Below are 57,671 nucleotides of genomic sequence, written 5' to 3'. Positions count from 1 at the left end.
TGGTATCGCAGCAACTCGGAGCCGGGATTTTCTTCCAGCATCTCTGTGAGTATGCGCAGGGCGTTGTGGGGGTCGCCGTCGCGGTAGATGTAGGCGAGTCGAAGCCTGGCGCGGCGGCGGATGTCGGTTGGCAGCGGACGGGTGAGGTAGTCCTCCAGGTAGGCGATGCGCTCACTTTTGCGGCGTCCTTGGCGCCACGCTTCGTAGATGCCGGACACCTGACCGATCCAGGTGTCCAGCGCGGGGGGTGGCAGCCGGACAGCAGTCTGGGCGAAGCCGGGGACAGCAGCGAGTGCGTCTGCCAGCCAGGGTGCGGTGAGGGCGTGACGGGCGCACAGATCGGCCGCCAGCTCCAGGACGTCGAGGCGTTGTTGGCTGTTGTGCATAAGGGTGTCGCTTCGATGGCGAAGGGCTGCCAGCAGTTGCCCGGCCATGGCGGCTCGGTCCTGTGGTGCCCAGGCTCCGGGGTTACTGACCGGCTCGTGGGCTATGGCGGAGCGGACCGCGTCGTGGAGCCGGTAGGGAAAGACCGGGTGGTCGTCCTTGGTGACGAGGGTGCGTTGGCACAGCCGTTGAGCGTCACCGACCAGAGCGCCGGCGGCTTGTGAGATGAGACGTTCGTCGAAGCGTGGCACCAGGCTCGCGGCCCGAGCCAGTTCCCGCTCCTGCCTGGGCAGATTGGCGAACACTCGGGTGGCCAGCTCCGGCAGCGGCCCTCCGAAGGTGTGGGCGGCGGGGCCATGCCCGTCTGCGGAACGCGCCATGGAGAGCGACAAGCTGAGGTACAGAGGTAAACCGTGGGCGCCGGCGCTGATGTTGTCGATGACGTCCGGTGCCAGTACCGGATTGCCCCCCGCTCCTGAGGCTGCGCGCAGGTACTGCTTCACGTCGACGTCGGAAAGATTGCCTACAAGATGCTGGCGAGGATCGTCATGAGCCTCCAACCGTAGGCCGGGCCAGATATGCGGGCCCGTCGCGGGCAGTAACTGGTGGAGGTGAGCTGCATCCCAGTCAAGCCGATTGCGTGACGTGACGACCCACAACGTGCCGGGAGTCAGATGCACGATGCGATTGAACAGACGCTCCTGGGAGCGATCGTCGCCCTGTACGTATTCTGCGGCGTCCGCGAACGCCACCGTGACGGGACGCTTGGCTGCCGGCAGATTCTCCAGATCCCAGGACAGGAGACCGGCGAGCGTCGCCGCGACGTAGTCGGACGGATCTTGCTGGGCCTGCGTGATGACATGGAACAGGGGCGCGCACTCACCCAGGGTGCGGCTGCGCAGCCGCCTCTCGCGGATGGCTTCGACAATACGGATCCCGCTGCGCACAGTCAGCGGACCCAGTCCGAAGGCGGCGCCGGCGTCGCTGAGGACGTCGTTCAGGGTGTCGGTGATCTGACCGCGCACGTCGAAGTTGCCGACGGACAGGTCCGGCAGTGGCATTCCCGGACGGGCCAGGGACCACCAGGCAGCCAGGCCAAGGTCGAACGCGGGAAAGCGCCGCCGCCTGTCGGCCACAGCGACGCGTAGTCGCAGCACGATCTCCACGGCGTTGACGACGCGACTTCCGTGGAAGTCGATGCGAACGGTGGGAGGAGGCTCTTCGAGCGGCGGCTGCGGCCAGTCGCCGGGCTCCGCCAACTCTCCAAGGCACCACGACTCCAGCCGTCGGGACAGCTCGGTCTTGCCGATTCCCCCGACGCCATAGAAGGTGATGACATTCCGACGAGTGGTGTGCCCCAGGGCTGCCGAACCATCGCGTACTGCGTTCCCGTGCTGTAGGAGAGCTGCGGTGAACGCTGTGCGCTCGTCGACCCGGTTCGTGAACAGTTCGGTCGCCGTGTATTGGGGATCGAAAATCCGATCGAACTCGCTCATGCACCCTCGCTTGACCAAAGCTCGCCGTATCCGACGAGTCCGTCCGTAGAGAGAAACTATGACGCGTCACCGGAACTCGAGGCAGGGGATAACTCCATTTTCCATGCCAGACGTGCCAGTACTCCGTGGCAAGGGAACACCGCTTCTCGGCGCGATGACGACGGCAGTTTGGGCGCCGCTCTGGCAGGCAGTGCGTTGCCGTCCGTGTGCACGACGGCACGGTCCGGGCTGCCGCTGTATGCGCCCTGGCCGTGGGTGGCCCGTATTGAGCCCTTTTCCGCTGAGGTCCGAACACGTGTCCCGCAAAGCGTCACAGCCGCACCGCCATCGTGGGAGTGTGAGAGCAGCGTGTTTGTGAGGCGTAGGTGGGGGAGTGGGCTGTGGTTGCTGGGAAGGATGAGTTACCCCGGCTGACCGGGGCGCATCGGGTTCTCATCGGCGTGGTGGCCGCGGGGGCTGTGGTGATTGCCGGTATCGGTTTCGTCGGTTCGTACGCGGCCGTCCGGGAGTTGGCACTCCGCAAGGGCTTCGGGGACTTCGCCCATGTTTTCCCGATCGGTATCGACGCCGGAATCTGTGCCCTGCTGGCCTTGGACCTCCTGCTGACCTGGATCCGTATCCCCTTCCCGCTGCTGCGGCAGACGGCCTGGCTCCTGACCGCCGCCACCATCGCGTTCAACGGGGCGACGGCCTGGCCCGACCCGCTGGGCGTCGCCATGCACGCGGTGACCCCCGTGCTGTTCGTCGTGGCCGTCGAGGCCGCCCGCCATGCGATCGGCCGGATCGCCGACATCAGTGCCGACAAGCACATGGAGGGTGTCCGTCTCACCCGCTGGCTCCTCTCGCCGGTCCCCACGTTTTTGCTGTGGCGGCGGATGAAGCTGTGGGAGCTGCGCTCCTACGCGCAGGTCATCAAGGTCGAGCAGGAACGTCTCGTCTACCAGGCCAGCCTGCGCTCGCGCTTCGGCCGGGCCTGGCGTCGCAAGGCGCCGGTGGAGTCGCTGATGCCGCTACGCCTGGCCCGCTACGGCGTCCCTCTGGCCGAGACGGCCCCGGCCGGGCTGGCCGCCGCCGGCATCGACGAGCCGCCGATCCAGTTCACCGTCGAACCGGCCCCGGCCCCGGCCCTGACTCAGCGGCAGCATCCCGAGCTCAAGGACGCCGTCGACCGCGAGAAGGAACTGGCGCCCGGGCCCGGCCCACAGCCCCAGCCGGTCAAGGAGATGCGAACCGCATCCCTGCGGCCGCCGCACACCCAAGCGGATCGAGGGAACGCCCCATCTCTCGCCGACGCTTATCAGGACTGGATCAGTGCCTTCGGTTTCGAGCCCACGAGCGCGCAGTTCGCTGCGTGGCTGCAGGATCAGTACAGCATCGCGACCGCGGCGGGAGCGCCGCTGTCCGACGAGCAGCTTCAACCCCTGCTGCGGCTCCTCAAGCAGTGCCACACGCTTGTAGCTGAGCACGGGACCGAACCCCCGGCTCCGCGCGACGCGGACGACGGGTGGGGTGACTACTTCTACACCGCCTGGCTCGCGTACGCGCAAGACCATGGGGTGTACCCCGATGCTTCCGCCCTCGCCGCGTACGTTCACGGGCGGGATCAGATCACCGGTAGCAGCGGCCGGCCCCTCACGGGAGCAGACCTGGAGTACTTCGTCTCGACCTTCCGGCAGCGCGGGTGCGACGGGATGGAGCCGCCCGCCGGTGGGGAGATCACCGGGGGCGCCACGCGGGAACCCACCGGCGAGCCCTTTGAGAATGAGGAGGGCTCTGCGGAGGCACCGGTCGGCGCGGGCGCGCAGCCCGCCAGGGGCACGCCCATCCCTCGGGTGAGCGCTCCCGTCGACGAGCCGCCGGGTGGACAGGATGCGACGGGGGTGCCGGCCGCGCTCACCATCGTCGACCGCTACTACCTCGCTTGGAGTGAGTATTTGACCGAGCATGGCGAGGAGCCCAAGGCCGAGCAGCTCTCCGCCTACCTCGCCGGCGAGAAGGGCATGACCGGCCGCGGTGGCAGGCCGGTCAGTCCGTCGACTCTGCGCCGCTACCTGCTGCCGTTCCGTGTCTACAGATTCTGGGCGCAGCAGCGGGTGCGCAGCGAAGTCCCGTCGCTCGACGTCATTGCGCAGGAGTGCGCGGTCCGCGGCATCACCGGGCAGCACAACCGGCCCCTTACAGCCGACTACGTCGCGGAGCTGGTTGCCGACTTCGAGCGGCGCTGGCAGGCACTGACCCGCCATGACGTGCAGACAAAGAAGTAGCAAGCTTCGCCCCGCTCGTCACTGCGCACCAGTAATTGATCGTTTCAGAATGAGGTTCGGACTCGTCTCAGGCTCGGAGGTGCATCCGAGCCATCGATCGCGGATCCGGCTGTCGGTTCAATTGGGGGGGAAGGCTGAGCTGCGCGTTCATGGTGTGCTCGCCGTCATTCTTTCTTGTTCCCCGCTGGATGCTGTCCGATCGGGCACGCGGGGGGAGGCGGGCTCTGATGCGCCCCGGGGGCCGCTGGGGCTCGCTTCGGGCGGGCACGCACACCGTGCTGTGAGGCGGCACGACGGGTTCACTCGGAAGCGGAGCGACTCCTCGGACCCATACAGCCACGATATCGGCGGTGATGGGGGGTGGCGCACGGAGGGGTATGGGGGCGCTTTCGTGCATATATCTGCCCCCGTTGCACGCTGGCGCTCGCCCCATGCGGTGAACTGCCCGTTCACCCCCTGGCCGCACCCTCACGCGCCGCGTTTCATTGAGCACTCACTCGCTTTCAACGCACGTCACCAGCGGACAGCAACAGTCATCAAGTGATCACCTGGTGTGCCCAGGACAGGAGTAGGGAATCCGGCCCACTCGGACTGTGCCGCACTCGTCAACGAGTGGCACGAACTGCCGGTTGGTGTTCAGAAGCGGCAGCGCCGCGCGGGACCACCCGAGCACGGCGTCTGCTTCGGTCGGCTCCGCCCAGCTCAGGGCGGTCCTCCTTCTCATGTCGTGCTCGCTCATCGGATGACCAAGGCGATCAGTTGGATCAGCCGTTGACCTGCCGGGCTCCGAAGCCCGACACGATGCAGGAGGTTTTTGATGGCACTGGCGCAGTGGACGAACGCGATGGAGTGGTTGGCTGCCGCCGCGCGGGAGCCCCGGCTATGCAAGGACGACTGGCAGCGCAGCATCAACGGCGTCCACCTCTTGGCCGCTGGACGATTCTGGGACGTTCTGATCGTCCCGGCCTGCCTGGGCCTGCGCACGGCCGACATCATGGCCGGCATGCCTCGTCTCGAACCCGGCCCGGCGCTGCTGGACAGCAGGCGGCAGCATGTCGGCTTCTTCCTGCCGCCCGCTCCCATGACCATCTGGGTCGGGCACGACATCCGCTACCTCACCACGGGCGGGTGGATCGCCACGCCTGCCCCGCACTGCCGCTGGGGCGATCTGCGCTGGATCTGCCCACCCGACGGAAGCGGCGCCCTGAACGCACCCGCAGCTCTGGAATTCGCGCTGTGTGAAGCCATGGTCGAACTGGCCCGGGACCACGGCACCGCACACCACCTCGATGCCCCCCGTCGACACGCGGACAAACCCGCAGCGCCCCCTACGACCCGCGGCTCACAGATCCCGCATACGTGACCGGACAAGAGCACGTGGCCGGCCGAGCCTTCGAACGCTGCTGGCCGGTCCTGCGCCGGCTTGTCGGCGACGTTCAGCCGGCCGCTTCGATGCTCATCGGTGGCCTCGCCGACCCGCGGATGAAGATCGAAATAGAGGTGACTGCGCGGCGGCGCTTCCCGCCTCACGGGGCGCCATGAGCAATCTGTCGGAAGCGCCTGTTGCGCCCGTCGAAGGGTATGAACCCCTGGCTGTCTTCACTACGGTGCGAACCCAGGACCCAAACGGCTACAGCGAGGCCGGCGCCCGCTTAGAAGATCTGGTGAGGGACGTCCCCGGGGACCTGGGGATGGACCACGCGCGGACTCCCCGCGGGCTTGGCGTCACCGTCACCGTGCCCGCAGCCACCCTGTCACTGCCCGTGGAAAGCGTACGCGGGCGGGCTTGGCTCCGCCTCGCATACAGTTGCGGCGTTCCTCATACGGTGAAGGGCCGCTGTCGCAGGAACGGGTCGTTGGCCTTGCCGGTGACGAACAGCCCCGGACTCTGGTTCGGTGGCATTCTGCGGAGGATTTCGCGTTGGAATGACTTGTGTCCGCCGGTGAACTTGCCTTCGGCCCATACTTCGCGGAGCGTGCCGGTGAAGAGCCCGTTTTCCCAGCCGTCAGCGGCCAGTTGGTTGTCCGCGCAGGCGGAGATCAGCAGGACGCTTGCTGGCAGGTCGAGGGTGTCCTTCGGCTGCAGGTTACGCTGGATCGAGTCGTAGAGGGTCCTGTTCCGGTCGTACGTTTCGCGCTGCGTGTCTGGCGGCATGATCCGGGAGGTGACCTCGATCTTGTCCGGGTCGCGCGTCTGGTACTGCTCTTCCAACGCGTCCGAGGTGAGGATATTCCGCACTGCTCTGACGGCTGTTTCGCTGTGGCAGCAGTCGAAGTAGGCAGCGATGCGGACTCCTTCGGCGAACGCTTCAAATTCCTTGTACAGCTCATCGTCGATGAACTCGCGGTCGTAGAGGACGAGGGTCTCGTCGAGGCGGTCGGGCTCGTCCTCAGGCCCGTTCCTGTCGGGCACCTGGCCGCCGTGGCCTGAGTAGGTGAGGAGCAGGATGTCGCCTGGGGTCAGGATCCTGGCCGCCTCGCGGAGCCCGGCGGTCACGCTGTCGACTGTCGCCTCTGCCGTGAGCAGCATCGTGCGATCGTCGAAGCCGGCGTTCCTGGCGATCTCCTCCATGTCGCGGGCGTCGTTTTCGCAGGCGTTGAGTTTGCCGTCCCACCCGCCGTACTTGGTGGGGTCGACCCGGTTGAGTCCGATGTGGAGTGACATGCCGTGGGCCATGAGATGGTCTCCTTCCAAGCGGAGCGGATCCCCGAGCCTCAACTAATCACTCATTACATCCAATAGTATCTAGCACTGCCCCATATGGCGTCTCTTCGTGCTGTCGCGGTGCGTCCGGCTGTATGGCACGGTAGTGAGAGGAGTATGCCTATTCCTCCTGAGGACCCCTCACTCACTGGCGAGACCGTGAGCCGTCAGTCACTGGAGAATCGCAAGGGCTACGACGAGGACTTCCTTGGCTTCAAGGTGCCTCTGCCCCTGCCCGCGCAGAACGGTGTCGAGACGGTCGTCCTGCCCTACACGCACTTCAGCGTCGTTTTCCGTCCTGACCGGCGTCTCGCCGCCGCAACGGCCGTCGTCATCGACGGCGCGCAACTAGTGAAGATCGGCCGCGACGACGACTGGCAGTTCGACCCCCGTCTGCCCGAGAGCCAGCAGGCCGGACATCCGGTCTATGAGAACAATCCCCTGGACAAGGGACACATGGTCCGCCGCCTCGATCCCGTCTGGGGCGACAGGACGCAAGCGGCCACAGCCAACACGGACACCTTTCACTACACCAACGCCGCCCCGCAGATGGACATCGTCAACCAGGGCAAGAAGCTGTGGCTGGGGCTGGAGGACTTCCTCCTCGGCCACGCCAAGCTGTTCGAGCGCAAGCTGTCGGTGTTCACCGGACCGGTACTGGAGGATTCCGACCCCGCCTACCGCGGTATCAAGGTCCCCTTGCGGTTCTGGAAGGTCACCGCCTTCATGCAAAACGGCCACCTGGCCTCCACCGCGTACATCCTGGACCAAACGCCCGACCTGTCCCGTGACGCCGCCGCCCGGGCCTTGGCCGAAGCGGAGCGTGCTGGTGACCCTCCCCCGCTGGGAGCGTTCCGCACCTTCCAGGTGCCGGTCGCAGACGTTGCCGAGATCACACAGCTCAACCTGGGACCACTGCCCGACGCCGACCTGCTGCCCCGAGCAACGCGAGCCGCCCGCCGCTGGACCCAGCTGGAGTCGTATGACGACATCGTCCTGCCGGAGTAAGAACCGAAGGCAGATGCGTCCCCTGGTGCACAGACGGGGAAAGCCCCGCACGCGACTGGATCGCAGTCGCATGCGGGGCTTTCCCCGTCTCGATCCGAATAGCGGCCAAGGAGCCGCTGGAGCCCAGCGCTTCGACTCAGCCGGTCAGCAAGGAGAGGCAGCGGCCTTGGCGCGCGCCGGTACACCGTTCTGGCCTAGCCTGGTGAAAGGGGGTGACTCTCACCGGATGCAAGGCAAGGAGATCCGTGATGGGCAAAGTCGCCGCTGGAACCTTCAACACGTATCGAGCCGTAGCCGACTTCCAACGCGCCAAGGAAATCGCGCCAACAACCCCCTGAGCCGGCTGACCGCAGCGAGCCTCGGCGATCTGGGCTATCAGGTCGACCTCAACGGCGCAGAGCCGTACACGCTCCCGAACCTCCAAATCGCCCGATCCGGTGGACTCCTGCCACACACCGCACCCATCGGCGACGGCATCATCTGCCCGCAGTACCCACCCAGCTGCCTGCCGCAACTTCTAAGGTGCCAACGGTTTCTGGCCAGTAGGGATTGGTGCGAAGACCGCTTGCACTGGGGCTCGGCGCAAGCGAACCTTCGGTCTTCCCTTGAACGGTCTCGGGGGCGGTTCAGTTCCGCTCGCGCGGAGAGCAGGCGGGTGGCCGGCACAGGTTTCACGATCACGTCGCTTTACCTCCGCTTGCGCAGAGAGCAGTTCTCGTCCGAACCCGTCGCCACCGCCAGCTCCGGTTGACCTCCGCTCGAGCGGAGGTCAACCGAAGAAGTTGCTCGCATGGTTCGTCGCCCCGCTGAAGTGCGAGAACGTGCTCTCCGCGTGAGCGGGGGTGAACTGATTCCCTATTCGGTTCGGTGGCACCGGTGTGCGCGGCATCCTCCGTCCATGTGGTGCTGTCGCCTTCGGCGACGCGAAGACGACCGCGCGCTCGGCCGACGCAAGCCCGCGCAGCACGGCGTTGAGGCGCTCGTCCCCGTAGACCCCCGCCCGCAGTGCGCGCGAGCAGGTCAACGTCTGCGGCGACCAGGTCGTAACAGCGACAGTCCGCCAAGGTCGGCGTCCAGGGACAGCACCCGGAGACCTCAGGTTCTCGACGTTCGTTTCTGGTGACAGAAAAGCTCTACTAACGGGCCTTGTTTTCCGCTGTGTTCGGGTGGTTGAGGAGTTGGTTGATGAGTTGGGTGGTTTCTGCTTCGAGTGAGCAGCCGAGGCTTCGGTTGATGTGTTGGATGCGGGTGATGGCGGTGTGGAGTCCGGTGCGGTTGTTGCGTGCGGCTTCGAGGCGCATCCAGTCGCGGTAGAGGAGTTCGGCTGTGGGGTCGGTGTCGAGGCCGGTGGCGACGGCTTGGCGGGCGGCGGTCAGGTCGTGGTGAGGGCCTGGGGGGATGCGGTGGGTGGCCACGGTGTGGGCGACGTCGATGATCCGGGTAGTCATTTCCTGGGCGTGGGGTTCGGCCCAGGGCAGCGGCCGGCCGCCGAACGGCTTGCCGCGGACCAGTGCAAGTGCTTTTTCCAGGTCGGTCAGGCCGGAGGTGCCCTGCTGTAGTGCGGGTTCGGTGAGGTGGAGGAAGCGGGTCCAGTCGCAGCGCACGGTGGGGGTGAGCCGGTAAGGGTCTTCGCGTGCTTTGCGGCGCGGCACGTAGGGGTGGCCGGATGGGTCGCTGCCAAGGCAGCTGCGCAGGCCTTGCATGCGGGCGTTGAGGGTGCTGGTCGACCAAGGGCTGGCGGGGTCCATGTCGACACACAGCGTGTCCGCGCTGCGGCCGGGCCGGAAGTACAGCAGGGCGGCGAGCTGTGCCATTTTGGGGCCATGGCCGGTGCTGTCCACGCCTGTCACCTCGAGTGGCCCCAGCACCCGGATTTCCGGGGCGTGCAGGTCTGGCGCCTCGCCCTCTTCTGGTATCGCGGGCTCCTCGAGGCCCGCCCCTGTGGCGTCAGCCTCGGTCGCCATTGCCGTATTGGTGGGGTCCGCGGCGGCCGGTGACGCCCAGGCCGCAGCCAGCGCTGCTTCGGCGCCCGGTCCGGTTTCGTCGTCGTGCGGGGTCGAGGATGCGGTGGGGGCTGGGAGATGGAGCCGGGAGGGATCGGTGCCAGCGCCCAGCAGGGCTGGGAAGACCTCGCGGTTCACGTCCGTTGCTGCCGCCGGTGACGGGACCGAGGCGGCAGCCCCTGCCGCGGCAGGGGCTGTGGGCGCGGACGGCGGCGGCGACGCGTGCTCGGGCTGGCGCGTGCTGTCGAGCTCGTCCGGGACGTCCTGCCAGGGGCCTTCGGCGGGGTGGGGTGGCTGGGCGGACACCTTCAGCGCGGTGGTGATCTGGAGGTAGGCGGTGTGCTCCAGGCGCTGCACGGTGATGTCGGTGCCGGTGAATTCGAGCATCTGCGGGCCGCTGAGCGAGGCGTTGAGGATCTCCGCCTCGGGGAAGTGGGCAGCTGCTGTCGTCGCGGCGGCGATCAGAGTGACGGGCACCGTCCCGGCTCGAGAGAGCAGGTCGGCGAATTGCCAGGCGGTGTCCTCGTCCAAGGAGGTCGCGCACAGCAGTAGATACGGCTGGTGCCGGGTTTCGGGTATCTGGTGTGCTTCTAACAGGCGTTCGCTCAGGTCGCGCAGCGCGTGCGCGGGCTGGCGCATGTGGGTGATCCGTGCGGTGGGCAGCAGCTGTGGTAGGTCGTGGCCGAACCCTAGGGTGACGACTTCGACGTCGCTCGCCCACGGGCTCATGGCGAGCTCGAGGGCGATCGAGGTGCACACCTCGGTGATATGGACCGGGTTGCCGTCCAGCAGCAGCGCGGGCATCTGGGGGAGGTTGAGCAGCAGCAGGTCGCTCGTCTCGGTCATGCCGATGGTGACTAGTCCCGGGTACGGTGCGGGCACGTCGCGGGCGGCTTCCTCGTCCATGAAGACTGCGTTGGGGGGCAGGAGCCACCAGCCGTCCTTGCCGGGGACGAAGGGTGGCTGCGGCTCTGCGGCGAGGTCCTCGGGTAGCACCTCTATGGCGCGGGCCCCGATGCGGGCGGCCCGCATCGGCGGCAGGAGTCCGGCGTCCCCTTCCTGGAGGGCTACCTGGTGGGCCAGGGTCCGCAGCGCCAGGTCCAGGCGGGCGGCACTGGCGGGCTCGGCGGCTGCCGCCAACTGTGCTTCTGCCGGGGACGTCTCGGCTGCGATGGCGATCTTCTCGCCCGGCTTGCGGCGTCGGCGCTGCAAGGTTCTGCGCAGGGCGAGGGCGCCGGTGATGGCGGCGGCGAGCAGCGCGCCGGCCCCGAGCAGGGTGTGCAGGTTCAGCGGGCTGCCGGCCGGAGCTGTCGCCGGGGGCTCGGACATCGTGGTGGCGGGGGAGGAGGTAGCGGAACCGGAGGGTTCGGCTGGCTCCGACGGTGTGGCGGCAGAGCCCGAGGCGCCAGCGGTGGCCTCGGGTGTCGCGGACGCGGCAGCGGACGGTGAGGACTGGTCCTGCCCAGGCTGCTCGGCCGGGCGACTGGACGGCGCGCCGGGCGCCGACGACTGCGGTGCGGGCGCCTGCGTCTGGCCGGGCGCGGGTGCGGGTGTGGCCCCTGTGCTGCCGCCCGGAGTCCGCGTGTGGTCAGGGTTCTGCGTGGCGGTCTGGCTGGGCGCGGGCGCTGGCACATCGCCGGTGCTGCCGCCCGGGTTTTGCGTGTCGTCAGGGTTCTGGGTGGCCGGGGGAGTGGGGTGCTCGCTGCCGGATTCCTCACCGTGACCCTGGCCTTGCGAAGGCTGATCGGAATGGGTATCGGGCACGGTGACCTGCTGCCCTGGGTGGATGACGTCGGGGTCGGTGATCTCGGGCAGTCCGTGCGGCTGCGGCTTGCCGCGGCTGGCCTCGAACAGCTGCGGCCAGTCGTCGCCGTCGCCGAGCTCCGTCTCTGCGATCTTCGACAGGTAATCGCCGGGGTGGACCGTGACGACGTGCCCGCCCCCGTCGTCAGCCGGCCGGGCGCTGTCCCCGAGCTGAGTACGGGCATCTCCGGCGGCCGTAGCGGTCTCGGGCATCCGAAGCTGCCAGCCGGGCCGTAGGAAGCTGTTCGTCTGGAAGATGGTGCCGTCGGCCATCGTCCGTCCCTCGTTGAGATCGGCGATCTCCCGCCATCGCTCGCCATCCCCCAACTCGTGTTCGGCGATGGCCCACAAGCTTTGCGCCGGCCGCATCTCGCGCACCGTGTACGTACGCGATGCCGGCGTGCTCGCGGGGGGTGCGGGTGTCGCCTGGTCGGCTGGGGCGGTTTCCTGCGAAACCTGGACCGTGTGGCCCGGCACGCGTCCCGCCGTGGGGGCGGGTGCGGCCTGGGCTTCTGAGGCCAACGCCGAGCTCGTGGGCAGGAGCACCAGGATGCTGCCGATCAGCAGGGCCGCGGCGCGTTGTGAGGCGCTCATGCCTCGCGGGGCGTGCCAGGTGCGGCCCCTCAGCTGCGCGACCAGCTCGCGTACCGTGCAGTAGCTGAACTGTGCCCACCCGGTCCAGCCCACCGCGACAAGCACCAGCAGAAAGACGCTTCCGGTGTCCTGCCGGTCCAGCAGGTGGGTGAGGTCGTCATGGGTGGCAGCCCAGATGAGGGGGGTGGCCCAGGCCAGCAGCAGCGGCAGCCCGGCGATCGCGACGGTCAAGGTGATCAGGCTCAGCGTGGCTTTGAGGACACGGCCCAGGGTGTGGCCTGCCGCTGTGGCGGGGGAGCGGGTGGTGGTGTGCATCAGTGTCCTTCGGGAGCGGTGACGCCGTGCAGGAGGGTTGCCGTGCCGCGACCGGTCACGGACAGGGAGCTGATGCCGACCGCCGACAGGAACTTCGTGTCGTAGGAGCCGGTGACAGTGACCTCGAGGGTCTTGCCGTCGCCGGACACGCTGACCGTTCCGGTGGCGCCGGCGGAACTCAGGTAGGCCTGCGCCGCCGCGGCAGCCGCTTGGGGATCGACGGTGATCGCGGTGCCGTTGATGGCTTCGGCGGCCTCGATGGCCTGCCCTCCGGCCCGGGCGGCCTCGCCTGCGATGTAGTCGGCGCGTTCGGTGGCGCGCATCGTGCTGCCGCCGTCCACGGCGACGCCGATGATGCCGAGCAGCGCGACCACGCACACGGCGACGAACACGGTAACGCCGCCCCGGTCGTCACCGCGGGCCTGCCGCATCCGTTGAAGGATCATCAGCCGCCTCGCTGTCTGTACTGGTCCACTACCGAGGTCGCCGTCGAGGTGAGCGTCTTGACCCCGGGGACGCCCGGCAGCAGCAGGTCGGAGAGATTGACCGTGCAGGTCACAGTCGCGGTGATGGTGCCGACCTGCCCGACGGGCACGCTCAGGCCGCCGGTGTCGATGCGTACGGATGTCGACGCGCAGGTGATGCCCTGGTCGTCGAGGGACTGGGCGGCTGCGGCTTGTGCGGCCGTGTGGGCTGCGGCCGCGGTGCGGTGGAGGGATGCTTCCCGGGCCGCGTCCTGGGCTGCCGCGTCGATTTTCGCCCCGGAGGTGACGAGGCGGCCGCCGGCGATGGCCAGGCACAGGAGGATGATCAGCGCGGGGAGGATGATGGCCGCTTCGATCGCGGCACTGCCCTCATCGCTGCGCAACCTGTGGGCCGTGCGGGCCATGTCCGGCATGTGCTTCACCCCCCGGGGACGGTCCAGCGCTCCACCGGGCCGGACGCCGACTGCGTGACCGAAAGGCCCGGCAGACCCGGGATCATCGACAGGGCCGTGCCGGACACCTCAACCCGTACACGCTGCCCGTCGCTGCTGGCGGACACGCTGTAGCCGCTCAGGCTGTCCCCGGCGGTGCGTGCGAGTACCGCCCGCGCCTGGGCCGCACCGTCTGCCGGACTCGACTGGTAGGCACGCGCAGCGGTGGCGCCTTCGCGGGCGGCGGTCACGGCGATCTGCCGCGCGTAGTACCACATGGACGCCTGGATGACGGCGACCGTGGCGAGCAGCACGAACGGGAAGATGATCGCCATCTGGATGCTGCTGTCCCCGCGGTCGTCGGCCCATCTGCGCCCCCGCCACCAGGTGCTCAGCCGCTCGATCACAGCCCGTTGAGCCTGGCGTTGTACTTGGCGATCACGACGGCGATCGTTCCGGCGACCAGCACGGCGCCGGTGACGGCGGCCACCCAGATGATGACGGTCGTGATGGAGACGTCGCCGCGGTCCGGCCGGCGGGCGGCCTCCTGAAGGCCCTTCTGCACGCGCGCGGTCACCCGCAGGACGACCCTGCCGGCGCGCGCCCGGGCACGGCCTGCTCGGCCGCCCCATCCCGGCCCTTGTGACGACACGATGGTTGGGCCGGTGCGCGGGAGTGTGGCTGCCCAGCGTGCAGCGCGGCGGGTGCGGGCTGCGGTGTGCCTCATGTTCCCTACTCCTCTTCAGCGTGAGACGAGACGGTGTGGTCTTTCAGACGGTGAGCATGCGGATCACGGCGGGAAAGGCCATCAGCAGCATCACCAGGACGGCCAGCAGGGCTCCCGGCGCGGTCATCTTTTCGCTGGCCGCGTTCGCCTCGGCGGCCTGATGGGCCAGGAGTTCGGCATTGAGGGCCGCGGTGCGGGCGCGGAGCGCCTTGTAGACGGCGGCGCCGTCCGTGGCTGAGCCGCGCATGATGTCGGCGACGTCGTCCAGGACCGGCAGGTCGTAGGTGTGGGCGAGTTCCGTAAGCGCTTGATAGGGCGGGATCTTCTCCAACCGTGACCGACGCAGCGCGCCCTGCAGATACCGGAACGGCCAGCCCCTGCCGACCTCGGCGGCCTTCTCCAAGGCCTCGGCGGGGCCCGAGTCGGCGGCACGCTTGAGGGCGACCAGGTCGAGGTAGGCGGACAGGGCGTGCGCGAACTCCTCGCGGGCGCGCTTGGCCTGGTCGCGTACGGCGAGATCGGGCGTGATGAACAGCAGCACGGCGGCGACGAGCCCGACGCCGGCGGGCACGTAGAACGGCAGGCCCACCCCGGCGATGATCCACGGGATCGTCGCCATCACCGGGCAGAACAATCCCAGCGCGGCGAGCGCGACCTTCTTCAGCATGAACTGGCCCGGCCCCTGCCCGAGCAGGGCCAGGTTCGTCGCGGGCACCCTCACGCCCCAAAGCCGCTCGAGACGGGCCAGCAACCACCTCCCCCAGATCTCCTCGCGGTCCAGGTCCGGCTCGTCCATCGTCAACGCGGCCGGGGCACTGCGTTTGAGGGCCGGTGCCAAGGCGGGCTGGGGCTGCAGGAGTTCCCGGATCAGCAGGGCGACGCCGGCGCCGAGCGTGCCGCCGGTCACCACGACGGGGATCAGGTTCACGACGCGGTTCCTCCCGGCTCACGGACGGCAACCGTCAGGTCCGGCTCCTGCGCGGGCCCAGGCAGCCGGACGGTGCTCGTCGGGTCGGCGACCAGGAATCGGGGGATGCGGCGGAAGGAGCCCAACTGCCGCATCAGGGCGAGCACGCCGACGAACCCGGCCGTCAGGAAGGCGAGCACGAGCTGCCCCAGGAAGGTGGAGTACGGCTTCGTGTAGCTGGGCACGAAGAACCCGGCCCCCACCACGCCCACCGTGATGATGGTCATCCACCGCACGGTGGTCCGCGGCTTCGCCCGGTCCGCCTCGATGGCACGCTTGCGCGCGACCTCGTCCCGGACCGTGCCCGAAAGATCCTCCAAGGCCTGAGCCAGGCCCGGCCCGCGGTCGTTGACCGACAGGATCAGCGCCGCGGTCACCTTGTCGGCGGTGACGTCGTCGAGTTCCTCAGCGAACGCGCGAAGGGCCCCTTCCGGCCGCCAGCCCAGGCGCAGCCGGTCGGACAGGTTGATGATCTGTGGGGCGAGTTCGCCCGGCGCCCCTTGACGGCCGGTGATCATCGCCTGCTCCAGGCCCATACCCAGCCGCAGCAGTCCGGCCAGCCGCTGCGTCCACTCCGACAGCGCCTCCAGCCGGCCGATGCGGTCCTGCGCCGTCCGCGCCGGGCCGATCAGCCAGGGCACACCGACGACAGCCGCGCCGAGCAGCGCACCGCCGACGAAGTTCCCCGAGACCAGCCACACGGCGACCAACACCACGACGGCCGCGACGGCGAGGGTGCGGCGCCGCAACCGGGCGTCCTCGCTCTGGCTCTTGCCGCCGCGCAGCGACGCCTGCCAGCGCTGGAGCAGCGGAGCCCGGCGCGGTGCCGTGGTGCCCACGGCACCGGCCACGACACCGAGCAGCCCGCCGACCACCGCCATGCCGCACAGCAACCCCCACAGCAGCGTCATCGACTCACCCCCACCTTCAACGGCAGCGGCGCCGGCCAGGCCCCGTAGGACTCCTGCAGCAGCGAGGAATCGAAGCCGACGCGGCGCAGGTCGTCGATACAGCCCGGGTCCATCCGCGGCACCGCCCGCAGCTCCCCCCACTCGCGGCCGGGCGAGAAGACCTCGTTCGTGGCCGGCCGTCCCATCTCGCCGATCCCGGTCAGTTCCAACACGTGGGAGACGTAGCGGTGGCGGCGGCCGCCGATCCGGGTTTCGTCCGCCATGTCGACGTACACGATGAAGTCCAGGCCGTTGGCGGTCTGCCGGTAGGCGAGCTGCTCCGAGAGGTTCTCCTGGGCGAGCGCGTACAGCTCGGCGATCCGGTCGAAGACGATGTCCGGCCGCCGCGCATGGATGGTGCACAGGTTGCCGCCGGAGCCGTTCGTCAGCGCCTGCATCATGGCGACGACTTCGGGCCCGCGGACCTCGCCGACCACGATCCGCTCCAACGACATCCGCAGCGCGGGATGCATCAAATCCAGGAGCGTGACCTCACCGGCGCCGCGCCCGGTGACGTCCTTCTCCCCGTTGGACTCCCGCCCCACCAGAGAGACGACCTGCTTGTGGTAGCCGTTGGCGTGGGCGAACAGCTCGTCCTCGGTCTGGATGGTCGCGAACCGGCACTCGGGGTCGAACTCCTTGAGCATCGCCCGCATGAGCGTGGTCTTCCCGGCCTTCTGCTTCCCCGCGATCATGATGTTCTTCTCCGCGCGCACGGCGGCGCCGAGGAACTCGCGCAGAATCGGGTCGATGGTGCCCAGGCGGACCAGGTCGTCGAGGTTCGCGTGCGAGACCCGGTGTCGGCGGATGACCGCATACGTCATCGGTCCGAGCCCGGTTACGGCCTGCAGGCGGGAGCCGTCCTCGAGGGACAGGGCGAGAGTGGGGCTCGCGGTGGAGATGCTCCGCTCACTGTGCCCGGATCCCCGGGCCAACTCCCGCAGCAGCTCCAGCAGTTCCTCTTCCGACTCGGCGATCGGACCGACCCGGCGGCGCTCACCCTCGCCGTAGTCGAGCCACACCTCGTGCGGGCCCTGGATGATGATGTCCTCGACCCGCTCATCATCCAGATACGGCTGCAGGCGGCCAGCCCGAAAGAGCAGGTCATACACAGCACGCCGCAGCGCCTCGTCCTCCCGCGGCGTCATCGCCTGAGCGTCCGACCACAACGCGACCGCCTCAGCGATCCAATTCAGACAGCGCTGCTCTTCGCTCGCCCGGTCCATATCGGGCTTGGTCTTGAGCAGCTCCTCTCGCTGCCTGGCGACCTGGGAGGCAATGTCCCGGGCCACCCGGTAGTCGACAGCGACGTCAGGAGCCGCCGCGCCGAGCACCTGAGTACTCGAGGCGGCACCGGCCGGTGCCATCGCACCGCCGCTCTCGTCCTCCCTTTGCCGTGGCAGCGGCGCCACCGTGGGATCGGGATGCAGGGGCTTAGCTCGCACGAGTCACCTCCCCGCCCGCCGCGTAAGGTGCGCGTGGATCGAGGCGGGCCCGGCGCATGGCGGCCCGCTGGAGGAGCAGCGTGCTGCCCGCTCGGGCGGCCTTCATCAGCGCAGACCTGGTGAAGTGGCGCGGCTGCTCGATGCCGTCGGACAGCACACGCGCCTCCTTCGGCACATACGGCAGGGTGGCGATCACCGGCACCTGCAACACCCGCTGCACCTCACCCGCGGGGTACGGGCCCTCGTCGATCATCAGCACGCTGACCTCTCCGACGCGCTCTTCCAGTGCGCGCACCCGCCCTTCGGCTGCCTGCAGGCAGCGCAGGGTGTTGCGAACCACCACGAACGTGGCGTCTGCCTGCTCAGCCAAAACCCCGCAGGGCCCGAACGCGCCGCAGCGGCCGAGGTCGATGAGAACGTCATGGCCGCTCTCGGCCTCGATGCCGCGGAACATCTGCGCGAGGATCTTCCACACCTGACCCAGGCTCGCCGACTGCGAGGGGTCGGTGATGCCCGGCAGCAGCAGCCGATCGCGTGGTGACTCCTTCGTACTGTCCTCGCTGCTCAGGTCGATCAGCTGCCGCCAGAAGGCGTCGCTGAACTCGCCCTTGCGGGCGGCGACCGAGAGGTTGCGCAGCCCGTATCGGTCACCGAGCGTGCCCTGCAGCAGCCCGTGCAGGACGGCACCACCATCCGGGTCACACTCAGCCAGGACCATCCGCCGGCCCGCCTCCAGCGGCCACGACAACAACAGCGCGAGCGCGCTCGTCGTCACCCCGGGCGCCCCACTGCAGCCGGCGAGCGCGATCACAGTCATCAGCTGCCGTCCGCGGCCGCGAGGACCAGGTGCAAAGAACCGGCCGCCTCCCACACGGCGGCCGTGGGACCGTCAGCGGCGGACGTCGCGACATCGACGACCACGATTCCCGTACCCGGGGCGGCATCAGACGCCTTCACCACCCGGCCCTCGATGGTCGGCGCAGCAGCCTCGGACGCCTTACCGGTATCCGCCGTTCCCTGCGCCGGGACGTGCACCAACTGAACCCTCTGGCCCGGCACCAGCTCGGTGGCCGGAATCTGCTTGGGCTCCAACCCGATCGGCACCAGCTGCTCACCCGTCTTCACCAGCGAGTCCTTCGTCACCTGCGAGGGGGCGAGCAAGGAACCGGGCTTGAGCTCCACGGCGGCCCGCCTGCCAACCACCGAATTCAGGTCCTTCGAGCGCACCGCCTTGACGGCCGGGTCCAGGGCGATGGATGCCTTGCCCAGGTCGTCCTCGGTGAGGACCTGACCGACCTGGACGTCGCGGACCACGGTCACCACATCGGTGCGGTCGCCAACCTGCAGCAGGAGCACAGCAACTCCGGCGCCCCCGGCGGCGATCAGCGCCAGCGACAGGGCGATGACGCCTGGTCGTCGCCTCCGGGCCGACACACGGGGCGGACGTACGGGCCCACTCACCCTTTCCTTCTGGGGGACGCCATTCGGAGCTGTGTCTAATTGGGTCTTGCTCACCGTTCCGTCCTTCCGGTGGCTCTACCTGACGACTTGGACTTCGCCGACCGCCACCTGCACGTTGGTCTGCCGGACCTCGGTGAGCTGGCCGGCCTGCCCGCCGCCCTGCCAGTCGATCGTCCAAGTCGAGGTCGCGGTCACCGGGAACCTGCCGCCCTGGGCACCGGCCGAGGTCTTGGAGTACACATGTCCGCAGGTCGGCGACGGGGCCATGCCCTCGGTCGATGTGTAGGGGGTACCGGGGCCGTTGCACGTCACGCTGGCGCCATCCCCCATCTGCCACACGATCTTCGACACCTTCGCGGTCGCCGTGACCGTGATTCCGCCCGCCGACGCCGAGGCGGTGTTGGGCCCGTAGGTCGTGGCGCTCTGGTTAACCCACATCCACATCGGAACACCCACGGTGTACTTCCCGGACCTGCGGGGGCTTGCGATGTCCGGGCCAAGCAGCGTCATCGAGTCGACTGCTCGCTGTGCCAGGACAGCCGGGTCGACCGCCTCTTGCTCGGGCGGATCAGCCAGCCACACCAGCCGAACGATGGTGTTCCCGTCGACGTCCCCCCAACCGCATGTCTGCTCGTACACGGCCCCGTCACCGGGCTTGTGGCCGTCCCAGTCCGCGCTGGCGGCTGGTGGCTGCGGGTCTGCGAGTTTGTATGTGCAGACCGCTTTATCGGTGTCGTCATCGTCAGACGAGCCGCTTGCACCTGTCCCGCCCGTACTCTCGCTACTCCCTGCTTGGCCGCCGCCCTGGCCGGGAACGTTGACCTCGACCTCACAGGTATACAGGGTGCAGTTGATACCGCTGTCGCCGTCGGGGCCGTCCTTCGCGTGGCTGGTCACGGGGATGGAGAGCGTGACCAGGACGGTTGCTGCGGTCATGGCGATGCGACGCGTCAGCATGACTTCCCTTGGGGCTCATCGCTGGTGACGCGCCACCCCTCCGGGTACTTCTCGACGATGCTGAGAATCCGATACTTCGTCAGCCGGTTTGCCGGGAGGGACACCGGCTTCTTGGTCTCGGCGTCGACGGTCTGCCACTTGGAAATGTCCAGGCAACTGCTGACGGTCGCGTTGGGAATCTTGCCCGTGACTTTCACTTCGGTGATCATCTGGTCGGTGAGCGCGACGCTGCCGGTGTTGATGTTGCCGCGGTCGTGAGAGCGCTTGGCGTCTGTCTCGGCGTTCGTCAAGGCAGCCGCTGCGGCGAACTGATCAAGGTGCGCGCTCTTTCCGTTCCGGTCCCCGTAGAGCTTCTCCATCTCCCGCCAGTAGGACCGATACGTGGCGATCGCTTCCTTCTTCACCGTGTCCTCCGCGTCAGCGGTGGCAGATGCAGTAGAAGACTGCGTGACACGCGGTGATTCGCTCACCCCCTCATACTTCTTCCCGGCGGATGAGCTGCACGCGGTCAGAGCAAGCGCAGCGCACAGGGCGATGGTGAAGGCGGCGACCTTTCGAAAGTGAACAGAGGAACGAGGTATGTTTACGCGACGTTTCACGATGCCTCCCCGCGGCGCGGTACGACATGACCGCTGCCGGAGCCGCCGACAGGCAGCAGTCCAGTTCCGCGGCCTGGTCCGGCTGCGGTGACGCGTTTGCGTGATCGCAAGGTTACGCATATGTAGTCAACTTCCCAGCTCCATTTCTCAGTTCACTCGCACCGCTTGAGTCGCTTCCGATCACTTCCGGAAGTGGATGTCGATGTGTGGCTCCGTGTCTTCGCTCGCCGCGCCCGCACACCTGCAGGAGGGCTGGGTGCGCCTCATGCCTGCTGCCGGGCACGGGGCCACACCGTGACCGGTCGCCGTAGAGGGTGCGCGCCGATCACGGGTAGTGGCCGCGCGTCACGCCCGGGTGGGTGACGTTGAGGTCGCTGCTCCGCTGGATCACACAGCGCTCCCGAGGTGCGTGATGGCCGCGCCCGGATGGGCCACTCTCACCCGGCATCGGTTCCGCACTGCGAACTTCACCAAGCGTCTGAGGCATGTGACGTCCCCCAACGTCCGCACACGACTGAGGAGCTTTACGGGTGGAGCTCCTGTTGCAGGAAGTAACGTAGATGTTCGCGTGAGCAAATTTCAAGGGGTTTCCGGATGGAGTTGCAAGGCTGCGTCTGTCCGGATCACGTCCGGGGGAGGGGGAGCTGCGGTCGCGTGGCTGGGTGGGGGTCACTCGTACTCCTTGTTCGCCGCAGGTCCGGGGGCGGGGGTGGCGAGGGAGTGCTGGGTGAGGAAGGCGGCGACGCGGCCGATCTGTTCGGCTGCGCGCTGGGTGAGCTGATGAAGGGGAAGTGCTCCGGCGTTCGTGAGGGCGGCCTGTTCCAGGGCGGGAACCTGCCGTGGGCGTGCCTGGGCGGCGAAGATGGCGTCGAGGTGGGGTCCGCGCAGCTGGACGGGCCCTATTCGGCGTCCGTGGACGTTCAGGGACACGTAGTGCTCGAACCGCTGCATGGTGGCTACTCGGTCCGGGCTTGGGTCATCGCCCCACTCGGCGGTGATGGGGGCGATCGCGGATTTGGACCCGGCGGTGGTGGCCAGTGTGGATGCGTTCTGCATCAGGGACAGCCGCACCGGTGACGGCAGGCGTGCCAGCAGTTGGGTCATGCCGTGGACGTGGCACCTGTACTTGCGGAAGTCCTCGAACATGGCGGCGATGGTCTCTGGCGCCGCGCCTGTCAGGGTAATCAGTTCGTCGAAGTAGGGGCGGAACGGCACGCGCCTGCCTTCGGGAATGTCTCGCCGGGAGCGCACGGCCCGTAGCAGGTCTCGGGCGAGTAGGGCGGTCACCAGCCGGTCGGTGGGGCCGTTGCCGCCTGGGCAGACCCAGACGACCATCCGGGAGTCCATCGCGGCGCGGATGTCGTAGACGCCGGTCGACTGGCCGAGGAAGGCGCGTGTGACGGGGTTGGCGGCCAGCCGGGCGATTGGGTTGAGGACCACGGCGAACGCGTCCGCCGGCAAGGTCGGGAAGACCACCTGCCACCAAGAGCGGGTCTCCTCGTTGAGACGGTCGGTGACTGCGGCGAGCGCTGCCGTGCGGAACGCGGGATCCGTCAGCAGTGCCCTGATGTGGAAGATCGTGGCCTGGTCCTCGGGGCGGCTGGCCTGGCAGGCGGCCTCGTTGACGGCGATCAGGACGGCCAGCGCGGCGGTGAGGATGGTGATCGCCCGGGGTGCGGTCGCATCGTCCCAGGCCAGTGCGGTGGTGTAGGCGTCGGTGATGCCCTCGACGACCTCGTGCGCCGCCTGCCCGTGGTGCATGGCGAGCGGATTCCACGAACTCAAGTACGGGTTGGTGCCGAGGGCGTTGAGATCGATGAGCGCGATCCGCGGCATGACGGCCTCGTGCGCGAGGAACGGGGTGGCGCGGGGCCAGGAGTCTCGGTGGGGGTCGACGAACAGCAATCCGCCCCCGGCATGAGCCCAGCCGATCGCCTGCGCCAATGCCCGCTCGGTCTTGCCGCCGCCGGCCTTGCCCACCCCTACCTCGAACAGGGTCTCCTCGGCGTAGGTGGCGACCAGGCGCTCGCGGCCGTCCGGGCCCCGGTAGATCCCCTGCAGCAGCAGCCTCGGATCGCCGAACTGGAACGTCGGTAGGTCCGCGGCGAGCACCGGCAGACGGCAGTGCATGGTGGGTGGCTTGAGCAGGCCCGTCAGCTCTTCCAGGCGCACCCAGTTGGCGCGGGGCGGCTGGCAGTGCCCCAGATCCCACCGGCGTTCGAACCCGCGTCTGGTGGGCCAGTGGTCGGCGCCGATCCGCCAGGGTCCCAGCTGCCATCCACGCATGGCCCACCTCGAGCGGCCACCGAACACGTCGAGGCTGGCTTGGAGTTGGGCGAGCCGGGCTTGGGCGCGGCCCTCGGTGTTCGAGGCGCACATGACCAGCAGCTGCACCCGCACCAGGTGGTCGTCGTCGGCGAGCTTGCCCAGTGCCTCGGCTGGCTCGACCCGGCGGGGTACCGGCGGCATCACCAGCCGCCGTCCGGTGCCCGCGGCGGGCTTGTCGCTGAGCAGCTGCTGCAGCTGCCAGGTCAGGGAGTCCTCGATGCCGCCGGCATCGCGCCGCAGCCAGCGTGCGGCCCGCTGGGCCTCCCGGTGCTCCGCCCGGCGGGCGGCACTCATCAACTGAGTCCGGCGTGCCCGCAGCGCCCATTTGGGGGCGCGATGGATGTCGAGTCTGATCTCGGCGAGGTCGCCGAGTTCTGCGCGTAGGTCGGCGACGGCGTCGACGAGCGGCTGCAGCGGGTCGGGGATGAGGGGGACCTCGCGCAGTGGGGCGGTCGGCTTGCCGCGCAGGACGAACTCCGCGCGGACGGTGTGTGTCCGTGGCTTGTCGGCGATCGGCCGGGCCCGGTTGACCGTGACGTCCGGCCCGAAAGGCGTGATGGACAGCAGTCGCTGGCCGCCGGCCGGGCCCTCGATCCGGTAGCGCAGCGGGCTGGAGCCGTCGGAGCGCAGCCGGATCTGCACGGCCTTGGCCCGGCGGGGTGCCCACCAGGGCATCGCTGTGGAAGCGCGGGCGAGCTGGACGCCGCGGCGGAAGATCTCCTCCAGGCCGGGGTCGAAGTGCCGGCTGGCCACCAGCTCCAGGGCCATCCGTTCAGCCGAGGCGCGCGCCGCCAGCCGGCGCACCACCATCTCGCAGACCCCCCAGGCCACCGCCATGGCCAGGGCCGGCAGGTACCAGTGGTCGTAGAGCCAGGCGGCGGCGTCGGCCAGGCCGGAGACCACGCCGATGACCTGACCTGCGGCCAGGTGATCGGCCGGGTCTGTCAGGTAGGGGGCTGCGCAGTCCACGTCGCTGCTCCTTTCTTGTTCGTGCGGGTGAAGAACCAGTCGGTGATGCGCAGGTCGGTGAAGGTGCCGCCGCGGTCCTGGCCTGCCCACACCAGATGCACCACCGCCTTGTTGCGTCTGCCGTCACGCCGGGCGATCGCGGCCTGGATGCGGAAGCGTGCGGTGGCGAACGCCGGGGCCACCGCGTAGCCGGAGTCGTCGAAGACCGAAGGCCACTTCGCGCGGCCAGTCCCGGTGGCGTCCGCACGCAGCAGCGCCCGACCGGCGGCGAGCAGCTCCCGCTCGTCGTCGGCGGGAAGGTCAGCGGGCCAGGCCGCCTCCAGGTTCTGCTGGACGACCCGGTCGCCCGCCACCCCCTCGCCGTGTGCAGGCACAGCTGATACCACGGACGGCGCCGGCACGGCGTGCGTCGGGGAGGCAGCCGTGCCGGGGTGAGGTCCGTCGGCGGGAGGCGGGGCAACCGCCGACGAGACATCCGTGGGAGCGGGCGCGGAGGAGGCATCCACGCCGCCCTGTGCGGACGACGCCGTCCCCGGAGTCGACGCCTCCCCTCCGGCCGGCACACTCAGCAGAGCCACACCTGCGACGGTGAGCAGGACCGTACTGAATAGCAGCAGGCGCGGCGAGCGCGAGGTGGTGGTCATAGCAGCCGTGCACCTCCCGCATAGCCGGACATCGCGTGGACGGCGTCCAGGCGCACCACGGCGCCTGGACGCGGGGCGTTCACCATCTGCCCGCCGCCCAGGTAGATCCCGACGTGGTAGATCGTTGAATTGCGTCCGGGTGCGGTGGCGTAGAAGACGAGGTCACCGGGCTTGAGGGCGCCGGTGCCGAGGCCGGCGGGGATGCGCCGGCCGGCTCCGGCCTGGGCGGCCGCGGTGCGTGGCAGGTGGATTTCGGCCGTGGCGTACGCGTAGGTGGTCAGCCCCGAGCAGTCGAAGCCCTTGATACGCGCGCCGCTCTTGCCGCTGGGCGAGCAGCAGATCCCGTACGACGCGCCGCTTCTGTCGCCGCCGCCCCACGAGTACGGGACACCCCGCTGGGACAGCGCAGCCTCGATGACGGTGCGGACCTTTCCCGTGACGTCCTTCAGACCCGGGTTCGTAGCGGCCACCGTGTACTGATCGATCCACCCCACAACGTCGGCGACGTACTCGCTGGAGTGGTTGTACTGCCAGATCGCGGCCTTCAGCTGCGACCGCTTCGTCAGATCACGACCGTCTCCGCACAGGTAGATCGCCGCGCCGAGGGCGGCGTCGTCAGCGTTGTGCGGGTCGGCGGTCCTGTCGCCGCCTGCGTCCCTGCCGATCCGCTCCCACGTGGAGGGCAGGAACTGGAAGGGGCCGACGGCGCGCTCCCCGTTCGCGATGCCGTCCCATGTGCCGCCGTCCGTGTCGGGGAAGACAGTGGTGTTGCCGCCCTGGCCGGACCCGTTGAGGAGTACTCCGTAGATCTTCGGGCGGATGTCGCCGCCTGCGGAGATGTTCCGTCCGACGGCGTGGTTGGATTCGGCCTTGGCGATCCCGGCGAGGATCGGCCAGCGCATGCCCTGACACCTTGGCGAGTACTTTCCGACCTGCTGGACCGCGTTCTTGTAGGCGGTCAGCATCCGGGCAGGGATGCCGGCGGCGCTGCCGCCGCCGGCGATTCCGGTGCCGTCCTGTGCACCCGCCTCCAGTGCGACGTACGCGCTGAACGCGTTGCCCACCGGCGCGGCGCAGCACACGGCGGCGAACATCAGCAGCGCCACCATGCATCCCCACCGCCGCACCCGGCGACCCGGCGGCTTCATCCGTCGTCACCGTCCTGGTCGTGCCGCCGCGCCCGCTGTTGACGCAGACGTTCGGCGTCGGGGGCTGTGCGCCGCATCAGCTCCTGCATCCGGGCCCGCGCTTCTTCACGGGTCCGGCCCCGAGCACCTCCGCCCCCGGGGAGAACGGTCCCGCCGGGATCGGGCCGCGGCCGCGGCGCAGCCCCGTCTCGGCGTGGGAGCCCCGAAAGCGAAGGTGCTGCGGAGCCGCCGGTCGGGGGAGCGGGGCGGGCGGGAGCAGAGCTGCCACCTGACGCACGGCGGGAGGGTGGGAGAGGCGCAGGCGTTGCCGGGCGGGGGGAGGGCGCGGGTGTGGCTGTGGTGGGCAGGCGGCGGCCGGCGAAGGGGCCGGGTCCGCCGTTGTCGCTGTTCTCCCGCAGGACACCAGCCATGTGGCGCCCGGTGTCAGTCCAGGCCCTGCCGTCCTCGCGGATGGTGTTGCCCCATACCCGCACTTGCTGGCGGGCGTCCTGGGAGTAGCGCGAGCCCTGTGACCGGGCTCGCCGGACGCCTGCCGGAAGACCGGCCGTCACCCCGTACGCGGCTCTGCCGCTGCGGTTGAGGATGCGGTACCCGCGGAATCGGACGAGCCGGTTGTGGGCCCGGGTCGACAGCAGTGGGCGATCGCTGTTCTGGTCGTGCAGGACCTGTCCGGTGGTGCGGTCGACGACCTGTCCTTGGGTATTGCGGTACCGGTCGGCCGGCCCTGAGGGCCGGTGCGGCCCTGTACCGCGGCCTGAACCACCGTCCCCGCCGCCCGACGGACCACCCCCGCCCCCGTATCCGCCCGCGCCTGTGTCGGGGTCGCTTTCGGGGGTGGGCTTACGCCACTTGGCCAGCTGCTCGTTGTCCGGGCGGCGGCCGATCAGCAGCCAGTGGGCGCCCTTGGCGCCGAGCCGTGCGCCCAGCCCTCCAACGGCCGTGGCCGCGGTGAGCGGGGCCAGGCCGCGCCGGGCTTCGGCGGTGGCATCGGCGAGGACACGGCCGGTGTCCACGGGCATGCCTGCGCCGTCGAAGACCGAGGTGAGTGCCCCCATCAGCCGCTGCCGGGTGCCGAGCATGCCGAATCTGCCGCCGCCCCCGCGGGTGAGGGTGCGCAGCCCTGCGCCGTATCCGCTCATCGTGGCGGGGGAGTTCAGGGCGAGCGCGGCGCCGAGCTCGGAGGTGTCGCCGGGCATGTGGGTGCCGCCGACCTTGGCGTAGCGCATCCGCAGGGCCATCCGCCGGCCGAAGGCGGTGATACCGGTCAGCAGCCGGCGGTGTCCGGCCGCGCCGGCGATGGCGAGGACGTCGATGAGCAGGATCCGCTCCACCATCAACTGCGGGCCGTCGGTGATGGTGGCGTCGACGGCAATCCCGAAGAACGGGATGAACGCACAGACACCGACCACGGCCAGGACGGCGATGCCCCACAGGGACAGCCACTTCCACACGCTCTGGCGCGGGGGACCGGGCAGCATGGCCGCGATGAAGGTGACGCCGCCGACGGCTGCGGCGGCAGCGCAGACGCCCTGGGTTGCGACCAGCACGATCGCGCTGGACAGCAGCATGCCGCAGATGAACAGGGCGGCGATCAGCAGCAGAAAGGCGCCGCCCAGGCGCCACCAGGTGGGCTTTTCGGCGTAGGCGGCGCAGGACTTGCCGACCGGGCCGGCCTTCTTCATGTCGGCGAGGAACGCGGCGAACGCCTGGTCCTCGTCGGTGACGATCGCATGGGAGGCATCCAGGAGCTGCCCTCCGGGTGTGAGGTCCGGCAGATCGGTGCCGCCGATCGGCGTCGGCCCGTCGCCGTCCTGCTCGCAGTACGCCTTGGCGGGTCCCTTGATCCCCTCACAGGAGTCCTTCGTGGCTCCCCGGCTGCCGGAGGCGGGCAGGTACCTGCCGGTGACCCACTTCAGGTGGATGGCGTAGGCCTTGCGGTCGGACGTCTTGGCGGGGTCGAGGATGCGCCCGTACTGCAGGAGCATGTACGGCTTGACGATCACAGCGTTGGTGATCGAGTCCTGGATGGGGCGGGCCACCTCTGTCGAGGAGACGGGTCCTTGCCCTTCACGTTGCAGGCAGATGATCTCGGCGTTGCCGGCCATGTCGGCACAGGGGTCGTGGCTGGCGAGTTTGCCGCCCCAGTCGTGCGAGTTGACGCTGTCTCGGGCGACCCGGGCGGCCACCTGCTGGGCTTGGCCTAAAGGGCCGTCTGTGCCGAGCAGGGTGTCGGGGCGGATGAGGGCCGAGGCGGCGATCGCCCCGATGAGCAGGGTGAGGAAGATTTCGCCCAGACCACGGCCGATCCGCCCGCGTACGATCATGAAAGCGGCGAAGACGAACGCCCACGCCAGCAGCAGCCCCTTCAGCCCCAGGGTGTCGACCACCACGGCGTCGTAGGTATCGGCGGCTGTCTGCGCGGGGCGGGTGAGGATCTTCAGCAGCGGAAACCGGAAGGCCACCTCGATCGCCCACCCGGCCAGCCCCACCAGTAGCCGGATCAGGGTGAACAGACCGCTGAGCGCGAAGGCCAGGGCCTGCCTCTTGAAGGCGACGATGGAGCCGCCGGAGGCGTTGAGTTCGTACCCGTCGATCGGCACTCCCTCGGAGGAGGTGATGTTCAGCGGGGCGAGCAGGTCCGTGGTCTCGCTGCTATTGGCGGCCGCGTACACGACTTGGCTGTTCACCATCAGGAACACACCGGTCAGCAGCACGACGGAACCGGCCGAGCGCAGCCTCGCGGGGTCCGGGCGGAACACGTCAGCGCCGCCTTCGCCCGGCGCCGGACCGCAGCCGCCACACCACTAGGGCGACGGCACCGGCGGCCGGCCCCCACGTTGCACCGGCACCTGTGGTCCGCGGCCTCAATGCTGCGCCGGCACGTGTGCTTCCCTGCCCCCCTGCTGCATGGGCCATGTCCTGGTGCTCAGCGGAGGTGGTGGGGGTGGCGGCGCGCTCGGTGTACTCCCTGGCCTCGCCAATGGTCACGGTGCAGGAGTCCTGGTATGTGGTGCCGTGCGGCTGCCGGAGGCGAAGGCTGGTCCGCTCCCGGGCCATCAGGCGTCCGGCACGCAGGCGTCCGGCGCGCAGGCTCCGACGGCGAGAGGTGAGCGGGCTTGCGGCGACGGCGACGGTGAGGTGGCTTGAGGCGGCGCCGGCGTGCCGGGCGCGGTTGGAGGGCGATGTGGTCATCCGGGGTGCTCCTTGGGGCGGGCCTCCACGGCCTCACCGGCGAGCGGCTCCGGCACGGAGTGCGAATGAGCGCTCGGACGGCGTCCGGGCGTGGTGGTGATGGAGGTGGTGATGCGCGGGATGCGGGGGATGGAGACTTTGACGCGGCCGGTGTTCTGGCGGGGGCAGGTCAGTAGGAACTCGCCTTCTCGGCCCTTCTGGCCCACGGGGGAGAGGCCGGTGGTCACCAGCCGCACCAGGGCGTCGTCGTTCGGATCGAGCTCGACGAACTCAAGTCCGCGTCGGGCGCGTTCGCGGTCGGTGGTGCGGGCGAGCGCCCGGTAGGCCATGAGGCCCCGGTCTGGGCCGAGTTCGGCGGCGTCGTGCGAGCCCGCCAGGAGCCCGGCGCCGTGTTTGCGGCCGTCGTGGAGTAATTCGTGGACCAGGGCGGTGCCCTCGGCGGACGAGGTCAGCCAGTACAACTCGTCCAGGACCACCTGCGTGAACCGTAGAGGGTCCTCGAAGGCTGTCTGCCGGGCGATCGCGGCGATCAGGTAGAGCACCGCGCGGCCGATCAGCGCTTCCAGCGGCTGCTGGTGCAGCACTTCGGGCTTGTCGAACGCCTGCTTGGGAGGCAGTTTCAGCCCGGTCGTGGTGATCACGATCATGTCGGAGGTGCTGGAGGCGTCCAGCCGGACCGGCGGCAGGCTCGGGTCGAAGACCATCCGGGCCAGGGAGTTGGTGGCGACGACGCGGACGAGTCCGGCGAGGGTGGAGGCCGCGTCCTTTCGCGTGCCCACCTCACGCCCGGCCATCTCCTCGAGGACTTCAAGGACGCGGTGCATGGACGGCTGCTGGGCGGCGGCGGCCTGTTCGACGGCGTGGTGGAGGACCTCGCCGGATGTGCTCATCGGGCCGATGCCGAGCTGCAGGGTGAGATAGGACAGGGCGTAGTGCCGTCCTTCGGGCCCGGGGAACAGGCGCAGCGGGTCGATGGAGACCTCGGCCTGGGCGGCGTCGATGATTTGCACGCGGCCCTTGGCCGCGGTGCGGGCGAAGGTGGCCCATTCGCGGAGGGGGGTGCGGTCGATGCAGATGGCGCAGCCGCCGCGTGCCCACACCGCTTCCGCGATCAGCTTCTGCAGCACGCTCTTGCCCGCGCCCAGGTCGCCGACGATGCCCATGGAGGCGGAGGCGTCGACCTTGGGGGCGTCCGCCACGTTGATCATGACGGGGCGGGTGGTGCCGCTGTCCAGGTCGATGCCGAGGAACATCCCGTTGGGGTCGCCGACCTGGGCGGTGGTGAAGGCCCCGGACAGTGCCCAGTCCTCACTGGTCTGGTGCTGGGTGAACTCCCGGACCATCCCGGGCCGTACGGTGCCGGGCAGGCTGAGGGTGAACAGGGCTTCCTGCAGGCCGGCCGGGCGCACCGCGCGGTAGTCGGCGCCGCCGAGCAGCGCGGTGAGCGCGCGGGCCCGGGCGTCGCAGACGGCGGCCGTCGGTCCCCACACGGTCAGCGCGGTGACGGACTGAACCTCGACCTCGACCGAGGTACGCGACAGACGGGCATCCAGCTCACCGAGGTCGCGGGCAGCCTCGGTCAGCGAGGCCGGAATGCCGGTGGGGCGGGCGTCGTACTGGTCGGCCTGGTCGATGAGTTCGTTCTTCTTGCGCCGCACCTGCTCGCGGGCTTTCTCCGCGGGCACGAGGGTGAGGTCGACGGTGTAGTCGACCGGAAAGTCGAGCATCTCCAGCTGGGCGAACAGGTCCGCGGCATCCTGGCTGACCGCGGGCGGACACTCGGCCAGCACCAACTGTGCCTGGTAGCCGACTCCTGCGTCGGTTTCGATCTGCAGCCAGCGCCGCCCCAGCGGCGAGCCGGTGTTCACCCGCCACCAGGCCCTGCGGCCCGATCGCCTGATCCGGCCCCCAGTCCTGAGCTGGTCGACGTCGTCGAGTTCGGGGTCGATGCCTCCTTCCTGCAGTCGGGCCTGGCCAAGGTCGGCGTAGCTCGGGGAGCGCAGCCCGGCGCCCCGGACCTGTCCGCCGTACAACTTGCTGGTCTCGGCTTCGGCGAGCAGGGGTTCGGCGAGGCCGCGGTTCAGGGCGTGCTGGATCATCCACACGATCTCCGCCGGGCGGGCCGGGCGAAAGGCGATGCCGCCGGCGAGCGCGGCCTCCACCCGCAAAGCCTGCTCGCGGTAGCCGGTCACCTCGCGCCGTGCGACCAGTGCCGGGCGCATGCCCAGCGTCGGCGCCATTTCGGCCCACGCCGCTGCGAATGGCGTGAAGATCTGCAGGCCGCCTGTCTCGGTCTGCAACGGAACGGCCAGCCACAGGGTGCGGCGGTGCATCTCCTGGTCGTCCAGCAGCTGAAGGGTGGCCTCGACGTTCTCTACCCACGGGTGCGGCCCCGCCTCGGGTGCCTGCTCGGCCGGCTCGAGGCCCTCGATCATCTTCAGGGCGATCTCGCCGGGGTCGACCTGCGCGCACAGACCGAACAGCCGCGGCGCCCCGGTCAGCGACCGCACCAGGTGCGTGATCTTTGCGAGCTGTTCGTCGCGCACCGCGGCGGCCACGTAGGTGCCCTGGACACTCTCCTCACGGCGGCCCTGCGCGTCCGGACCAGGGTGCAGGCGGTAGATGGCCCACACGCTGCCGTGCGTCGACCACACCAGGTGCCCGGCGATGTGACGGATCGGAACCCTCACGGCGCACCCCCGGGCTGGGCGAGCGCGAGCAGCAGCTGCTGCACCCCGGAGACCGGCCTTGTGGGCACGACAGGAGCAGCCGGCTGAGTGGGGCGGTGCGCCAAGGAGCCAGCGCCGGCCAGCGGCGCATGCGGCGCGCGCGAGGCAGCACTTTCCCCAGTCTCAGAGGATGGGGCGGCCTTCACCCCCGAGCCCGGCGCGGGCGCGCCCTCGATCGTGAAGCCGCCGAGCAGCGGGCGCGCCGGGTCCGGGGAGGGCGCGTTCTCGATGGTGAAGCCGCCGAGCAGCGCTCGGGCGGCACGGTCACGGGCGGCCCGCCCACCGATCCGCCCTCCCGTGGGCTGCCGGCCGAGCAGCACCCAGCCCCACACGGCCTGCAGCGGCGCACGGGCGGCGATCTTCGGCTGGCGAACCGCCCAGATCGCCAGCAGCCACGCGACGATGGGGACCGGCCCCATCCACGACCACCAGCCGATCGTCTTGACCAGGGGGAAGCCACCGCCGACGGCGACCGCGATCTGCGCGGGGGTGTAGGGGCCGAGCGGGATCTTCCAGTCGGCGACCTTGCCCAGCACCCAAGGGTGGCGTCGGGCGGCCGTGTAGAAGCGGCCCACCCGCGCCGCTGCCGCGGTCACAGCCGGCCCCCGCCACCCGGCGGGGGGTCAGCAGGAGAGAGGAGTTCCGACGGGACGGCGCCAGGGACGGCAGGTGCGCCTTTGGCCGGGTTCTTTAGCTCGTCCTCGAACATGTTCGCGAGACTGTCGCGGGAGTTGTACAGCCCAAGCGCGATGATCATCAGCAGCAGGGCGCCGATCCCCGCCTTGAGGCTGAACTTCTGGATCATGATGATGACGACGAGGCAGACGAGACCGGCCTGAAGACCCTTGGTCGCCCACTCCTTGAACATGGTGATCCACGAATCGCCGAGGTCGTTGAGTTGCCCGGCGAGCAGCAGAGTGTGCGTCGTGTTCACCGGGGACTCCCGTCCTGAGCCGCACGGGAGTCGAGGGCGGCGACTTCCCACCGGCCGGAGCGGGCCTTCAGCATGAGCTCGTACGCCAGCGGCCACTGGCCACCTGCGTCCTGGGCTTCCACCCGGACGAGGACCCGCACCGCCGTGCCGTCGGCCGGGACCTGATCGGCGGCCGCGGCTTCCTCGACCGCAGACACCTGCTCGACGGAGACGGCCGTGTACGGGGCGGGGGAGAGCGCTGGGATCTGCACACCGGGCGCGAGGTAGCGGTCGACCTCGCCGGCATCGGTGAGGTAGGCGGCGAAAAACTCCCCGACGCCCGAGGACAGGGCACCCTCGGGGACCCTCACGCCGTACGGCGACTTCGGCACAGCGACCCGGCCCGGGCCGGGCACCACGCCAGGCGCACCGGTCACCGTGAACGCGGCGCCCGAGGCGCCGACGGCCACCGGCACCGTGTAGTGGCGCAACCGTCCGCCTGCGTACTGCACGGCAACCGTCACCGACCACACGCCGTGACCGCGCTGCGCACTGCGCACTGCGGTCACGGATGTAGGCGACGACTGCGCACCCGCTGCCGGGTCGGGCAACTCGACGTCCGGCGCCATCGACTGCGCAAGCCGCGACTGCGCAGTCGTCGCGTCGTCAGCGCTGGCGCGCAGCCACGCGCTGAGAAACAACTGCGCATAGCCGGCCGGGTCGGCGTTGGCCGCTGCGGTGTGCACAGCGGTGGGCCGGGCCGCAGGGGCCGCCTCGACGGTGGTCGGGGTGGAGGCGACGGCGACCGCGAGGGCGGCGGGGCCGGCCGCGATGGCCGTCCAGAGCGCCAGACGCGAAAGGTGGACGCGGCGCCGCATCGCCTCCAGCCGGGCGCCGGCCGCCATCGCAGCAGCGCCCTCGCCCGCTGTGGTCTGCTTGCCAGGGGACATGGTCGAACTCCCAGGTCAGAACGTGATTGCTGACCTTGAGCAAACCCGCCGACCCCGACCCGATCACCGACCACGAGACCCCGACCACGGTCACGATGCAGACACGAAGCCCGTGGCCGGTCCGACCACAGGCCCGACCACGGGCCCGACCACGGGCGGGCCATGGCCCCCACGCGGGACGGGATTTGCTGCGTTCACCGCGTCGTCTGCCGGCACAGCGCCGACGGATGTGCGAAGCACCCGTCGCCTTACCCCGGCCGGTGCCGTCCGCAGGTGTGCACAGGGACTCCACCAGGCCGCGCGGGGGCGGGGTGCGCATCGGCAGGCCCGGCTCTGCGCATGAGGATCTCGGGCTCCACGGTCCGTGATGCGCACCAGCTGCACGCAACCCGACTGAGCACGGCCTCGATCTGTTGCCCAGCCCTAATTGCGCACCGCCCACGAAGGCTGCCCGACTGGGGCTGCGCAACGACTGCGCAACGTGCGGGCAGGGTGTGGTCGGCCCGACCATGGCCCCCGACCACGGCAGCTGGAAGGGCCGGGTTGCCGGATCGTCACCAGTGGTCGGGGCTCATGGCCGTCCGCCTGGTCGGGGTCGGTGGATGAGCTGACGGCATGGAACGCAGGTACGCCTCCGCCCTCACGTCCACCGGCCGCCGGACCGCGGCGGGCACCGTGGGCTGCCGTGGCCGGCACACGCGGCCTGGATCCCGGACGGCGCGGTGAGCGGCTTCGGAGCCGGGGTCCGCCGCGGCGTGATGGCGGCTGATCAGTTCACGCAGATCGCGAACGGATTGTTCCGCGACAGGCGCATCTCCTACCGGGCGAAGGGTCTCTTCGGCTACATCAGCACCCACCGCAACGGCTGGCGGGTGACCGTCACCGCCTTGGTTGCCCTGGGCCCCGACGGGCGAGACGCGGTGCGGTCAGGTCTGAACGAGCTGGAGAAGTTCGGCTACTTGGTCCGCGATCGCGTGCGCCACCCCGACGGCACCCTCGGTGGAAGTGGCTACAGCATCACCGACCGTCCCGCCGCCCGGGACGTCCCCTCGATCGACCCTGCATCCGCAGCACAAGAGCCCGCCGATGGCACTGACCTAGGCGAACCCGACAACGGCTTCGGTGCGGGCATCCACCGCGGAGAGATGGCAGGAGATCAGTTCACGCAGATCGCCAATGCGCTGTTCAGGGACAACCGCCTCTCCTTCAAAGCGAAGGGGCTGTTCGGCTGCATCAGCACCCACCGGGACGGCTGGCAGATCACGGTCGCCAGCCTGGCCGGGCACGGCCGCGAACGCGTCGACGCCGTGACCGGGGGCCTGAAGGAGCTCGAGCAGCACCGGTTCCTGCGGCGTGAACGCGACCGCAACACCGACGGCACGCTCGGGCCGGCCCGATACGTCATCACCGACCTGCCCGCCCTGCAAAACCGCAGCTCACCACCAGAGTCGGGTTATCCAGGATTGGCTGGACCAGTGTTGGCTGATCCCGGCACTAAGAACACCATCGTCAAGAAGACCAACCAGCAGAAGACCAGCCCCCTCCGTCCGTGCGACCGCGACCACGCCGCGCGCACAACCGCGCAGACGGCTCCCTCGCACGCGACACCGTCCCCGAAGCCGCCTCTGGCAGATGGGATGCACGCGGGTATCCGGCTGCTGCTGGAGATCGGGGCGCGCCGTCCCGAACTGCTGCTGACCGGACCGGCACTGACTGATCAAGGCCGTGTGGCGACCCTCATGCTGGAGGCCGGCTGGAGTCCAGAACAGCTGCGCCAGGTCATCACCGGTCGAGCGCTGCCGAGCACGGTGCGCACCTCCGTCGGTGCGGTCATCGCCGGTCGGCTCCGCGCCGCCCAGGCCTATCCGCCGCCGGCCACCGCCATCTGTCCCGGCGCGGCGCCACTAGACGAAGGGTCCGTGGAGGCGATCAGCAAGCGGTTTTCGACTGCGGCTGCCGCCCGCTCGGTGGTCCAGGCCCTCACCTACCGGGCTCTCGTCGAGTGTTCCGGCTGCGGTGTGCCCGCCACCGCCCCGGGCGAAGACTTGTGCCCGACGTGCCTGGGCTGGCCGCGGTGCCGCAGCTGCCCCGGCCCGACGCGCAAGCGGGCCCACCCCGACGGCGACGGCCGCTGCACGACGTGCGCCTCCGCCTGACCTACCCCACCGGAAGGAAACAGAGCCGTGACCGACACCCGCCGCACACCACCGCCATCCGGCCCGGCGCAGCACCTGCACGCTTTCGCGGCAACCCCTGGCCGGTGGGAGACGGAACGCGCACGCGCCCTGCGAACCGGCCACGTCCGCGACCACACCTGCACCGCCGAGTGCGAACCCGTGCTCGTCCACGAGCGCACCCGGTGGGGCTGGCTCGCCTGGACGATCTCAGGCGACGGCTCCCGGCCCGCCCTTCCCCACCAGATCGCAGTCCTCACCCCCTCCGCCACACCCCTACAGCGCCTGGCCCTGCGCTGGCTGACCCGCCGCCCCGCCCGCCGCATCGGTATGGCCCCCGGCATCCCCGCGCTGCGCCTGACAGCCATCGCGACCGCGTTCCTCAGCCTGGTCGGTGGCCTGTCCGCCATGGTCCGTGGCATCGGCGCCGGTGTGGCCCTACCAGCGATGGCACTCGCGCCGCTGCTCGCCGAGCAGCTGCCGACCACGCTGGATGCCCGGGCCCGCGAGCACGTCCGCACGGTCGAAGGCGCCGGCGTCTGCCGCTACCTCCAGCGCCTCGCCGCCCTGCACACCTGTCTGCTTCAGGCCGCCGTCGGCAGCGACCGCTACGAACTGCGCCGGTCGGCCGAGATCGGCCAGCAACTGCTGTGGGACGCCGCCGACCTCCTCCAAGCGCACGAGGCCCGCTCGGTCTCAGGTGAACTGATCGCCCGCGAACGGCTGATGCTCCAGCTAGCCGACCAGGTCGCCCAGGTCCTGGGGCACGCATCCGCCCGGGCCCGGCCGGACAACGGGGAGCAGGCCCGCAAGCCCTCTGGCACCCGGCCGACAACACAGCCGGCATCGCAGCTGAACATTGAAGGGAGCACCCGCCATGCCCGACCCCCACACCGCTGACCGCACCTCAGCTGTCTACCTGCTCTTCGCCCACGAGCCCTACTACCCCGGCCCCGGAACTCGGGAGATCAACACCACCCTCGTGGCCGCCGACACCCTGCTGCACCCGCAGGTACTGCAGCCAGACGGCGCCCGGATCCACGACCTCCTCACGCGACGACGGCAGCCGGGCGAGATCATCCCGCTGGCCACCCTCACCCACGAACTGGACGGCGGCGCCGACTGGCCGACGGTCGGCGACTGGGAGCGCGTCACCGTCGACCTGGTGCACCTTGTGCAGACCCGGATGTGCGATGCCCTCAGCCTCGGCCTCCCCGAAGTCGCCCGGGCTCTGATCTGCACCGCCCCTGACATCCAGATGCGTGTCTTCGACGCAGCAGCAGACGAGTTCACCGTCTACGGACCGGAAGACCGCGCCAAGGTCCTGACCGAGGTTGGCAGGCTCCTCGCCGGCCTCACGGCCGAGCAACCCTTCTGGCCAGGCGATGGCCGCAGCAGCAGCCGCGGCAGACGGTGACGGTGCAGCGGGCTGCCCCCTCGGTGGCGGGGGCAGCTTTGCGGGTGCGGCGGCTCACTGGCCGGTCCCGGTGCGGGCGCGGCGCCAGGCGCTGTCGGCGAGCAGGCGCAGGCCGTTGAGGCCGACGATGACGGTGGAGCCCTCGTGGCCTGCGACACCCAGCGGCAGGGGTAGGTGGCCGGCCAGGTCCCAGATGACCAGACCGGTGATGAACACCCCGGCGATGACCAGGTTCTGCACCACCAGGCGGCGCGCCTGGCGGGAGAGGCGTACGACGGTGGGAATGGTGGCCAGCTCGTCGCGTACCACGACGGCGTCGGCGGTCTCCAGAGCGAGGTCGGATCCGGCGCGGCCCATGGCGATGCCGCTGTGGGCGGCGGCCAGCGCGGGGGCGTCGTTGACGCCGTCGCCGACCACGAGCACCTTCCGCCCGGCCTGCTCCATCTCCTGTACCGCGCTCACCTTGTCCTGCGGGAGCAGACCGGCGCGGACGTCGGTGATGCCGACCTCGGCGGCGAGCCGGGCCGCCGCGCGCGGGTTGTCGCCGGTGGCCAGGACCGGGGAGCTTCCCGTCAGCTCGCCCAGGGCCGTGACGGTGGCGGCGGCCTCCTCGCGCAGCCGGTCGGCGATGCCCAGCACCCCGACGGGGGCGCCGTCGGTCGTGACCAGTACGGCCGTGCGGCCTTCTTCCTCCAGGCCGGCGGCGACCGCGGTGGCGGGGTGGCTGGTGGCGTCGTCGAGGAGGCGGGCGGGGCTGCCGACCGCGATGGCGCGGCCCTCGACCTTCGCGCTCACCCCGGTTCCCGGCGTGGAGGCGAAGTCCTCCACCAGCGGGATGTCGAGGTTGCGGGCGCGGGCGGCGTCCACGATCGCGCGGGCCAGCGGGTGCTCACTGGGGTGCTCGGCCGTCGCCGCCAGCCGCAGCAGCTCGTCCTCGCTCAGGCAGGAGGAAGCCAGCGGGCGGACGTCGGTCACCCGCGGGGTGCCCTCGGTCAGCGTGCCGGTCTTGTCCAGCGCCACCGCGTCGATCTGACCCAGCTGCTCCATCACCACGGCGGACTTCACCAGCACACCGTGGCGTCCGGCATTCGCGATGGCGGACAGCAGCGGCGGCATGGTGGCCAGCACCACCGCGCACGGCGAGGCGACGATCATGAAGGTCATGGCTCGCAGCAGCGTCGGCTGCAACGCGGCGCCGAACAGCAGCGGAAGCGCGAACAGCGCGATCGTCGCGGCGACCATGCCGATCGAATACCGCTGTTCGACCTTCTCGATGAACAGCTGGGTGGGCGCCTTGGTCTCGGAGGCTTCCTCGACCATGGCCACGATCCGGGCGATCACCGAGTTTGACGGGTCGCGCTCCACCTTCACCCGCAGGGCACCGGTGCCGTTCAGGGTGCCGGCGAACACCTCGTCCCCCTCCTGCTTGGCCACGGGGAGAGGCTCGCCGGTGATGGTGGCTTGGTCGACGTCGCTGGCACCGTCCAGGACGCGGCCGTCGGCGCCGATCCGCTCGCCGGGCCGCACCAGGATGGTGTCGCCCACGCCGAGCTGCTCGGTCGGCACCGTCTCCTCGCTGCCGTCGTCGGCGAGCCGGGTCGCGGTCGTCGGGGCGAGGTCGAGCAGGCCGCGCACCGAGTCGGCGGTGCGGGCGGTTGCGATCGCCTCCAGCGCACCGGACGTGGCAAAGATGACGATTAGCAGCGCGCCGTCCAGCACCTGCCCGATCGCCGCCGCCCCCAAGGCCGCGACGACCATCAGCAGGTCAACATCGAGGGTCTTCTCCTTGAGCGCCTGCAATCCGGCCCAACCGGGCTCCCAGCCGCCGGTGGCGTAGGTGAGGGCGAACAGCGGACCCCACGCCCAGGCCGGCGCCCCGGCCAGATACAGCGGCAGCGCGATGAGGAACAGCACCAGCGCCGTGGCCGCCCAGCGGGCCTCGGGCAGCGCCAAGATCCGGGTGCGGCGCCGGGGCGCCACCCCTTCGCGGGCAGCGCCGGGCGGGGCCGGACGGGTGAGGGTGGATGACATCGAAACAGTCCTCTGGATACGGAAACGACGACGGACAGCGTCCGACCCCACGACCGTAACAGGAATAAATGAACACCGATTCATGTGTTCATGGGCGGGGCGTACCATGAGCGCATGGGTCACGGAGCCGCACCACCCGACAACAGCGTCCCGCGCACGCGCCTGGACGCGACCAACGCCGCCAGGGTCGCCACCACCCTCCAGGCCCTGGCCACCCCCTCACGCCTGCTCATCCTCGCCCGCCTGCGCGAAGGCCCCCTGCCGGCGACCGAGTTGGCGAGCGAGGTCGGCATGGAGCAGTCGGCCTGCTCCCACCAGCTGCGGCTGCTGCGCAACCTCGGCCTGGTCACCGGCACCCGCAAGGGCCGCTCCGTGGTCTACGCCCTCTACGACAACCACGTCGCCGCACTTCTCGACCAGGCCCTCCACCACGTGGAGCACCTCCGCCTCGGCATGAGCGACACCGTCGCCGACGCGGAGCTGGACCGCGCCGCCACGCCCGGCGTCTGATCGCATCCGCCCGGGTCAGTCCCGCTGGTTCAAGGCTCTGGTCAGCTCCCGGTTGGCCGCGCGAGCTGCCTCCAGTTCATCGGTACGTTCATCGAGCTGACTTTGAATGTCGGCGAGGTTCTGCTCCAGCATCGCGATGCGTCGCTGAAGCTGGTCGATGTCGCCTGGTGCGCCCAAGCCGGACTCGGCCCAGGCGGTCTCGCCGAGGGCCTGGGAGAGCCGCTTCTCCAGCAGCCGTACCCGCGCGGTAAGGCGTTTGGCCCGATCCAGTGCGTTGATCAGGTCTGCCTGCAGCGAGGCCCGGCTGACGGCTGCGAGCCGCCCCTCTTGAGGAGGAGCGGCCGCGGCCGCGTGGACGCGTTGGAGCAGGTCGCGATGCCGGTAGAGGAAGGCGCGGTCCACTCGCGCCGCGCGGGCGAGAGCCGAAACGGTGATGTCGGCGTCGCATCGCAGCATCGTGTCGAGGGCCTTAAGAACGCGTTCCCGGCGGCGAGCTGAGTCGGCCCGCCGCCCGTCACTCATGTTGGTCATGCTGTTCTGCCGGGATGGAAGTCAGGCATGGGCGGTCCGACGCGGGGCATTCCGAGGGCGACGATGTGCTGGCGGCTGCGGCGGAGGACGGTGGTGGCTTCCTTGATCTGCGTGCGGTCCTCGTCGGTGAGGGTGTCAAGGTCCTCCCGGACGCGCCGGACGAGACGACGGACCCGGGTGATCTCCTCGTCAGAGGGTGTGGCCTCGGCTTTTGCCCAGTCGTCGGCGGAGGTGAACGCGGCCAGGCGTTCTCGGTTTCGCAGCAGGTCGGCGAGGTATGCCTCCAGGTCGGGGAGGTAGGAGGCGTCGGTGCGGAAGTGGTCGCATCCGACGCAGCGGAATCGGACGGGCAAGCGTGTCCGCCGGCCGCGACGTTGGACGGTTCGACGCAGACGCCGTAGGGCGCTTGGACTTCGCCGACGGCGCGGCGCGCGTACTCGTCGTCCAGTAGTTCCTTGGCTTGCCGCCAGATGCGGTTGCCGTGGAGGTCGAACTGCATTGCCGAGACGCGGTCGACGGCCTCGCGTTTGCGCTGCTCACTGACCCGGTAGTAACGCTGAGTAGTGCTGAGTTGGCGATGGTCCATCAGGCTTTGGAGGACGTCGGGCTGGATGCCCTCGTCAGCGTGCCGCTGGCAGTAGGTGTGCCGGTAGGCGTAGGGGAAAATCTTGGATTTGTCGAAGGGCAGCATCTTGGTGGCCTGCTGCATGCGTACACCAGCATCAAGCGCCTGCGGGGTGAGCACGCAGGACCGGGGAACCCGGCCCGGCCGCTGTGCCGAGGGGCTCAACCAGCCGACATGGAAGGTGTACTCGTTGGCGTTGGATACCCCGCACGCTGCCTGAGAACTACGAGGTCAGATCCAGGGGCTGCAGGGTGCTCCAATAGCTGTGCAGGATCTCTTGGGGCGCGGTCGGCTCGGGGGCCTGCCGGGGCGGCAGGGGCTGGGCCGGCGGCCGGTTCGACGTGCGGCGTGCCCACCAGCGGACGGTGCATACGCTGATGCAGCTGCCGGCGAGCGCACCTGCGGCGATGGTGACCGCGCTTCGCGTCCTGACGGGCATGTCATCCCCCGTTATTTGGGCTGTCGGAGTCGTGTGGTCTCCGGGTTGCCCGGCAGACTGGCCTGACACCCGCGGGCGACGCACGAGGCCGGTGTCAGTGGGCGCGCAGGCCCACCGGCACCGACCGGTCGTCCGGGTCAGACCTCGCCGCGCCAGGCGCCCGTCTCGGCGCCGCCGCGGGACTCGATGAACTCCTTGAACCGCTTCCGATCTCCTGTGGCCTACCGTTTGACGAAGCCCAGCTTGTCGCCGACCGCTTCAGCAAGGCCCTGGGGGTCGTAGTCCAATTGGAGCATGACCTTGGTGCGGGCGTCGTCCAGGCGGTGGAAGGTGACGACGCCGGCCTGCTTCGCCTCACCGTTCACGGTGGCCCAGGCGACCCGCTCGTCGGGGATCTGCTCGGTGATCTCCGCATCGAACTCGCGCTGTACTCCGCCGATCTTGGTGACCCAGTGGGTGAGGGTATCGGTGCGCTGTTCGATGCGTTCGACACCCTCCATGAACTGCGGGAAGTCCGCGAACTGGGTCCACTGGTTGTAGGCAGCGCGGACCGGGACGTCGACCTCGACGGACTGCCGCCCTGCGGAGACACTGGCGGCTCATGGAACGATCCCTTCAGCCACGGGCTCAGGGGGTGACGCCATATGGAACGGATTGGGGCTGCGCGAGACCTCGTGCTGGGTTACTTCCGTGCTCTGAAGGCGATTGACGAGGTCATGAGGATGGCGATCCCCTCGATTGAGCGGCTGGCGGGCATTCTTGCCCTGGTCCGTTCGCGCCGGATCAGCCGGAATGGACGGATCGGTACCTACTTCTACACCGTTCATGGGGCGGGATGCGGATTCGTCAGTGGCAACGGCATTGAGGTCGATGTGGACTTCGCAGCTGGGAGTGAAGTCTTCGACCTCTGGCGGCTGCGCTGGTATGGGCTGACCCTTCCGGATCCTCTTGACGTCACGGATGAGGAGCTGCGGTCCGCAGTGCGGTCACTGCAACCGCTTCTGGCCGAGGTGCGGCCGGGGTGGTTCAGCGTAGCCAGCTGATCGCTTCAGGGATGAGGTCCGCAGACGGCGGAGGCATATGAGATTGCAGGCCGGTTCGAGCAGGTCCTGATGGAGATCGGCGCGTCGCTCGTAGCGGGTGGGGAGCCGTTTGAACTGGTGCAGCCAGGCGAAGCGCGCTCGACGCCCCAGCGCACCTTGCCCAGGCCGGAACCCGGGGCGACGCCGCGTCGGGCGATCAACGACTTGATGCCCCGCTTTCACAGCAGGCGGCGGTAACTTTCATAGCCGCAGTCCGCATACACGTCGACGCGGCCACAGAGCCTGCTCCCGACACGTTCCTGGTGGTCGGCGCAGACCTCTACCCGCGCACACCTGTGCCCCGTGATTTGATCGAGGCCACGCGAACGCTCTCGCTCCGGGCCGGCCGTGTCGCATCCGTCTGCACCGGAGCATTCATCCTCGGCGCCGCTGGTCTCCTGGACGGCAAGCGCGCGACCACGCACTGGCAGGTCGCGCACGAACTCGCCGCCCGCTGCCGGACGAGCCGCGTCGAACCCGAGGCGATCTACGTCCGTGACGGCACCACCTACACCTCGGCGGGCGTGACCGCCGACATCGACCTGGCACTGGCACTCGTTGAGGAGGACCACGGCCCCGATCTGACCCGCGACGTCGCCCGCGCCCTCGTGGTCTATCTGCAGCGTTCGGGCGGCCAATCACAGTTCTCCGCCCCGCTGCAGGGACCGCCGCCCCGATCCCCGGCCATCCGCAGGGTCACCGACGTGATCACGGCGGATCCTGGGGGAAACCACTCTCTCGGTGAACTCGCCAAGCACCTCAATGTGAGCCCTCGGCATCTCACGCGGCTGTTTCGCGAAGAGCTGTCCACCACTCCGGCCCGGTACGTGGAAAAGATCCGGTTCGACATGGCGAAAGCCCTACTCGACCAGGGGCATAACGCAACTCAGACGGCATCCCTTGCCGGTTTCCCGAATTACGAAAGTATGCGGAGAATTTTCTTGAAGGAATTGTCGCTTAGTCCCGCCGCCTATCAGCGACGCTTCAGCACAGCGCGCCGAGCCGACGAGGGGCAGTAGGCGAAGCTGTCATGTCGGCCTGGGGGCGGGCGGGGGATGCCCGCAGGCTGTTCGCGTCCGGCATAGAGCGCACCTCCGATCTGTTACCCGAAGGTGAGAGATGTGCCGGTTGGCCTCCTCCCTCGCGAGGGCCTCTCTGGCGCACCGCGGCCACTCACCAGGTGGGCATGATGGGAGCAGGAATGAGCGTTGCGACCACCACGACATCAGTGACCAGGGTCCGCAAGGTCTGGAGGCGGGCGGCGCTGCACCGGCTCTTCCTGATCGTCCCCCTGGCCCTGATCGTCTCCATCCCGGTGGCCGACGCGTTCCTGCCTCCGGACATCCACCTCGCCCACCTCCTGGTCATCGCCACGGCAGTGACCGCCATGGGCGCGGGCCCGCGCCCCACGGCCCTGATCGGTGGCCTCGCGACACTCGCGCTCATCGCCGCGGGAGCGGAGCGGCGGACCCTGGGCACCGAGAGTGTGCTGGTCGAACTCGCTTCGCTCATCGTGCTCTCCGCCCTGCTGTTCGCCTTCACCCACCTGCGGGACCGGCACCAACGGGAACTGAGCAGAGCGCGCACCGTTTCCGACACCGCACAGCGGGTCGTCATGCGTCCGCTCCCTCTGCGGAGCGGGCCGGTGTCCCTCGCCGCGGAGTACCACAGCGCCGAGCCCGACACCCGCATAGGCGGTGACCTCTACGCCGCGGCCCGTACCTCCGACTCCACCCGACTGATCATGGGTGACGTCCGGGGCAAGGGCCTCGCCTCGATCAGCGACACGGCGATCGTGCTGGGTGCCTTCCGCGCCGCGACCCATCGGCGGATCCCGCTGACGGAGCTGGTCACCTACCTCGAGGACGCCGTCCGCTGGGGCCTCGCGGAGTTCTCGGAATGCGAGCCCGACGCCGCCGAACGTTTCGTGACTGCCGTGGTGCTCGACATCCCGGACGACGAGCCGGTCGTGCACATGATCAGCTGCGGCCATCCGCCGCCCCTGCTGCTGCGCCGGGTGACCGGGACCGTCACCGCGCTCCAGGTGAGCGAAGCCGCCCCGCCGCTCGGCCTCGGCGCCATGTCCGACGACACGTATACGGCGGCGACCTTCCCCTTCCACGAGGGGGACAGGATCTTGCTCTACACCGACGGCGTCACCGAGACCCGCGACAGCGCGGGCACCTTCTACCCGCTCGCCGAACGCCTCGCGAGGTGGGTCGACCACGCCCCGGGGCCGCTCCTGAAGCAGATCACCGCCGACCTGCGGGCCTATGCGGGCGGTCTACTCGACGACGACATGGCCATGGTGATCGCCCAGCGCGGCCAGGCACCGGCGGCCGGCTGAGCGGAGTCGAGAACGCTGCTGGTCCGGTCCTCACGGCTCGGCTGCTCCACCTGACAAGATAGTCAGCCACGACGTCTAGGGTCGTCCAGGGTCCGTCTTCAAACGGATCTTGCCCAGAGCAGGAACGACGCGAGGGTGACCGCTGCTTCATAGGAGGTGGCGGTCTTCTCGTATCTGCTATTGATGCCGCGGAAGCCCTTGAGGCGACGGAGCAGCAACTCCGCGCGGATGAGCGCGGCGATGCCGGTGACCGTGGCACCGAGCATGACCACCCTGCTTGTCGCGGTCATCGCAGGCGTGCTGTCTTGGGCAGCGGACGGAAGCGTGCCTCGCGCAGTGCTCTGCGGCGGGGCCTTCGTCGTATGGATGACCCTTTCTGTCTCCCTGTGCTCGGCTCTGGGCTTGCTGGACAGGAGCATCAGGCGGCCATGATGTGGAGCACAGCCGACTGACAGTGCCCTCGTGCTCGTGCCGATGGCTCGGGGGCGTCATCGTGCGTGGTCGCCGGGGGCGTATCGGTTCCAGGTTCCGCTGGCTTCGGTGACCATTGGTTGCGGCACAGAGCGAGGATGAACGGGCGGTGGAAGCCGAAGACGCGCCAGGCCAGGGCATCACCCACCGAGCGCAGCTGGCGGGCCAGCCGGTCGCACACGTCCTGCTCGAACCGCCAGGTCGCCGCGTCGGCGAGATCACGGACCCGCTGCGCGTACACGCCCAGCACCCGGGCCAGCTCCGCCGGCTCGAGCTGCGCGGCATGACCCCACGCGCGCCCGTCGAGGGCCCGCCAGGACGGCATGCACAGCTGCACGCACTGCTGGCGCCCGCCGTGGGCGGGGCGGTAGATCCGCGCCCACGGCCCCAGTCCCCGCTTGGTGAGCTGCCAGTCGGCCCGCTGAAGCTGCTTGATGACCTTGTGCCCCTCCGGCAACCGCCCGGCGAGCCGCCGGGATTCCGAACAGCGAGGCGGGCAGGCCGTAGCGCTCGCACGCGGCCGCCGTGAGCACCAGCAGCGGGTCGGCATCCTTACCCGAACCGTGCAGCCTCTCCGCCCCGAGCCGCGCCTCGGTCAGCGTCCACTCCACCAGTGCGGGCAGCGACTTGGCGGGCACGTCCAGGAGCAGACCACCGACGCCGTAGCCGGTCACCTGCTGGTCGGCGTCGGCGTCGGGAACGAGCAGCGGGCCGTGCGCGTACACACCGCCGGGCGCGGGCGTGCTCGCCGGAGCGGCCTCCTTCGCGCCCGGACGGCGCGAGCCCTGCGGTACGCGCTCGGCACGCGGACCCGCCGCTGAGGGAGCGGAGCAGGCATCCTCTGCCCCGGCCCGGGCTGTGGCCGTGCTGTCCGGTGCCTTCGATCCGACTGGTCTGCCCGATCGACGAGTTCAATGCCTCCCGTCACGGTTGTTGCGCGGCGTTGGAAATGCCGATGAAGGTGGCGTTCGCGATGCCGACGGGCTGTGACGGCGACGCCCCGCCGGTGGGTGTTCCGGCGGGGCGGTCGTCGCCAAGGTGTCGTTTTCGTCGGCGAGGTGCCGGTCGCGTCAAGGTGCTGTGACTGCTACTCGGCGGATCTCGACTCTGGTGATGGTGACGCCAGGGGCCGTCCAGCCGCTTGCCGGCGGAGTCGCTTCGCGAGCTTGTTCCTCGGTGTCGAACAGCATCATGGAGAAGCCGCTGCCGTCGGCCGGCTCGAGCCAGTAGCCGGTGACGAAGCCGGGAGCCGAACGGATCTTGGGCAGGATGTCGTTCATCAGCGCGCCAGCGGCAGCCGGGGCCTGATCGGGGTCAATCGTCAATGTCACGAGTGCGGCGTGCATACATTGTCTCCTGGTCGGACTTCGTCCTCATCCAGTAGGACGGCGCCACGAGGCAGAAGTCATCGGTGATGGGCCGAGTGGGTGTATGGCCTTGCCATCAGCGAGGACCGTGGCCTGGTTGAGCCTGCAGCCAGCCGGAGTGAGGAGCAGGGCTGAGGTCTTCTTCAGGAAGTCTCAACACGGGTGGCTCAGTTACCGACCACCTCACTCACGGACGCGCGGGCGGCGGCTTTCGTCGACGAGGTTCTTGCCGGTGGGCCACGTGGCGACCGGGGCTTGCAGGGACAGGTGGATCAGCGTGAGGGCGTCCTCGGTGAACAGGTGGTCGGGACGCCCGGCGATCTTCAGATGGTGGGCGACGTAGCTGATCGTCTCCTTCGAGGTCATGCCCGGCATGCCTTCATTTGTCAGCATCCGGATGTCTTCCTGGACGACGTCGACCGCGATCTGATCGCCCGGCGACGCTCCGCGCACCACTAGCTCGGCTTCCCGCTCCAGATGTGCACCGGGCGCTGCATCGGCCGGTTCCTCCCGGACGATCCGCTGGATGCGCCGTGGCCGGTGGTCGAGCTCTTGGCCGCGCAGCTCGGTATCGAGGACGCGTCGGTGGTGAAGTGGTACACCGAGCGGCCGAAGACCGCCTACGACCACGCGTGGGAGATCCGGGGCGCCTACGAGTACCACGAGTATGACGATGCGGAGTGGTCCCGACGGTTCCGTACGTTCATGCACGGTCGGGCGTGGACGCACGCCGAGGGCCCGAAGGCGCTGTTCGACCACGGGGTGGGCTGGATGCGCCGCAACCGGCTCCTGGTGCCCGAGGTGTCGGTGCCGGCCCGGCAGGTGTCGCGGAGAAGCGGCTGCACGCCACGGTCGCGGGCGCTGCCAGCCGCGCGGACCCGGCACTGGCCGGGGATCTGGTGGCGACGCTGAGACGCCGGAGGGTTCCCGGTTCTCGGAGCTGGAGCGGCTGCGCCAGCCGCCGACGCTGACGGCGGGCACGGCGTTTCGCCCGCGCGCTGGAGCGGGTGGACGAGATCGGTTTCTCGCGTCGAACCGTCTGAAGTCCGTCGCCTAACGGTTGCGGGGGACGTGTCACCCACGCTGGCCGCACATCTCTTCGTGTCCCGGGGAATGCCCGCACTGCCTGGGTGGTTGTAGAGGGCGTGATGGTGAAGGGGACAGTGTCCCCGGGCCTCATCTATAGCCTGCAGGGACGATCGTTCGGCTGAAGCCCTGCAGAGCCTTTCGCCGCGTAGGCGACCGCCCTTCACGATCACACCCGATTACGGGTTCAGCCCCGGCCGGCACGCTGACCGGGGCTTTCTCCTGCCGCAGTCGCTTCTTCCCGAAGGGTGCTCCCGCACGGAGCAGGCGATGCCGTCGCCGGTCGCCTTGGCACCCGCTTCAGCCAGATGCTGCATGCGCCGGCGCCGGCCAGCGTGCCGACCTCAGGCCGGGGGAGCGAGCGGACCGTGCGCTCCTGGCCATCCACGTACCCGGCGACAGGTTCCGGGCGAGCTGCTGATTGCGCCAGCCCCTCTGCATCGCCTCGAAGACCTGCTCCTCCGGCCTCAGTAGCGGCAGACCGTCCACCAAGTGCAGCCCAGCAGACCCCGGCGCGAGTCCGTCCCCACCCATCCACGATCACTCTCCGTCTACCGCATCTAACGTGAGAATGTCGCATCAGATGCGAACCGGGGGGCGTCTTCGCAGTTCAATCGCTCGATGGAGTGAGGCCCACGCACGAGCCCAGCCTCAGCGGCTACCGTGGCTCCGTACGGTGCAGGGCTCAACTGCGCTGGTGGGAAGGCTCATCCTCAGCCTCGCCCCGGCATCCAGGACAGGTGTCGCCTATTCGCATCCAATGCGATGGCGTCGGTAGGAACGTTGGTGCAGCGGTTGGCGCTGAGAACGATCATGGTCAGGGCGTGAGCGCACTGACCCCGTTCTCGTAGACGACCGGGTCCTCTATCCCGGCCTCCTCCAGGACGAGGTCCTGCCGAGCGGTGGACCGCTGGTCGGTCGAGACCCGCTTGGGGACCAGGTCTTTCCACAGCTCGGGTGTGAGCACCCACATGTGCACGGTGAGATCGTCGCCGCCGGCCAGGCGCAGGATCTCCGGACGTGGGGTGACGGCCGAAGTGGGGCCATCGCTGGCGCAGTTGGTGTGCAGCACTGTGAAGTACAGCCGTCCGCCCGGTTGACGGCGGTGGACAGGGCGGGCGGGAGCCGGTGCGGGTCGATGAAGTGGAAGGTGCTGAGGGAGTAGATCACGTCGTACGGGGCTGTCGTGCCCAGGAACTCGACAGCGTCGGCGTGCACCAGCCGCAGGTCCGGTATATCGGGGTAGCGGGCACGCGCTCTCTCGATCTGGCTGAGGGAAGCATCGACGCCGTCCAACTTCGCTTCGTGGGTGCGGGCCAGGTGGGCGGCGTGCCGACCGGGGCCGCAGCCGATGTCCAGGACCCGCAGGCCCCCGATGGCCCCGAGGAGGTTGTCCCCCGGCCCGTTCGCTGCCGGGCCCCAGCTGATCCGGTCCACTTCCGGCAGGGGAGTGGAGCGCTCCAGGTGGTGCTTTCCATAGGTGTCCCATGCAAGGCGGGTCTGATGCTCGATGTCCAACACGTCGACTTCTGTGCTCAGTTCAGGGGTGGAGTGCATAGCAGCGCAGCACGTCGAGATCGGCGGTGCGTACGACGGACCAGCCCGCGGTGAGGATTTCGGCCTGGGCGGGTGTGATCCCGAGGTGCCTGTACGGATCGTCTTCCTTGCGGCGGCCGGCAAGTTCGGTGACGACCCAGAAGGTTCCGTCGGGCGCCAGGATCTGTCGGACGCGGTCGAGGAAGGCCGCCTTGTCGTCGATCCACCGGTAGACCAGGCGGCAGGTGACGACCGCATACGCGTCATCCGGAAGGGCGCTGAGGTCGTCGGACACGAAGTCCATCAGGTGCCAGGCCGGCCCGTCGCCCTGCTGGGTGTCGAGGGCTGCGGCGATGGCACTGGGCGCGAAGTCGATGCCGCTGGTGCGGTAACCGAGCTGGTGAAGGTGACGGGCGAGTGAACCCTCGCCGGTGCCGATGTCGAGTGCCGGGCGTCCGTGGCCCGGTCCGACATGGTCGGCCAGCAGCGCTGCCTCGGTGCTGGTGACCTCGCGATACCGGCGTCCGCCGGCCCAGAGCGGCTCCCAGTAGTCGGCGGTGGCCGGTGCGGTCGCCACTCGACCGCTTTGCGAGCGGGCAGGACAGCAGGGCTCTTGGTCCTGGGCGTCGGCAGGGGCTGCAGGCGCTGCTTCGCCGGGAACGACGGGCCAGTCGATCTTGATCCGTGTGTGTTTCTTATGGATCACGTGCAGGCCGTCGGAATAGGCGCCGGTCGGTCCGGTGGCGTCCTGGGGTTGGACCGTGATGTGCGGGCAGGGTGCGGCGCGGTGGTTGCGCTGCCAGTGCTGGACGTGCTCGGCCATTTCTGTGGCTGCCAGGTGACCGGCTGGTCCGTAGCCGTGGATGATGAACTCGTAGAGCCCTCCGTCGCTTTCGTCGTCTCCGATCCGCTCGTGTGCCAGACGGGCGAGTGACGTCCCACGCACCATGGCCGCGCTGGGCCAGTGCGGGGGCGGGGGGCTGATGAGGCCGGTGTGGTGGTCCGGGCCGACGGACAGGCGGCAGAAGCCGGGGAGAGCGCCGGCCAGATACAGGGTGAGAGAGTCGAAGGGTTCCTCACTCCGGACGGTGACGTGCGTGCGGACCGTTGAGGGCGCCCTGTCGAAGGCCGGGGCCAGTTGGTCGATGGGCATGGGCGTTCCGTCCTCAAAGGCAAGGCGGATGCCGCAGCCTGGGATGGTGCGTAGGTTGGGTTCCCACGCGCCAGCGCCCTGCATGGGGACGAAGCCGCACACGGTGAGCGGCTCCTCACTGATGAGCGCACCGTCGTGTTTCGTGAACCCGATGGACCAAACGTACTGGTGGAGACGTAGCGGGGCGACGAGGCGTCCGCCCTCCGCGACCACGGTGATCCACGGCAGATCCCAGGTGTCGACCGTGACGATCACCGCGTCGAAGCCGCCTTCGGGGACGACATCGACGGGCAGATATTCGGCGTCCGCGGTGAGGACATGGACACGGTCGTATCCGGCGGCGGCGAGGAAGCGGGCGGCCCGGTCGGTGACGTCTGGGTCGATGTCGACGGTGGTGACCTGTCCGGTCGGGCCGACCAGTTCGGCGATCAAGGCGGCGTTGTAACCGCCAGAGCCGACCTCCAGGACACGGTCGTCCGGCTGGATGCGGGCCGCTTCGAGCATCACGGCCTGCAGCCACGGTGCGCTGACGGAGCTGCTGATCCGGCCGTCGGGCGCGCGACGGGTGGGGATGATGTCATCGGCGTACGCGGTCTGCACGGGCACTTCCGGTGCGAAAGCATGGCGGGGAACCTTGCGCAGGGCGGCCTCGACAGTGGCGGTGCGGACGTGGCCGGCCGCGAGGAGCTGATCGACGAGCCGGTGCCGCAGTGCGCTGGGATCGTGTTCCTGCGCGGTAGTGGGGAGAGCCGTCACCCTGGGGCCTTTCGAGCGGGTCATGCGGGATCTGCGATGGTGGGGGAGCCGGGGCGGGGGATGGTGCCCGCGGGGGCGTACTGGGCGGCTTGCGCGTCGAACATCGAGGCGTAGCGGCCTTGGGCGACCATGAGTTCGTCGTGGCTGCCGTGTTCGACGAGGCGTCCGTGGTGCAGGACGTAGATGCGGTCGGCGTGGCGGACGCCGGACATGCGGTGGGTGACCAGGACGACGGCCCGGTTCGGGGCGGCGAGCCGGCGGATGCGGTCGAATGCGGCGATCTCCGCTTCCGGGTCGAGGGCGAAGGTGGGCTCGTCCACGATGAGCACGCCGTCGGCATCCGAGGTGGCGCTGCGCCAGTGGGTCCGGGCGAGGCCGATCTTCTGCCACTCGCCGCCGGACAGTTCGCTCGCGCCGCGGAACATTCGGGCCAACAGGGTGCGCAGCCCGTCGGGAAGTTTTGCGATGACCGGTCCGGCACCCGCGTAGTCGACGGACGGCTGCAGGTCGCCGAAGAGCTCCTCCTCGGCGTCGGAGACATCCGGCTCCGCCATCCGCACCCGTCCGGAGAACCTCTTCACAGCGTGCCTCCTGACCCGGGCCGGCTCAGCGCCTGGAGAGCCGGTGTGGGCAGCCACCGCGTCATGGTGGGCGTGATCCACACAGAGGCCCTGCGGCTGGACTCACCTCGGTACGAGCACTCCTCACTCCGGGCCACGCTATGGGGCGTCGCAGGTGCTGGTGTCCTGGCCGAAGTCACGAGGTCCCCCTTGACGGTTGTGTGGCTGCTCCTGGAGCTCAACGAGCCGGCCGGAGTTTCGAACACATGTGTTTCGGTCGTGTTGGTAACCCTGGGATTGAGCGCGCGCCGGAGCTTGCGGGTTGCATCGACCCTTGCGGCCCCTGGGCCTGTGACCGGACTGGTAGTGGCCAAAACGCCGAGCGTGCCGCCGCTCAGGGCGCGGGGATGGAGCGTGATCCAGCGGAAGCGGGCGAGCAGAGTGCCGCATCCAGGGAGCGGCGGACGACCGCGATCATCAGGAGAAGCGGGCAATGGCAGGCTCGGTGCGAATCCGCAACAAGGTGCTGGCCGTCGCCAGGTCCTCGGGAGTGTCGATCGCCAACCCTTCGTCTGCGACGCCGAGCATCCGCACGTCGTGGCCATGTTCGATGAAGCGCAGCATCTCCACCCCTTCGGTACGTTCCAGCGGCCCCTGAGGTGGATGCCGGAACGTGTTGAGGGCCGTTCGGGTGAAGCCGTAGAGACCGAGCTGACGCAGGTACCTCGGTCGGTCACCGCGCGGGTAGGGGATCGGCTGCAGGGAGAACATGAGGGCGTTGTGCTCGGCGTCGACGACGACCTTGACGACGTTGTGGTCCAGGACGGCACCGGCGTCGTCCAGCTTCGTGTACGCGTTCAATGCCAGGGTTCCGGGTGCCAAGCGCTCCATGGCTTGGGAGACAGCGTCGATCGCGGTGGGGGAGATGAACGGCTCGTCGCCTGAACGTTGATGTACGCGTCTGCGGGCAGGCGTTCGGCGCACTCCGCGACGCGGCCGGTGCCGGTGAGGTGTACTCCGGTCCGCATGCACTCGATGCCCAGGCGGTGGCAAACCTCCTCGATGCGCTCGTCATCGGTGGCGACCACCACCCCGTCGAGGCGCTTCCACCCGGGCCATCGGCTGTTCCGCCCGGCGTGCCACCTGATCCACCAGGACCATCCCATGGAGCGCCGCAAGCCACGCGGGAGGTTCCCGCAGTGCCACCCGAACTTCGGCAGCCCGAGCGCGACTTTGAGGGTCGGTGGGACAACGTGCACCCATTCATGGAGGCGGAGAAAGCAAGAGGGCCACAGCGTCAAACGCGCGTGTGAGCTGCTGAAGGCCTCCCGTGCCGCCTTCTATGCCCGCCGCACCGGTGCTGCCGGCCCTCGCGCCGCGCAGGACGCGGAGCTGACCGAGCAAATCACCGCCGTCCACGCTCAGCCCCCGCGGCACCTACGGCGCCCCGCGCATCCACGCCGTCCTCAAGCGCGAGGGCACAGCGTGTGGCCGCAGACGCGTCGCCCGGCTGATGCGCGCCGCCGGGCTCACCAGCCGGCACCGCAGACGACGACACCGCACCACGATCCCCGACCCGCACGCGGCCACCCGCCCCGACCTGGTCCTGCGCGACTTCCGGCCCGACCCGATGACGACCGACGCCCGCCGGTGCGCCGACATCACCTACGTCCCCACCGATGAGGGCCGGCTCTACCTGGCCACCGTCATCGACGTCGCCTCCCGTCGGGTGGTCGGCCGGGCCACCGCCGACCAACTGCGCACCGAGCTGGTCGCCGACGCCTTGCGAGCCGCCTGCCACCAGCGCCGCCCCGCGGGGTCGGTGATCTTTCATTCCGACCACGGCTGCCAGTACACCAGCTATGAATTCTCCTCGCCGGCCAACGAGTTGGGCATCTGGCTGTCGGTCGGCCGTACCGGCCAGTGCTGGGACAACGCGCTGGCCGAGTCGTTCTTCGCCACCTTGAAGAACGGGCCGATCGGCACTCAGCCCTGGCCGAGCAGGTCCGCCGCCCACACCGCGATCTTTGACTGGATCGAGAGCTGGTACAACTTGCACCGACTGCACAGCAGCCTCGGTTACTGCAGTCCCGCCGACTACGAGGCCGCCCTGGCAGCCTGACCGCCGTGTCCATCAGTGCGGAACAAGCTCAGAAACCGGAGCCGGGCGCATGAGCTGACGAGCAACTGGGCGTCGCAGTCGACCGCAACTATTGCAGCCCGTCCAAGACATGGACGGTGACCACGGCGTAAGCGATGTGCGGGATGATGTCCGAGATCCACCCGGAGAGCCCCCATGTGCGGGGATCCGTCACCCCCAGAATAGTCATCGGACCGTTCGTCCCGATCAGTGCGCCTACGGTGGCGACCACATACTGGCGCCGCAGAGACGGACGCCAACCAGCCGCACGTGCGAGGCTCAGCATGGCGCCCATCCCCAACCCAGCAGCGAATCCCGTCATCGGGGCAAGCCCCGCGATCCGATCGCCAAGGCGCGCGCCCGCACCCGGGATGCGGATGTGAAGTCTCGCCGTCAACTTGCGCAGCGTCTCTTCTGGTGTGGTGCTGGCCGGCCTGGCCCGAACCGCCATGTCGGCGTAACTGACTATGTTGAGCGCGGTGGTGCCCGCCGCTCCGGCTGCGGCGCCACGCAGTAGCGGGCTCGTCAAGTTCATGGCTCCTCCGCGGGTATGCCGTGTGGTGGGCGCCCCATGCTCAGAGTCTCACTTGACCGGGCGTAGTGCAGCGCGGACCGATCCGGGGTCGAATGGACTGGGGCACTGCCCCTGGCAGGCCCCATGGATGCCGTGTGCGCCGTGATGATCGCAATCAGCACCTGGCCCCTGGACAGCAAGGCCTGGGGCAGCCTCCGCGCGCACCGACGTACAGGCTCGGAAGGCGGTCAGGCGACGTCGACCACGATCTTGCCATGAGTGGCGCCGCATTCAACGGCCTCGTGTGCTGCGGCGTTGTCGGTGAGGGTGAAGATCCTGAGGTCGACCATCGGCTTGAGCGCCCCCGCGTCGGCGAGGGCAGCAGCCTCACGCATGATCTCTCCGTGCCGCTCCCGCCCGCGTCCGGTGAGCAGGGTCAACAGAGTGAAGATGCCGGAGTAGGTCGCCCCGCGGAAGGAGAGGGGTGCGAGAGCGTGGGTTCCCCAGCCCAAGGCGCTGACTACGTGGCCGGTGTAGGTGCGGACAGCCTTGAAGGAGTTGTCGAGCACGGCCCCACCGACGGTATCGAAGATGACATCGAACCCCTCCCCACCGGTGTACTTGGCCATGTAATCCTCCACAGACGTGGTCGTGTAGTCGATGGGAGTGGCTCCCAGTCGCTCGACGACCTCCAGCCGCGAGGAGGACGCGGTGGCGAAGACTTGAGCACCGCGGGCCCGGGCGATCTGTACAGCCACATGGCCGATACCACCGGCTCCGCCGTGGATGAGGACCTTCTGTCCCGAGTGAACCTGAGCGCGGTCCACCAGTCCCTCCCAGGAGGTGATGAAGACCAAGGGCAGAGCTGCGGCCTCGCGCAGGGTGAGAGAGGCAGGCTTTGATGCAAGGAGACGGGCGTCCACCGCCGCGTACTCGGCGAGCGAACCCTGCACATCTCCGGCGCCTCCGGTCATGCCGAACACCTCGTCGCCGGGGGCGAAGTCGCCGACACCGGTGCCGACCTCCTCGACCACGCCTGCCATGTCCAACCCCAGAACGGTTGGAGGCGTGCGCTTCGCATGGGGCGCCTTGCCGGCCTGGATCTTGGCGTCCAGCGGGTTGACGCCACTGGACGCGATCTTGACCAGTACCTGGCCCGGGCCCGGAGCAGGCTTCTCGATCTCCCGAAGGACCAGGGGCGTGCCGAACTCTTCAAGGACCATCGCGCGCATGAGCGTGCCGTGCCTTCCTGTGTAGCGGAGTGGAGGGGGAGGGGGCAGGTGTGGTCGGCGACCAGGCGCCGTGCCGCGGACTTCGCCTCGTCCACGACCGCCCTGTCCTGCAGCAGGCGACCAGAGGTCAGGTCCGCTCGACGACCCAGCGGGTTTTGCCCAGGCCGGAGCCATGGGGTGTGCCTTTGCGGGCGATCTTCGGTGTGATGTCGCGGGCCCGGATCGGTCGCCGGTACTTGTCGTAGTCGTAGCCGCGGTCGGCGAACAGCCGACGTGGCCGGTTGCGAGGCCAGCCTCGAACACCGCGGATGCGGGATATCGCGTCCAGCAAGGGCATCAGCTGGGTCACGTCGTGACGGTTTCCGCTGGTCAGCGAGACGGCCAAGCGGGTTCCGTGCCGGTCGACGATCAGGTGGTGCTTGCTGTCGGGCCGGGCCCGGTAGACCGGCGAAGGTCCGGTGTGAGCCCCCCTTTGAGGACGACAAGGGCTTCGCCGTCGACGAAGCCGAAATCACCTGGTGGGGCCTCTGCACGGACTGCCAAGCCCCTGACGCTGGTGACACCACCGCCGGCCACGGCACCGCGCACCGGGGCAGAGGCCGGTAACAACCAAGGCGGGCAGCCGGCTCCCCGGCCCGAGTGATGCGTGACAGCACCTCTGGTGTCATGTGCGCGAGAACCACGGTGCACAGCACAGAATCCCCGGCCACGACCACCGGTTCCCGTCACGCCGCCGCCCAAGATCCTCAATTAGGGGCGGGATGCCGCGAGAAGCCCCTGCCGCGCGATGCGGCAGCAAGCTGCCTCCTGCGGCCGCGCGATGCGGCCGCTCGAGGCAGTTTGCCGACAGTCCGGCGTCCACCTTCCGACGAGCGGTGCGACGGTTTTCGCGAGACCCTGAGATCGGGGCCGCGCCCGGCAGTGGCGACGGGCGACAGGCGAGCGCGCCTGAGAACGGCGACGCACATCCAGCAGACACCCGCACCTAGTGAGGAAGGCGGGCCGTGATGACCGAATCGGATACCGGAGCCACTGGGCGGAGCCACGGCGAGGTCGGTCCAGTCTCTGCGGTCAGGCTGAGCGTCAATGAGCAGGTGCACCGGGTCGAGGTGGATCCGCGCACTTCGCTGCTCGACGCGCTGCGCGAGCATCTGTGGCTGAGTGGTACCAAGAAGGGGTGCGACCACGGGCAGTGCGGCGCCTGCACGGTGCTGATCAACGGCCGCCGCGTCAACTCCTGCCTGACGCTGGCCGTCATGCACGAGGACGACGAGATCGTCACGGTCGAAGGCCTGGGCGATCCCGAAGGCATGCACCCTATGCAACGCGCCTTCGTCGAGATGGACGGCTTTCAGTGCGGCTACTGCACGCCGGGCCAGATCTGCTCGGCGGTCGGCATGCTCGCCGAGGTGGAGGCGGGCTGGCCCAGTCACGTCACCGCCGACGTGGCGACGCCGCACATCGCGTTGACGGACGAGGAGATCCGCGAGCGGATGAGCGGCAACATCTGCCGGTGCGCCGCCTATCCGAACATCGTCGCGGCCATCCGGAGCACGGCGGGAGGCGGCACGCAATGAGGTCCTTCACCTACGAGCGAGCGACGGACGCCCGGGCCGCCGTCGCCGCCGTGTCCAGAGACGGCGCGAAGTTCATCAGCGGTGGCACCAATCTGCTCGACCTGATGAAGCTCGACATCGAGACGCCCAGCCATCTCGTCGACATCAGTCGGCTTCCCCTGCGGGCCATCGAGGAACTTCCGGACAGCGGACTGCGCATCGGCTCTCAGGCGGCCAACTCCGAGGTGGCCGCGGACGAACGAGTGCGTGCCCGCTATCCGGTGCTGTCGGAGGCGCTGGTGGCCGGCGCCTCGGGCCAGTTGCGCAACATGGCGTCCACCGGGGGAAATCTGCTCCAGCGCACGCGGTGCCCGTACTTCTATGACACGGCCGCAGGTTGCAACAAGCGTGATCCGAGCTCCGGTTGCTCCGCGATAGGCGGGTTCAACCGGATACACGCGATCCTCGGCGCCAGCGACTCCTGTATCGCCACCAACCCGTCGGACATGGCCGTCGCGCTGGCCGCCCTGGAGGCGGAGGTCGAGTTGCTCGACGCCGATCAGGCGGTGCGTCGCGTCGCCATCGCCGACTTCTACCGGCTGCCGGGCGCTACGCCACACATCGAGACCGAGCTGCGGCGCGGCGAGATGATCACGGGCGTCGTCCTGCCGCCGCCCC

General features: G+C 69.4%; 43 protein-coding genes and 11 pseudogenes (2 of these 54 cut by a window edge). 14 read left to right on the top strand and 40 right to left on the bottom strand.

Features of this window, described 5'->3' with window-relative positions:
• Positions 1-1,880, bottom strand: partial view of a tetratricopeptide repeat protein gene (locus ABZ899_RS24585; RefSeq protein WP_361349961.1) — the 5' portion only. The gene continues 673 nt to the left of window position 1, outside the view; the window shows 1,880 of its 2,553 coding nt (coding positions 1-1,880); it begins with the start codon at positions 1,878-1,880; its stop codon lies off the left edge, out of view.
• 380 nt (positions 1,881-2,260) lie between these two features.
• Here ABZ899_RS24585 and ABZ899_RS24580 point away from each other — a divergent pair, with 380 nt between their 5' ends.
• Both ABZ899_RS24580 and ABZ899_RS24575 read left to right on the top strand, forming a co-directional pair.
• On the top strand, positions 2,261-4,144 hold the full coding sequence (locus ABZ899_RS24580; protein ID WP_361349959.1) for a DUF2637 domain-containing protein: 1,884 nt from the start codon (positions 2,261-2,263) through the stop codon (positions 4,142-4,144).
• 817 nt (positions 4,145-4,961) lie between these two features.
• Positions 4,962-5,507, top strand: a complete 546-nt coding sequence (locus tag ABZ899_RS24575) for a hypothetical protein (RefSeq protein WP_361349957.1) — start codon at positions 4,962-4,964, stop codon at positions 5,505-5,507.
• A 456-nt stretch (positions 5,508-5,963) separates the two neighbouring features.
• On the opposite strand, the gene ABZ899_RS24570 is transcribed toward ABZ899_RS24575, so the two are convergent.
• Positions 5,964-6,821, bottom strand: a complete 858-nt coding sequence (locus ABZ899_RS24570) for a caspase family protein (RefSeq protein ID WP_361349955.1) — start codon at positions 6,819-6,821, stop codon at positions 5,964-5,966.
• 186 nt (positions 6,822-7,007) lie between these two features.
• Between ABZ899_RS24570 and ABZ899_RS24565 the strand changes: the two genes are divergently transcribed.
• A complete protein-coding gene (locus tag ABZ899_RS24565) occupies positions 7,008-7,856 on the top strand; it encodes a DNA/RNA non-specific endonuclease (RefSeq protein WP_361349953.1) in 849 nt (282 codons plus the stop codon).
• A 1,136-nt stretch (positions 7,857-8,992) separates the two neighbouring features.
• Here ABZ899_RS24565 and ABZ899_RS24560 read toward each other — a convergent pair.
• From ABZ899_RS24560 to ABZ899_RS24465, 20 genes are all read right to left on the bottom strand, one after another.
• Positions 8,993-12,571, bottom strand: a complete 3,579-nt coding sequence (locus tag ABZ899_RS24560; RefSeq protein ID WP_361349951.1) for a hypothetical protein — start codon at positions 12,569-12,571, stop codon at positions 8,993-8,995.
• Positions 12,571-13,002 carry a pilus assembly protein TadG-related protein gene (locus ABZ899_RS24555; RefSeq protein WP_361349948.1) on the bottom strand — a complete coding sequence of 144 codons (432 nt, stop codon included), beginning with the start codon at positions 13,000-13,002 and terminating at the stop codon, positions 12,571-12,573. The genes ABZ899_RS24560 and ABZ899_RS24555 overlap by 1 nt, the downstream gene beginning before the upstream one ends.
• A gap of 14 nt (positions 13,003-13,016) precedes the next feature.
• Complete coding sequence (locus ABZ899_RS24550) at positions 13,017-13,460, bottom strand: TadE/TadG family type IV pilus assembly protein (protein WP_361349945.1); 444 nt, start codon at positions 13,458-13,460, stop codon at positions 13,017-13,019.
• Positions 13,461-13,474: 14 nt separating this feature from the next.
• Complete coding sequence (locus ABZ899_RS24545; RefSeq protein ID WP_361350047.1) at positions 13,475-13,822, bottom strand: TadE family protein; 348 nt, start codon at positions 13,820-13,822, stop codon at positions 13,475-13,477.
• Positions 13,823-13,890: 68 nt separating this feature from the next.
• Positions 13,891-14,052 (bottom strand): hypothetical protein, encoded by a 162-nt coding sequence (locus ABZ899_RS24540; protein WP_361349942.1) that lies wholly within the window; start codon positions 14,050-14,052, stop codon positions 13,891-13,893.
• Between the two features lie 205 nt (positions 14,053-14,257).
• Entirely contained in the window at positions 14,258-15,142 is an 885-nt protein-coding gene (locus ABZ899_RS24535) for a type II secretion system F family protein (protein WP_361349939.1), read from the bottom strand.
• Positions 15,139-16,092 carry a type II secretion system F family protein gene (locus ABZ899_RS24530; protein ID WP_361349936.1) on the bottom strand — a complete coding sequence of 318 codons (954 nt, stop codon included), beginning with the start codon at positions 16,090-16,092 and terminating at the stop codon, positions 15,139-15,141. The genes ABZ899_RS24535 and ABZ899_RS24530 overlap by 4 nt, the downstream gene beginning before the upstream one ends.
• Positions 16,089-17,576: a CpaF/VirB11 family protein gene (locus tag ABZ899_RS24525; protein WP_361349933.1), complete on the bottom strand. Its 1,488-nt coding sequence runs from the start codon at positions 17,574-17,576 to the stop codon at positions 16,089-16,091. Before ABZ899_RS24525 ends, ABZ899_RS24530 begins: the two co-directional genes overlap by 4 nt.
• A complete protein-coding gene (locus ABZ899_RS24520) occupies positions 17,566-18,393 on the bottom strand; it encodes a hypothetical protein (RefSeq protein ID WP_361349931.1) in 828 nt (275 codons plus the stop codon). The genes ABZ899_RS24525 and ABZ899_RS24520 overlap by 11 nt, the downstream gene beginning before the upstream one ends.
• Positions 18,393-19,037, bottom strand: coding sequence for an SAF domain-containing protein (locus tag ABZ899_RS24515; RefSeq protein WP_361350045.1), 645 nt, complete (start codon positions 19,035-19,037; stop codon positions 18,393-18,395). The genes ABZ899_RS24520 and ABZ899_RS24515 overlap by 1 nt, the downstream gene beginning before the upstream one ends.
• 75 nt (positions 19,038-19,112) lie before the next feature.
• Positions 19,113-19,994 carry an ATP/GTP-binding protein gene (locus ABZ899_RS24510; RefSeq protein WP_361349928.1) on the bottom strand — a complete coding sequence of 294 codons (882 nt, stop codon included), beginning with the start codon at positions 19,992-19,994 and terminating at the stop codon, positions 19,113-19,115.
• Positions 19,988-20,464, bottom strand: coding sequence for a secreted protein/lipoprotein (locus ABZ899_RS24505; RefSeq protein WP_361349925.1), 477 nt, complete (start codon positions 20,462-20,464; stop codon positions 19,988-19,990). The genes ABZ899_RS24510 and ABZ899_RS24505 overlap by 7 nt, the downstream gene beginning before the upstream one ends.
• 798 nt (positions 20,465-21,262) lie before the next feature.
• The gene (locus ABZ899_RS24500; RefSeq protein WP_361349922.1) at positions 21,263-23,890 is read right to left on the bottom strand and encodes an ATP/GTP-binding protein; all 2,628 of its coding nucleotides are present in this window, start codon (positions 23,888-23,890) and stop codon (positions 21,263-21,265) included.
• Positions 23,866-24,264, bottom strand: a complete 399-nt coding sequence (locus tag ABZ899_RS24495; protein WP_361349919.1) for a hypothetical protein — start codon at positions 24,262-24,264, stop codon at positions 23,866-23,868. The genes ABZ899_RS24500 and ABZ899_RS24495 overlap by 25 nt, the downstream gene beginning before the upstream one ends.
• Before the next feature lie 266 nt (positions 24,265-24,530).
• A complete protein-coding gene (locus tag ABZ899_RS24490; protein ID WP_361349916.1) occupies positions 24,531-25,643 on the bottom strand; it encodes a bifunctional lytic transglycosylase/C40 family peptidase in 1,113 nt (370 codons plus the stop codon).
• A gap of 35 nt (positions 25,644-25,678) precedes the next feature.
• The gene (locus tag ABZ899_RS24485) at positions 25,679-28,441 is read right to left on the bottom strand and encodes a hypothetical protein (RefSeq protein ID WP_361349914.1); all 2,763 of its coding nucleotides are present in this window, start codon (positions 28,439-28,441) and stop codon (positions 25,679-25,681) included.
• 429 nt (positions 28,442-28,870) lie between these two features.
• Positions 28,871-31,564, bottom strand: coding sequence for an ATP-binding protein (locus ABZ899_RS24480; RefSeq protein WP_361349911.1), 2,694 nt, complete (start codon positions 31,562-31,564; stop codon positions 28,871-28,873).
• On the bottom strand, positions 31,561-32,199 hold the full coding sequence (locus tag ABZ899_RS24475) for a hypothetical protein (protein WP_361349908.1): 639 nt from the start codon (positions 32,197-32,199) through the stop codon (positions 31,561-31,563). Before ABZ899_RS24475 ends, ABZ899_RS24480 begins: the two co-directional genes overlap by 4 nt.
• On the bottom strand, positions 32,196-32,537 hold the full coding sequence (locus ABZ899_RS24470) for a hypothetical protein (protein ID WP_361349905.1): 342 nt from the start codon (positions 32,535-32,537) through the stop codon (positions 32,196-32,198). The genes ABZ899_RS24475 and ABZ899_RS24470 overlap by 4 nt, the downstream gene beginning before the upstream one ends.
• On the bottom strand, positions 32,534-33,466 hold the full coding sequence (locus ABZ899_RS24465) for a conjugal transfer protein (RefSeq protein WP_361349902.1): 933 nt from the start codon (positions 33,464-33,466) through the stop codon (positions 32,534-32,536). Before ABZ899_RS24465 ends, ABZ899_RS24470 begins: the two co-directional genes overlap by 4 nt.
• Before the next feature lie 722 nt (positions 33,467-34,188).
• On the opposite strand from ABZ899_RS24465, the gene ABZ899_RS24460 reads away from it, so the two are divergent.
• Genes ABZ899_RS24460 through ABZ899_RS24450 form a run of 3 tightly spaced genes read left to right on the top strand, consistent with a single transcriptional unit; the run spans position 34,189 to position 37,057 of the window.
• Positions 34,189-35,622 carry a hypothetical protein gene (locus ABZ899_RS24460; protein WP_361349899.1) on the top strand — a complete coding sequence of 478 codons (1,434 nt, stop codon included), beginning with the start codon at positions 34,189-34,191 and terminating at the stop codon, positions 35,620-35,622.
• A 27-nt stretch (positions 35,623-35,649) separates the two neighbouring features.
• Positions 35,650-36,540: a hypothetical protein gene (locus tag ABZ899_RS24455; RefSeq protein WP_361349896.1), complete on the top strand. Its 891-nt coding sequence runs from the start codon at positions 35,650-35,652 to the stop codon at positions 36,538-36,540.
• A complete protein-coding gene (locus ABZ899_RS24450) occupies positions 36,518-37,057 on the top strand; it encodes a hypothetical protein (protein ID WP_361349894.1) in 540 nt (179 codons plus the stop codon). Before ABZ899_RS24455 ends, ABZ899_RS24450 begins: the two co-directional genes overlap by 23 nt.
• Positions 37,058-37,111: 54 nt before the next feature.
• On the opposite strand, the gene ABZ899_RS24445 is transcribed toward ABZ899_RS24450, so the two are convergent.
• On the bottom strand, positions 37,112-39,088 hold the full coding sequence (locus ABZ899_RS24445; protein WP_361349891.1) for a heavy metal translocating P-type ATPase: 1,977 nt from the start codon (positions 39,086-39,088) through the stop codon (positions 37,112-37,114).
• 114 nt (positions 39,089-39,202) lie between these two features.
• Here ABZ899_RS24445 and ABZ899_RS24440 point away from each other — a divergent pair, with 114 nt between their 5' ends.
• Positions 39,203-39,598, top strand: coding sequence for a metalloregulator ArsR/SmtB family transcription factor (locus tag ABZ899_RS24440; RefSeq protein WP_361349888.1), 396 nt, complete (start codon positions 39,203-39,205; stop codon positions 39,596-39,598).
• 15 nt (positions 39,599-39,613) lie between these two features.
• Here the strand turns inward: ABZ899_RS24440 and ABZ899_RS24435 are convergent, their stop codons facing one another.
• From ABZ899_RS24435 to ABZ899_RS24420, 4 genes and pseudogenes are all read right to left on the bottom strand, one after another.
• Positions 39,614-40,129: a DUF6262 family protein gene (locus tag ABZ899_RS24435; RefSeq protein WP_361349885.1), complete on the bottom strand. Its 516-nt coding sequence runs from the start codon at positions 40,127-40,129 to the stop codon at positions 39,614-39,616.
• Complete coding sequence (locus ABZ899_RS24430; RefSeq protein ID WP_361349882.1) at positions 40,126-40,482, bottom strand: transposase; 357 nt, start codon at positions 40,480-40,482, stop codon at positions 40,126-40,128. The genes ABZ899_RS24435 and ABZ899_RS24430 overlap by 4 nt, the downstream gene beginning before the upstream one ends.
• 191 nt (positions 40,483-40,673) lie before the next feature.
• Positions 40,674-40,820, bottom strand: a pseudogene (locus tag ABZ899_RS24425) (tyrosine-type recombinase/integrase); the annotation flags it as partial.
• A 510-nt stretch (positions 40,821-41,330) separates the two neighbouring features.
• Positions 41,331-41,783 (bottom strand): annotated as a pseudogene (locus ABZ899_RS24420) (SRPBCC family protein); the annotation flags it as partial.
• A 54-nt stretch (positions 41,784-41,837) separates the two neighbouring features.
• On the opposite strand from ABZ899_RS24420, the gene ABZ899_RS24415 reads away from it, so the two are divergent.
• The gene (locus tag ABZ899_RS24415; protein ID WP_361349879.1) at positions 41,838-42,236 is read left to right on the top strand and encodes a hypothetical protein; all 399 of its coding nucleotides are present in this window, start codon (positions 41,838-41,840) and stop codon (positions 42,234-42,236) included.
• Between the two features lie 69 nt (positions 42,237-42,305).
• Here the strand turns inward: ABZ899_RS24415 and ABZ899_RS24410 are convergent.
• A pseudogene (locus tag ABZ899_RS24410) lies at positions 42,306-42,433 on the bottom strand (transposase); the annotation flags it as partial.
• 54 nt (positions 42,434-42,487) lie between these two features.
• On the opposite strand from ABZ899_RS24410, the pseudogene ABZ899_RS24405 reads away from it, so the two are divergent.
• A pseudogene (locus tag ABZ899_RS24405) lies at positions 42,488-43,294 on the top strand (helix-turn-helix domain-containing protein); the annotation flags it as partial.
• Between the two features lie 182 nt (positions 43,295-43,476).
• Entirely contained in the window at positions 43,477-44,622 is a 1,146-nt protein-coding gene (locus tag ABZ899_RS24400) for a PP2C family protein-serine/threonine phosphatase (protein WP_361349876.1), read from the top strand.
• A 98-nt stretch (positions 44,623-44,720) separates the two neighbouring features.
• Here the strand turns inward: ABZ899_RS24400 and ABZ899_RS24395 are convergent, their stop codons facing one another.
• The 4 genes and pseudogenes from ABZ899_RS24395 to ABZ899_RS24380 all read right to left on the bottom strand — a co-directional run bounded on the left by ABZ899_RS24395 (position 44,721) and on the right by ABZ899_RS24380 (position 46,853).
• Complete coding sequence (locus tag ABZ899_RS24395; RefSeq protein WP_361349873.1) at positions 44,721-44,912, bottom strand: hypothetical protein; 192 nt, start codon at positions 44,910-44,912, stop codon at positions 44,721-44,723.
• A gap of 404 nt (positions 44,913-45,316) precedes the next feature.
• Positions 45,317-45,875: pseudogene (locus ABZ899_RS24390) on the bottom strand (transcriptional regulator); the annotation flags it as partial.
• A gap of 288 nt (positions 45,876-46,163) precedes the next feature.
• Entirely contained in the window at positions 46,164-46,439 is a 276-nt protein-coding gene (locus ABZ899_RS24385; protein ID WP_361349871.1) for a hypothetical protein, read from the bottom strand.
• Between the two features lie 204 nt (positions 46,440-46,643).
• Positions 46,644-46,853 (bottom strand): hypothetical protein, encoded by a 210-nt coding sequence (locus ABZ899_RS24380; protein WP_361350054.1) that lies wholly within the window; start codon positions 46,851-46,853, stop codon positions 46,644-46,646.
• A 9-nt stretch (positions 46,854-46,862) separates the two neighbouring features.
• Here ABZ899_RS24380 and ABZ899_RS24375 point away from each other — a divergent pair.
• Positions 46,863-47,479: pseudogene (locus ABZ899_RS24375) on the top strand (DUF4158 domain-containing protein); the annotation flags it as partial.
• Between the two features lie 884 nt (positions 47,480-48,363).
• On the opposite strand, the gene ABZ899_RS24370 reads toward ABZ899_RS24375, so the two are convergent.
• The 5 genes and pseudogenes from ABZ899_RS24370 to ABZ899_RS24350 form a co-directional block, all read right to left on the bottom strand.
• On the bottom strand, positions 48,364-48,618 hold the full coding sequence (locus tag ABZ899_RS24370; RefSeq protein ID WP_361350052.1) for a hypothetical protein: 255 nt from the start codon (positions 48,616-48,618) through the stop codon (positions 48,364-48,366).
• Between the two features lie 89 nt (positions 48,619-48,707).
• Positions 48,708-49,103 (bottom strand): annotated as a pseudogene (locus ABZ899_RS24365) (class I SAM-dependent methyltransferase); the annotation flags it as partial.
• Positions 49,087-51,015 (bottom strand): methyltransferase, FxLD system, encoded by a 1,929-nt coding sequence (gene fxlM / locus ABZ899_RS24360; RefSeq protein WP_361349868.1) that lies wholly within the window; start codon positions 51,013-51,015, stop codon positions 49,087-49,089. The pseudogene ABZ899_RS24365 and the gene fxlM, both read right to left, overlap by 17 nt.
• Positions 51,012-51,479 (bottom strand): annotated as a pseudogene (locus tag ABZ899_RS24355) (ABC transporter ATP-binding protein); the annotation flags it as partial. The pseudogene ABZ899_RS24355 and the gene fxlM, both read right to left, overlap by 4 nt.
• A 549-nt stretch (positions 51,480-52,028) precedes the next feature.
• A pseudogene (locus ABZ899_RS24350) lies at positions 52,029-52,717 on the bottom strand (3-deoxy-manno-octulosonate cytidylyltransferase).
• Between the two features lie 275 nt (positions 52,718-52,992).
• On the opposite strand from ABZ899_RS24350, the pseudogene ABZ899_RS24345 reads away from it, so the two are divergent.
• A pseudogene (locus ABZ899_RS24345) lies at positions 52,993-53,673 on the top strand (IS3 family transposase); the annotation flags it as partial.
• A gap of 88 nt (positions 53,674-53,761) precedes the next feature.
• On the opposite strand, the gene ABZ899_RS24340 reads toward ABZ899_RS24345, so the two are convergent.
• The 3 genes and pseudogenes from ABZ899_RS24340 to ABZ899_RS24330 form a co-directional block, all read right to left on the bottom strand.
• On the bottom strand, positions 53,762-54,226 hold the full coding sequence (locus ABZ899_RS24340; protein WP_361349865.1) for a hypothetical protein: 465 nt from the start codon (positions 54,224-54,226) through the stop codon (positions 53,762-53,764).
• 227 nt (positions 54,227-54,453) lie between these two features.
• Positions 54,454-55,437, bottom strand: a complete 984-nt coding sequence (locus tag ABZ899_RS24335) for a zinc-dependent alcohol dehydrogenase family protein (protein WP_361349862.1) — start codon at positions 55,435-55,437, stop codon at positions 54,454-54,456.
• Between the two features lie 130 nt (positions 55,438-55,567).
• Positions 55,568-55,897: pseudogene (locus ABZ899_RS24330) on the bottom strand (transposase); the annotation flags it as partial.
• A 547-nt stretch (positions 55,898-56,444) separates the two neighbouring features.
• On the opposite strand from ABZ899_RS24330, the gene ABZ899_RS24325 reads away from it, so the two are divergent.
• On the top strand, positions 56,445-57,014 hold the full coding sequence (locus ABZ899_RS24325; protein ID WP_361350043.1) for a 2Fe-2S iron-sulfur cluster-binding protein: 570 nt from the start codon (positions 56,445-56,447) through the stop codon (positions 57,012-57,014).
• Positions 57,011-57,671, top strand: the 5' portion of a protein-coding gene (locus ABZ899_RS24320) for a xanthine dehydrogenase family protein subunit M (protein WP_361349859.1). The gene runs 323 nt beyond the window's last position; the window shows 661 of its 984 coding nt (coding positions 1-661); its start codon is at positions 57,011-57,013; its stop codon lies off the right edge, out of view. Before ABZ899_RS24325 ends, ABZ899_RS24320 begins: the two co-directional genes overlap by 4 nt.

Source organism: Streptomyces sp. NPDC046859, from assembly GCF_040645135.1.
Taxonomy (GTDB): Bacteria; Actinomycetota; Actinomycetes; order Streptomycetales; family Streptomycetaceae; genus Streptomyces.
This window is presented reverse-complemented; position numbering and strand designations above follow the sequence as displayed.

Coding starts and splice junctions, on each gene's coding strand:
- ABZ899_RS24575 (WP_361349957.1), top strand. CDS start 4,962: ATGGCACTGGCGCAGTGGACGAACGCGATGGAGTGGTTGGCTGCCGCC.
- ABZ899_RS24570 (WP_361349955.1), bottom strand. CDS start 6,821: ATGGCCCACGGCATGTCACTCCACATCGGACTCAACCGGGTCGACCCC.
- ABZ899_RS24560 (WP_361349951.1), bottom strand. CDS start 12,571: ATGCACACCACCACCCGCTCCCCCGCCACAGCGGCAGGCCACACCCTG.
- ABZ899_RS24555 (WP_361349948.1), bottom strand. CDS start 13,002: ATGCGGCAGGCCCGCGGTGACGACCGGGGCGGCGTTACCGTGTTCGTC.
- ABZ899_RS24550 (WP_361349945.1), bottom strand. CDS start 13,460: ATGGCCCGCACGGCCCACAGGTTGCGCAGCGATGAGGGCAGTGCCGCG.
- ABZ899_RS24545 (WP_361350047.1), bottom strand. CDS start 13,822: ATGGCGATCATCTTCCCGTTCGTGCTGCTCGCCACGGTCGCCGTCATC.
- ABZ899_RS24530 (WP_361349936.1), bottom strand. CDS start 16,092: ATGACGCTGCTGTGGGGGTTGCTGTGCGGCATGGCGGTGGTCGGCGGG.
- ABZ899_RS24520 (WP_361349931.1), bottom strand. CDS start 18,393: ATGACTGTGATCGCGCTCGCCGGCTGCAGTGGGGCGCCCGGGGTGACG.
- ABZ899_RS24510 (WP_361349928.1), bottom strand. CDS start 19,994: ATGCTGACGCGTCGCATCGCCATGACCGCAGCAACCGTCCTGGTCACG.
- ABZ899_RS24490 (WP_361349916.1), bottom strand. CDS start 25,643: ATGGTGGCGCTGCTGATGTTCGCCGCCGTGTGCTGCGCCGCGCCGGTG.
- ABZ899_RS24465 (WP_361349902.1), bottom strand. CDS start 33,466: ATGTCCCCTGGCAAGCAGACCACAGCGGGCGAGGGCGCTGCTGCGATG.
- ABZ899_RS24450 (WP_361349894.1), top strand. CDS start 36,518: ATGCCCGACCCCCACACCGCTGACCGCACCTCAGCTGTCTACCTGCTC.
- ABZ899_RS24445 (WP_361349891.1), bottom strand. CDS start 39,088: ATGTCATCCACCCTCACCCGTCCGGCCCCGCCCGGCGCTGCCCGCGAA.
- ABZ899_RS24440 (WP_361349888.1), top strand. CDS start 39,203: ATGGGTCACGGAGCCGCACCACCCGACAACAGCGTCCCGCGCACGCGC.
- ABZ899_RS24435 (WP_361349885.1), bottom strand. CDS start 40,129: ATGACCAACATGAGTGACGGGCGGCGGGCCGACTCAGCTCGCCGCCGG.
- ABZ899_RS24415 (WP_361349879.1), top strand. CDS start 41,838: ATGGAACGGATTGGGGCTGCGCGAGACCTCGTGCTGGGTTACTTCCGT.
- ABZ899_RS24400 (WP_361349876.1), top strand. CDS start 43,477: ATGAGCGTTGCGACCACCACGACATCAGTGACCAGGGTCCGCAAGGTC.
- ABZ899_RS24395 (WP_361349873.1), bottom strand. CDS start 44,912: ATGACCGCGACAAGCAGGGTGGTCATGCTCGGTGCCACGGTCACCGGC.
- ABZ899_RS24385 (WP_361349871.1), bottom strand. CDS start 46,439: ATGCACGCCGCACTCGTGACATTGACGATTGACCCCGATCAGGCCCCG.
- ABZ899_RS24380 (WP_361350054.1), bottom strand. CDS start 46,853: ATGCTGACAAATGAAGGCATGCCGGGCATGACCTCGAAGGAGACGATC.
- fxlM (WP_361349868.1), bottom strand. CDS start 51,015: ATGACCCGCTCGAAAGGCCCCAGGGTGACGGCTCTCCCCACTACCGCG.
- ABZ899_RS24340 (WP_361349865.1), bottom strand. CDS start 54,226: ATGAACTTGACGAGCCCGCTACTGCGTGGCGCCGCAGCCGGAGCGGCG.
- ABZ899_RS24335 (WP_361349862.1), bottom strand. CDS start 55,437: ATGCGCGCGATGGTCCTTGAAGAGTTCGGCACGCCCCTGGTCCTTCGG.
- ABZ899_RS24325 (WP_361350043.1), top strand. CDS start 56,445: ATGACCGAATCGGATACCGGAGCCACTGGGCGGAGCCACGGCGAGGTC.